Genomic DNA, 57671 nt, shown 5'->3' with positions numbered 1-57671 from the left:
TGCTCCCTGTCGGGTCAGCGCCTGTTTTGTTTCTGGAATACAGTAAAGTCCAATGATCGACGAATACGCCAATCCTGAAGAAGAGATCCACAGTGAGGAGAGTTCACCGCTACCGCATTCGGTAGAGGCGGAGCAGTCAGTGCTGGGTGGTCTGATGCTGGACCCGGGCCGTATCGATGCCGTTGCCGAACAGCTGAGTGAAGAGGACTTTTTCAGTGCCAGCCACCGCAAGATTTTTGCGGTCATGCGCGAGCTGAGTGATGGCGAGCAGCCCCTGGATATCGTCACTCTCGCTGAAGGCCTCACCAGCCGCGATCTGCTCGGTGAAGTAGGTGGCCCTGTCTACCTGGCGGAATTGGCCGAGAATACTCCCTCCGCAGCAAACATCGTCGCCTACGCCAAGATAGTGCGAGAGCGCTCCATGCTGCGCCAGCTGATCGCCGCTGCCGGTGAGATCAGCCGCACCAGTTTTAACCCCGGTGGCCTCGCCTCTGCCGATCTGTTGCAGATGGCCGAGCGCCGGGTAGCGGAAATTGCCGAGGGGCGTGCCAAAGAGGGCGGCTTCGTCGGTGTAGATACCCTGCTGAAGAAGACTGTCGAGCGTATCGACGAGCTATTCAAGACCGAGGGCGATATCACCGGCCTCAGCACCGGTCTCACCGAACTGGACCAGCGCACCTCCGGCTGGCAACCGGGAGAGCTGGTTATTCTCGCGGCGCGTCCTTCCATGGGCAAGACCGCGTTGGCGTTGAATTTCATTGAGAGCGCCATGTTGCTGCAGGAGCGCCCAACGCTGATTTTCAGTATGGAGATGCCCTCGGATAGCCTGGTGATGCGGATGTTGTCCTCCATTGGCCGTATCGACCAAGGGAGAATCAGGAACGGCAAGCTGCAGGAAGAGGATTGGCCCAAGCTCTCCAGCGCTGTGCAGAAGATGAAGGGCAAGGCGCTGTATATTGACGATACCCCGGCGCTCAGTCCCAGTGAGGTACGCGCGCGCACCAAGCGCACCGTGCGCGATCACATCAATAAATTAATGCGTGAGAATCCCAAGCTGAGCCGTGAGGATGCAGAGGCCAAGAGTATGCCCGCCATGATTATGGTGGACTACCTGCAGCTGATGCAGGTGAAGGGCACTACCGAGGGGCGTACCCAGGAGATCTCTGAGATTTCCCGCTCTCTCAAGGCATTGGCAAAGGAATATGAATGCCCCGTGATTGCTCTGTCGCAGCTCAATCGGGGGGTGGAACAGCGCCCCAACAAGCGACCGATGAACTCAGACCTACGGGAATCTGGGGCGATTGAGCAGGACGCAGACGTAATCCTGTTTATCTACCGAGACGAGTACTACAACGAGGACAGCCCGGACAAAGGCATGGCTGAGCTGATTATCGGCAAGCAGCGTAACGGTGAGATTGGTACCTGCCGCGCGGCCTTTGTCGGTAAATATACTCGCTTCGATAACTTGGCGGCGGAATACTACCAGGGCGAGTAATCCCTTCCGCTAAGTTTGGGGCTGCCGAGCATCGGGATCCAAGGGGGTCATATATTGTTATCCGAGCAAAAGATTCGCGCCTTGGTGCTGCAGAAACAGTTTATCCACAGCCCCTGGAATGAGGGACTTTCACGGCTATTGCAACACCTGGGCGCTTTACAGCTTGATGCTATCCAGCGAATTACCAGGGCCCACCATCACCAGCTTTACATTCGCTTGCCCCGTTACCGCGAATCACACCTGGCTGAAGCGGAGCAGCGTCGCGAAATTTTCGAATACTGGTCCCACGCCGCCGCCTATCTGCCAATGGCCCACTACCCCTATGCGCGGGTGCGTATGGATCGTATTCGCGCGGGCCAGCGCCACTGGTTTGAGAAAAACGCCAAGTTATGTCGCTATGTGCTGGATCGAGTGCGTGATGAAGGCGCTTTGCGGGCCAGTGATTTTGTGCGCACCAAAAGCGGGTGGTGGGAGTGGTCCGATGAAAAGAAAGCCCTTGAGCAGCTGTTTCACGAAGGTGAATTGATGGTCAGCCACCGTGAGGGCTTTCAAAAAGTCTTCGATCTTTCGGAGCGGATACTGCCGGCAAATACACTGACCCAAGCCGCTTCGAAGCTGGAATATGGCAGCCATCTGGTGCGCACTTTTCTTGGCTGCCAAGGTATTGGCCGCATCGAGGAAATTGCCTACCTGCGCCGGGAAGATAAACCTCTTATTCAGCTGGCAGCAGATAGCATGTTGGCGACTGGAGAGCTGACCCCCCATGGTAAAGAGCTGGTACTGACCGAACAGTTGGAGCAGAGCCTGGGGCGACCATCGCGCAAGGTGCGGCTTTTATCGCCTTTTGACCCTTTGATATTGCAGCGCAAGCGCTTGCGCCGCCTGTTTGGTTTTGAATACCAGCTGGAGTGCTATGTACCGGCGGCTAAGCGCCGTTACGGCTATTTCTGCCTGCCGATTTTATACGGAGACAGATTTGTGGGGCTCGTTGATCTGAAGGCTGACCGGGACGCGGGGTTGTTGCGGGTAGAGAGTCAGCACTGGAAAGAAAAGCCCGGCGTGTCTCTCGAGGCGAGTTACCACCGGGCTCTGGGGCAGTTTGCCCGCTTTCACGGGCTGGAAAGCGAAACAGCGCTTACAGCTTGACCACTACGTAGACTTCGCGACCATCGCGCTGGGTAGGCATAAAATAGTTACCGCCATAGCGGTAGTACTGAATGCCATTGATGATCTCAGCTGCATAACCTGTAGGTAGAGTTTCCACTACCTGGCCAGGCTGAAAACCGTCGGGGCCTGGATTTGGGGTGGCGGGAACTGTGGCTGGAGCGGGAGCCGGAGCCACTGTTGGGACGGCTACTACTGGCGCTGGAACCGGTACTACAGCGACGGGAGCCGGTGGTGCTACCACCACATAAGTACGGCTGGCAGGAACCCACTGGTAATAGGCATCAGCATATCGGTAGTAGGTCGCCCCCCCCACTTGAACCTGCACGGCTCTACTTGGCAGTGTTACAACTGAAGCACCCAGAGGCGCATTAACGACGACATAACCCCTTGGGCCATGGCGATAGAAGTGTCCACCGTGGTAGTAATAAGGGTGCCCGCCTACGGCAACGCGAACATGGCCCCTGGGCAATATGGGAGCGATAAACCCAACGGAAACACGGGGGCCGCGATAGTAGCCACCACCTCGGTGATGGTGGTGATCGCCCCCGCGCTCATAGCCGCGTGCATCTGCAGAGGGGCTAAATGCAAAAGCCGCCAGCGCAATGAAGGCACTGGCGCCAAGAACTAAATTCAACTTGTTCACAGTCTCTCCAGCGAAGTGATTACTCACATCGACATACTAACCCTTATTCTGACAGCAAAGACAGGATAATTGGTTAAGAATTGTCAAAGCGCCGGAGTGGAGCCTTGGTCAGCGGTTGCGCTGGATGATACCCATCAGTTTGTACATTAGCTGTGCAGCGGCGAAGTCGTAGGCATGAAAGCCCTCGATCGGCGCGAATTCAAGCAGATCGAAGCCAATTATCTCTCTTTGCTGTGCCACAGACTCGAACAAGTTGAGGGTTTGGTACCAGCCGAGGCCGCCGGGGACCGGAGTGCCGGTGGATGGGAAGACCGATGGATCCATACCATCTACATCCAGAGTAAAGAAGACTTTTTTGGGGAAATTGTCCGGTAACTGGAATTCCTGTATGTTGTTGGGTACCAGCTGGTGAGCGTCCAGGTACCCCACGTTGTAGTCCTTGCGCGCCTGCATCTCCTCTTCGCAGTAGGCACGAATTCCCAGCTGGAACAGGGGTACACCGGCCTCTACCACCAGGCGCATAACACTGGCATGGCTATGTTTATGGCCCTCATAGCGATCGCGCAAGTCGGCGTGGGCATCAATTTGCACTACGCCAAAGTCAGTTTCTCCGGCATCCAGCAGGCCTTTGATAATGCCCCAGGTCACTGAATGCTCGCCGCCGATGCCTACCGGCATTTTTCCCAGTGCCCGCACCTCCTTGGTGACTGTGGCGATATTATCCATCACCTGCTCTGCAGGACCGGAAACTGATACGGGTGGGCGGGTGTAGATGCCCAGATCACATGGATTGGAGAAGTTATCGAAAGTCTCCAGCTGCCAGGAGGCCTCGAGGATGGAGGCTGGGCCCTTCCCGGTACCACCGCCGTAAGAGACGGTTTCTTCATAGGGTATAGGGATGATATGAAAGAGCGCATCTTCCGGTTTCGGCTGCTCAATTTCGGAGCCGAGAAAAATGGGATAATTTTTTTCTGACATTAAATTTCGTTCCTCTGGCGGCTGGGTCGGGTCTCTGTGAGACCCACCGCATCTTAATCTCGATCGGCAGACGCTTAAGAGAGCCGTCCCTTGAAATCGTCGTAGTCAAAGCTTTTGATCATTTTCAGCTCGTCGGTTTCCGAGTTCCACAGGGCTATGGCAGGTAGGGGAATACCATTGAATGTGTTGGTTTTCACCATGGTGTAGTAAGCCATTTCCTCGAACACCAGGCGCTCTCCGACCCGGAGTGGATCGTGAAAACTGTACTCACCGATACTGTCTCCGGCCAGGCAGCTCTGTCCACCCAGGCGATAGGTGTGGGGCAGCTCACCGGGGCGTGCAGCACCGGTAATTTCAGGGCGGTATGGCATTTCCAGGACATCCGGCATATGGCAGGTTGCGGAGGCATCAAGAATGGCCAGATTCTGGCCATTCCAGGCGGTATCCACCACTTCTGCTACCAGAATGCCGGCAAATAGTGAGATGGCCTCACCCGGCTCAAGGTAAACCTGCACATCGTACTTGTTGGAAAAGCTGCGCACGGCTTCAACCAACTCATCCACCTGATAATCGCGGCGGGTGATATGGTGGCCGCCGCCGAAATTAATCCACTCCATCTGTGGAAGCAGATCGCCAAACTTTTCCTCCACCGCGGCGATGGTGCGCTCCAGTGGTTTGAAATCCTGCTCGCATAAGGTGTGGAAGTGCAGACCGCTGATACCTTCCAGGGATTCGTCTTCGAACAGGGAGCGCACTATGCCCAGGCGTGAGCAGGGAGCACAGGGGTCGTAGAGATCGGTGTGGCCCTCCGAGTGCTCAGGGTTGATACGCAAACCGAAGCGCAATTCCGGGCGCTGCTTTTGCATATCCAGGCACAGCTCCCGATAGCGCTTCCACTGGGAGAAGGAATTGAAGATTACATGGTGGGCAAACTGCAGTATTTCATGCAGCTCTTCATCTTTGTAGCCGGCACTGAATACATGTACTTCTTTGCCCTGGTCACGACCACCGTATTCTTCAAAGCCGAGCCTGGCCTCATACAACCCACTGGCGCAGGTGCCAGATAGGTACTCAGCCACGATCGGCCCTGTGCTGAACATGGAAAAGGCCTTGAGAGCGGCGAGTACCTTGGCTCCGCTGCGCTTCTGTACATCGGCGAGTACTGCCAGATTATCGCGCAAGGCAGTTTCATCGACGACAAAACAGGGGGAGGGTACGCGGTGGGGATCAAAGTGACCGAAATAATCTACGCGGGGAGTGAGGTCCATGGGTGGCGTTATATCCTGATGCGACGGGATGGGCACTGGCGCCCATCCCTAGGAGTATGCGGAAAAGTGCACAATTACTGGAAGGGTTTATCCAACCAGGTTTCCTGCCAGGGTAGGCCGTACTTATTCAAGTCGTCCATAAAGGGGTCTGGGTCCAACTGCTCCATATTCCATACACCCGGCTTCATCCACTTGCCCTCCATCATCATTTTGGCACCGATCATAGCGGGTACGCCGGTGGTGTAGGATATCGCCTGGGACTGCACTTCTTTGTAGCAATCCTGATGGTCGCAGGTGTTGTAGACGTAGTAGATCTTTTCTTTGCCGTCTTTGGTGCCCCGGATAATGTTGCCGATGCAGGTCTTGCCTTTGGTCAGCGGTCCCAGGCTGGCGGGATCAGGCAGCATGGCTTTGAGGAACTGGATAGGCACAATTTCCTGGCCCTGGAATTGCACTGGCTCGATGCTGGTCATGCCGACGTTTTGCAGTACTTCCAGGTGCTTCAGGTAGCTTTCCCCAAAGGTCATCCAGAAGCGCGCGCGCTCGATTTCGGGGAAGTGCTTGGACAGGGACTCAAGCTCTTCGTGATACAGCAGGTAGATGTCTTTGTCACCGATACCTTCTGGGAAGTTGAAGATACGTTTCTCTTCCATTGGTTTGGTGGTAACCCACTGGCCGTTCTCCCAGTAGCGACCGTTGGCGGTAATCTCGCGGATATTGATTTCCGGATTGAAATTAGTAGCGAACGGCAGGCCATGGTCGCCGGCATTACAGTCGAGAATATCCAGAGTTTGGATACGATCGAAATGGTGCTTCTTGGCGTAGGCGGTAAATACACTGGTTACACCGGGATCGAAACCGCTGCCCAGCAGTGCCATCAGGCCGGCCTTCTCGAACTTCTCCTGATAGGCCCACTGCCATTTGTATTCAAACTTGGCCTCTTCCGGCGGCTCGTAGTTGGCGGTGTCCAGGTAGTGCACGCCGGTTTCCAGGCAGGCATCCATGATGTGCAGATCCTGGTAAGGCAGGGCCACATTGATCACCATGTCCGGCTTCACTTTCTCGATCAATTTGACCAGCTCAGGTACGTTGTCTGCATCTACTTCGGCAGTATCGATTTTGCGCGGCAGCATGGCTGCAATCTTGTCACACTTGCTCTTGGTGCGACTGGCCAGGGTGATATTCTCAAATACATCCGCAACCTGGGCGCATTTGTGCGCAACAACCTGGCCGACGCCGCCGGCGCCGATGATCAGTACGTTGGCCATAAAGGTCTCCTCAATCTGCAGCTTTTCTTGCCGCTATCTTCTCAAAGGCGCAGGGCCTTATTTTTCAAAATAGGTGTAACCGCTCATGCTAGCGGTATAGGTCTGTAGGATCTGCTTGCGCTGCGCGGCGGTAATCAACCCCTGTTTTACCGCACGCTCCGCCAGGCGACGGAAGCGCTCGAACAGCACTTTGGGCTGGTATTCTACGTAACTCAGTACGTCTGAAATACTATCGCCGTGAATCTCGTGGCTGAAGTCGATACTGCCATCGTCCTGGATTCGCACGCTCACTACGTTAGTATCGCCAAACAGGTTGTGCAGGTCGCCAAGGGTTTCCTGATAGGCGCCGATCAGGAAGGTTCCGAGGATATAGTCCTCACCTTCCTTTAACTCGTGCAGGGGCAGAGTTTTCTGTTCTTTTTCGCGGCCAATAAAACGGTCGATCTTGCCGTCGCAGTCACAAGTGATATCGGCAATGATGGCTGAACGTGTCGGTGCTTCGTTCAAGCGGTGGACCGGCAGAAGAGGGAACACCTGGTCGATGGCCCAGATATCCGGCACCGATTGAAATACGCTCATATTCGCGTAGTAAATATCCGACAGAACTTCTGGTAGGGCCTGTAGATCCGCTGGGATTTCCTCAGCCTCATCGAGCAGTTTGCGAATTTCCTGGGCGCCCTGCAGGAACAGGTTTTCCGCATTGGCGCGTTCGCGCAGGCTCACCTGGCCATGCAGGTAAAGGGAGCGCAATTCATCGCGGTAATAGAGGGCATCGTTGTAGCTTTCCTGCAGGTTTTTTGGAGTGATATTGCGCACCGCATCCTGCAGGTTGAGTAGCATCTGGTGATCGTCGTCACTGATCTTGGTGTGTTCGAGCTCCACCGGTTCAAAACGGGTGGTATCGAGGATATCGAACAGCAACACTGAGGAGTATGCCACAGTGGCGCGACCGGACTCGGTAATAATCACCGGGTGTGCCACGCCCTCACTGTCGAGGGTGCCCATAATGGCTTCCACAACATCCACACAGTACTCATCCAGGGAATAGTTCTTGGAGTGTGTGTAGTTGGTTTTCGTGCCGTCGTAGTCCACTGCCAGGCCGCCGCCCAGGTCCAGGTAACCCATGGGGGCTCCTTCCTCCACAAGGTCGGCATAGTAGCGGCAGGCTTCCAGCACACCGGTGCGAATATCTCGGATATTCGGTACCTGTGAGCCCAGGTGGTAATGCAGTAGCTTGAGACAATCCAGCATATCGTGATTGCGCAATTGGTCGACCATGGCAATCAGGTCGTTACTGCCCAACCCGAAGATACTGCGGTCGCCGCTGGTGGCATTCCAATAGCCCCCCACTTTGGAGGCGAGTTTCACCCGCGCGCCGATATTGGGTCGTACCTGCTCGCGTTCCGCACAACGAATAATGGTCTCTACTTCGGAGGGGGTTTCCACTACAAAGAAAACCTGTATACCCAGGCGCTGTGCCTGCAGGCCGAGGTTAATGAATTCCTCGTCCTTGTAGCCGTTGCAGACAATCAGGGATTCGGTGTTATCCAGAATAGATAGCGCCGCAATTAGCTCCGCCTTGCTGCCGGCCTCCAGACCGTGGTTAAAGTGACTGCCAGCAGTGGCGATCTCCTCGATCACCTGACATTGCTGGTTCACTTTGATGGGGAAGACTCCACGGAATACGTTGCTGTAGCCACAGTTGTCGATAGCGCGAGCAAAGGATTCGTTGATGCGGGCGATCTGAGCATCGAGCAGGTTTTCGATACGCAATAACAGCGGCATGCCCAGGCCGCGTTCGGTGGCGCCGCGGGCAATCTCCATCAGGGAAACACTGTAGGACTCTCCGTTTTGGCCCTCTACCTGAACTGAAATTTCACCGTTTTCATTTAGATCGAAATAGCCGGCGCCCCAGTTGCGGATGCCGTAGAGTTCGGCCGAATCTTCGCAAGTCCAATCTTTTACTTGTTGCTGTTTCATGGCGCCTTTCTGTTGACCTTTGGCGGGCGCGAATCTTGGGCCCAGCAGGGCTGGAAAGCAATAACTATAGATAAAAAAACGCTAATTTTTGATACGGCAAAACCAAATGATTGCTCAGTCAATTTGAGAGGTATTTGCGTGCTGTGACAATGCTGAATTTTTGATCGGATTTGAGGGGTATGGAAGTAGGGGGAATAAAAAAGCGGCCCGAGGGCCGCAGGAGCGGGGGGGGGGTATTGGACTATAGCAGGCCGGGTCGTGGCACTACACGGTAACCGCGTCGTACATCGTCCCACAGATAGTAAGTATCGTAAGCGACGTAGTAGTTGTAGCCGCCGACAATCACGGTGAGTGCTGAGGCTGGCAAACTGTGTACTATGGCTCCATGGGGCGCATGGGTTACCACATAGCCGTGGGATGCCGGGCGGTAAAAAATACCCTCGCTGTAATAGAAGCCGGCTGCACCGATGCTAATACTGACGAAGTTGCGAGGCAGGTGGCGCCAGCGATAGCCATAACCATAGTGCGTCGGACGGTGGTGGGGGCGATGACCGCGATAACCGTGGCGGTAAAGGGGCCTATGAGCCGCGCGATGCCCATGCCGATGGCCTTTTCTGTGGCCTTTCTTGTAGCCTTTGTTGTAGCCATCATTGTAAGCATGGCGAATTTCGCGGCGATGTTTGCGTTCTTCCCTGCGCTGTTGTCTGCGCTGCTCTTTCTTGCGCTCCTGCCTGCGACGCTTTTTTTCCTGCTGGCGATCGTAGTGCTTATCGTGATGCTTTTTATGGCTGCGCTCAAAATGACGCTGCTCACGTTGAGCTCTCCCTTGCCCATGATGGTCGTGGTCGATTGCACGCTGGTATCCCTGGTTGACTTCGGACAGCGCTGGGGTTGCTATCAGCAGCAAGCCCGCAGTAGCGATGGCGGTAGCAAGGTGTCTCATGGCAGCACTCCCGAGCACGAGTGGCTCTGTTATGTCGTTTGAGGTCTTTTGTGTATCTTGGCGGGCAGTTTGCCTTGGCGGGTCTGAACACTTCCTGAACTGTAGGCAGACCTAGTCAAAAGAAAGGCAGCTGATGGGGGTGACTGATAATCCATTTGTCAATGTTTTCTCCAATCTGGGGAGTTGAGCGGTACACTCGTCGGAAACCTATAGATAGCGGCGATTTTTGCTCTGTTGAGACACCCGGTCGCAGCGAGTATTATGCCGCGCTGATTCACAGTGAGCGGTAGAGAGATGCAAGTCTTCCACCACGTAGCGAGCCTGCGCGAGACGCTGGCCAAAGCCCGCAGGGACGGCAAGACCGTTGGGTTCGTGCCTACGATGGGCAACCTTCACGATGCCCATATAGAACTGGTCAGGATTGCCCAGCAACATTGCGATCTGGTAGTGGTGTCTATCTTCGTTAACCGCCTGCAATTTGGCCTGAACGAGGATTGGGACAAGTATCCGCGTACCATGGAGCGGGATATGGCCAGGTTGCGCGAAGCCGGGTGTGATTTCCTGTTTCATCCTGATGAGAACGAAATCTACCCCAATGGCATGGATCAGCAGACCCGTGTGGTTTGCCCGGCTATGACCGATGTACTTTGTGGTGCCAGCCGTCCCGGTCACTTCGAAGGGGTGACGACGGTAGTGGCCAAGCTTTTCAATATTGTACAGCCGGATAAGGCCGTATTTGGCATCAAGGATTTCCAACAATTGGCGGTGATTCGCCGCATGGTGGAAGACCTGTGCATGCCAGTGGAAATTGTTGCGGCCCCGGTGCACCGGGAGGTGGATGGCCTGGCGATGAGTTCCCGCAATGGTTATATCACGGTGGATGAGAGGCCCAAGGTTTCTGTGTTGAACCAGTCGCTGAACTGGGCAAAAGACGAGATCATTGCGGGGCGTCGGGACTTTGCCGCCCTTGAAGAAGAGGCGCGCAAGCGTATAGAAGATAGCGGTTTTCGCGTAGATTATTTCTCCATCTGCTATAGCAAGGATTTACAGCCGGCGGCAGATGACGACAAACAAATTACGATTCTGGGAGCGATGTATACCAGCGCTGCACGCCTGATCGACAACGTTTCCCTGGAACTTTAAAGGGGCATCCAACTATGCAAATCGAAATGTTGAAGTGCAAACTGCATATGGCCGCGGTGACCCAGGCTGAACTCTGGTATGACGGCTCCTGCGCAATTGATGGAGAGCTGGTGGAGCTGGCCGGTCTGCGCGAATTCGAGAAAATCGATATTTATAATGTGAGTAATGGTGAGCGTTTTCATACCTATGTAATCCTGGCCGAGCGCGGCTCAGGAATCATCTCTATGAATGGGGCTGCAGCTCGCCGTGTCCAGGTGGGCGATCGTATTATTATCGCTTCCTATGCGCAGATGACCGAGGAACAGGCTGATAGCCATAAGCCCAAGCTGGTCTACCTGGATGAGAAAAACAAGGTTGAGCGCAGCACTAATACTATTCCGGTTCAGTTAGCGGAAGCCTGATTCTTCTCGCTACAGGGCGTTTTGCCCTGTAGCATCTCTGCCGCTTATTGACCAGACATTAATAACACTTCCTGTTTAAACCTCTTTTCCAGGTAGGACTCATCCAGGGTGTAATGCCAGAGGTTTTTCTTTTGTCCTTTAGCTAGAGCGATTTCGCCAATTCTGCCGGGGTTGTATTTAATTGGTTGACCGAGTTGGTAATCAGCGATGGGGTCCTGATAGGCCTCTTCCAAAGAAATTATTTCCCACCCCTCCAGCCTTAGTCGCTGAGCCAGATCGCCAATAAACAGTGCTGTGATATCCATTTCATGCAGCAATATTACGTGTTTGGGTGAACGTCCGAGATATTTAATTGCCATATCATCGTAGTAATTAATACTTGCCATAAGGACGTCGACATAAAAGTTGGAGAGTCTCTCCAAATCAACCGGATTCCCATCTTTCACTGCCGTTTGGAAAAGCTCTTCGATATACCAGTCGTAATTATTTAAGGTGATATAGGCATTGAGATAATTATGTTCCTGCAACAGGTTTCGCATGCCATCCCGTTTTTCGACAGTCTCCCCTTCGCGCAGGTAAGGGAAGCGAAAATAAGGCTTAAAATTATCAAATTGCTGGAGTAACTGGTGTGCCTGTAGAAACTCCTTCTGGTAGGTGGGTAGCTCTGTATTTAGAAAGTTTGGATGGCTGTGAGTGTGATTGCCAATAATATGTCCGGCTCTGTCGTATAGGCGCATTCGCTCCAAGCCTTCCTTGTCCAGGAACCGGGTATTGGAAAAAAAGGTCACTTTGCCAATCTGATGCTCTTTCAGGCTATCAATTAACGTTTTGGCTCGGGTTGGTCCATCAAAGTAGCCATCGGCTTTACGAGGGGCATCATCGAATGTAATTGCCAGTTGCTTGGCGTTAGCCACAGGGGTTGTTAACAGGCAGATTATCAACAATAAGATTGAACGCTGCATGATTTCTGTCTCTAATGAGTTTATGTATGGGCAGTTCGCTAGGACCGGTTTGACCTGTCTTGCTAATCAGGCTTTCTGTCTCAATCTGCTTGCCAGGCAACTTATCCTCACCATGTAATCTAAAGTACACTGACCATTGAACTGGATTCCCTATTGTGTCTTCTTTGACCGCAGGTGTTTATGACCCAAATACTAGTTAGTTCCTGCCTCCTGGGGTGTGCCGTGCGTTACAACGGTACTGATGTTGAGGTCTACAACAGTGATTTTGATTGGCTTGTGGAAACCCAGGAGATAGTTCCTCTGTGTCCGGAAGTTGCGGCCGGACTGCCTATTCCGAGAGAGCCGGCGGAGATCAGCGGTGGTAATGGAGCAGACATTTTAGCGGGTGCAGCCAGAGTTATAGGAAGCGAAAAAAAAGATTTAACCGACCAGTTTTTGTTGGGGGCTAAACTGGCCCTCAAATTATGTCGTCGACATAATATTCGTTATGCAGTGCTTACTGAAAATAGTCCGTCTTGCGGCAGCGGTTATATTTACGATGGCAGTTTTTCAGGAAAGAAAATAGTCGGTGTTGGTGTCGTATCTGCGCTTCTTGAAAAATCGGGAATACAGGTATTTAGCCAGCATACAGTGGGTATTCTCAGAGAACTTATCGGTTCTTCTTGACCAAATTGAGTTTTGAGCATAAATAAATTTAGACCAATGATAACTAGGCATCAAAAAGTGAGTTCTGAAGTTGTCAATTTTAAAGAAAAGCTGAGTCTTTTCTCGGAACACTGGTCCCCTAAGGTAATTGCCCAGATGAATGATTACCAGTTAAAACTGGTGAAAATCCAAGGGGAGTTTACCTGGCATGATCATCCCGATACCGATGAAGTATTTATTGTAATTTCGGGCAATATGGAGATTGAATTTCGTGATAGTGCCATTTCTCTGGGGCCCGGTGAGATGACAGTAGTGCCTAAAGGTGTGGAGCATAAACCTAAGGCTGAACAGGAATGTGAAGTCCTGCTGATTGAGCCCAAAGGGGTTGTTAATACCGGTGATGCCTGTGGAGAGTTAACTGCTGAAAATGATATCTGGATTTAATCGGTATCTGCATTTTCTGCAATAAACAGGCGATTTATTAACCGATTTTATTTCATTATCCTCTTTTTTGTTGTGGCTTTATCTTACAGGGCCTGCATAGAATTATCGCCTACCAATACACTGGGCTGTGAGATGTGGAGATTATTTCGCAGTGGCTATGTTATAAAGTGGCAAGAATAAAGCTCTAATAATTTCAGGTTTCTCTAAGCTGGCCTTGCTGCGCTAATAATAAAGGAGAGGATGATGTCTGAAGTGCATACCCGCCCGGTTCCCCCCAGTTTTGCTGCCAACGCGCTTATTAGCGCTGAAGACTACGAAAGAATGTACCGCCAATCGGTGGAGAGCCCAGAGGCATTTTGGGCGCAACAGGCCAAGGACTTTTTGCAGTGGGACAAGCCGTTTACGCAAGTTCTTGAGGAGGATCTGCACAAAGGCCACGCCGCCTGGTTCTCTGATGGTCAGTTAAACGTAACCGTGAACTGTATTGACCGACATCTGGCCAACCGTGGCGAGCAGACAGCGATTCTTTGGGAAGGGGATGATCCCGCGGACAGCAAGGCAATCAGCTATCAAAGCCTATACGAAAATGTGTGTCGGCTGGCCAACCTACTGAAGTCCCGAGGGGTTAAAAAAGGGGATCGGGTTTGTATCTATATGCCGATGATCCCCGAGGCAGCCTACGCTATGCTCGCCTGTGCCCGTATCGGTGCGGTGCACTCGGTCGTGTTTGGTGGCTTCTCCCCGGTATCCCTGAAAGATCGCATCCTCGATTCCGATTGTCACCTGGTGATTACTGCTGATGAAGCGGTCCGCGGCGGCAAGCGAGTGCCCCTGAAAGCCAATGTGGATAAAGCATTGGCAGACTGCCCCAATGTGCATACGGCGATAGTGGTTAAACATACGGGCACAGCGGTGGACTGGGACAGTAAGCGGGATATCTGGTATGCCGAGTCCGTGGTCGAAATGGAAAGTGACTGTCCGCCAGAAGTTATCGGCGCAGAGGACCCTCTCTTTATTTTGTATACCTCCGGATCTACTGGAAAGCCCAAGGGAGTTTTACACAACACTGCTGGCTATCTATTGATGGCCACTATGACTTTCAAATATGTATTCGATTACAAAGAGGGCGAGGTTTTTTGGTGTACTGCTGATGTTGGTTGGATCACAGGACACAGCTATATCGTCTATGGACCCCTGTGCGCTGGCGCTACGAGTTTAATGTTTGAGGGAGTACCCACTTACCCCGATGCATCCCGGTTCTGGCAGGTTGTAGATAAACACAAAGTAAATAGCTTTTACACGGCGCCGACAGCAATTCGCGCGCTGATGGGAGCCGGTGATAAATTTGTAACAGGTACGGATCGAAGCTCATTACGTCTGCTGGGTACCGTTGGTGAGCCGATTAATCCGGAGGCCTGGGAGTGGTACTACAAGGTAGTTGGCGATGAGCGCTGCCCAATTGTGGACACCTGGTGGCAGACTGAAACTGGTGCCCATATGATCACCCCTCTGCCTGGAGCTCTGGCACTTAAACCCGGCTCCGCTAGCAAGCCATTCTTTGGTGTCCAGCCGGCGCTTTTAGATGGGAACGGCAGGGAAATTCATGGTGTAGGTGAGGGTTCTTTGGTGATCAAGAGAAGCTGGCCCTCAATAATTCGTGGAGTTTACGGAGATCGCCAGCGCATGATCGATACCTATTTCTCCATGTATCCCGGTTATTACTTCACCGGCGATGGGGCGCGCAGGGATGAGGATGGCTACTACTGGATTACAGGCCGCATAGATGATGTATTGAATGTGTCCGGCCACCGCCTGGGCACTGCGGAAATTGAGAGTGCCCTGGTATTGCACAATGATACGGCGGAAGCGGCAGTCGTTGGCTATCCCCACGATATTAAGGGGCAGGGCATTTATGCTTTTGTTACTTTGAAGTCAGGGTGCCTTCCCTCTGATGCGCTACATCAGGAGCTGATAGATCTCTGTTCCAAAGAAATAGGTCCTATTGCCAAGCCCGATTTCATCCAGTGGGCACCTGGATTACCAAAAACCCGCTCGGGCAAAATTATGCGTCGTATTTTGCGTAAGATTGCTTGTAATGAGCTGGATAACTTGGGAGATACCTCCACACTCGCGGACCCTTCAGTAGTTGACGAGCTGGTAGAGCATCGCGAAAATCGCTAATAGAGACTTACCACATCAATGCTTTGATTAGTCGCCATAGCGCGCTGAGGCATAATGCAAAAGCCGGGTTTAGCCCGGCTTTTTTACTGGCAGTAAAAACAGCCATTTTATAGCTGACAAGGCTTGAACATAACGACAAGCTTTTAGCAGATTGGGGTAAGCCCAGTTGCTCAATGCAGTAAAGGAGAATCCGTTTGGAGCAGGGACAGTATCTTTGCGAGCACTACCGTTTTGCCGCAGATCAGCGACTCAAGGTATTTAATTTCTTTGTGGTATTAACCATGTTTGTCGAGGGGGGCATCTTCACCGCGGTAGAGAAAAACTTTCATCCGCTTATCCTGGCTCTGCTGGGCGGATTTGTGGTAATCCTGGTAACTGTATTCTGGCTAATGGATATCCGAAGCCGTCAACTACTTAAACTTGCTGTGCCGGCTCTTAAAACGTTGGAGCAGAATTTTCCAGAGGAAGCCAGGATCTTTTCCAATGACGCAATACGCAGGGGGGATCTCGCTCGATATACGTTTGCATTTCGTGTGCTACTAGTTGGCCAGCTTATCTTTGGTTTTGGGGTGGCGGCCTATGGATTACATCATTGGTATGTCACCCCTTAGATGATGACGTGAATACTAAATTTTTCTGGCCAGTTTTCCTGGCCAAATTAGATATGTCATTTGAGATTTGTATACGCAATGGCATTCTCTACTGAGTTTTTTGTTCGCTTAAAGACAGTCTCATAGGCTGTAAAAGCCGACATGATTTTCCCCAAAAAGGGCACACTTCAATCCGCTGGACTATCTTGCAGGTTGTCGATATTGCCACTGCTTTACTTTGGAAGCTTATGCATGTTGGACCATATCAAAATTCCAGTTCAGGACCTTGCGCGTAGCAGTGACTTTTACCGCCAGTCCCTCACTCCTCTGGGATATGAGCTGGTGATGGAGTTTGATAATTCTGCCGGTTTTGGCTGGGCGGATAAACCTGAGTTCTGGATCTATAGTAGCGGACCTGCCAGCGGACAATTACATATCGCATTTCGCGCGGAAGAGCGCGAGGTGGTGCGTGATTTCTACCGGGCCGCGCTCCAGGCCGGAGGCACCGATAATGGTGTGCCCGACGTCTATGAGCAGTATCACCCAGACTACTATGCGGCCTACGTTTTAGATCCCGATGGCAATAACCTGGAAGTGGTCTGCCATCTTCCAGGCGACCTGCAGGGCTAGCTGAAGAGCTTAACTTAACTGATAACTGCTGGAGAGCTTTATGGATGATAATGCTCGCGCCAAGTATCTGTCTATTGCGCTGGTTGTTGTTGGCTTGATTTTTATTCTGGCTATTTTTCCAATGATGATGTGGATATGGCCTGCGGGATGGGGCTGGACTCCTCGACAACCGGAATATGAGCAGATGATAATGGGTGTATATGCCACCCTGGGAGTATTTCTAATTCGCGCGGCCAAAAACCCGGCGGCTAATGCCAGCTTAATTTGGTTTACTATTTGGTCGAGTCTGGTGCATGCAACCATTATGTTAATTCAGGCCCTTGTTGATGTTACAGAGCGAGAAAACCTGATGGGAGATATACCTGCGCTTTATTTGGTTGCTGTAATCCTTTGGTATCTGATGCCCAAGCATGTGAAAAAATAACAGGATAATTGAGGGCATTATCTCTGGGGTAATTCAACTTTCTCTCTCAATTAATCCCCGCTATAAGAACGATAATAAGGTCCAATTTCCAGCTTATTGTTCGCCCCTATAAGCTTTTCCCCTGTGATAGAAACAACTACAGGGGCAAACCCAGCGATGAAATACCTTCCCTTATTTGCATTAACTATTGGCCTCATAGGAGGCGCCAATGCTGAGACACTTACCCGCGATAATGGTGCGCCGGTGGGTGATAACCAGAACTCCCAGACTGCAGGAGAGAATGGCGGTAACCTATTACAGGATGTGCACTTAATTCAGAAATTGCAACGCTTCGCGCGAGAACGTATCCCTGAGAGAGTGGTGCATGCGCGAGGAACCGGAGTTCACGGTGAATTTGTGCCTATAGCGGATATCAGCCACTTAACGCGCGCTGCGGTCTTTGAGCCCGGTAGCAAAACTCCCGTGTTTGTGCGCTTTTCTACTGTAATTCACTCTAAGGGTTCACCGGAAACCCTGCGCGATCCGCGTGGATTTGCCACCAAATTTTATACAGAAGAAGGTAACTGGGATTTGGTAGGGAATAACCTGCCGGTATTTTTTATCCGTGATGCGATTAAATTCCCGGATATGGTTCATTCGCTGAAGCCCTCCCCGGTGACTAATCAGCAGGACCCCAATCGCTTCTTTGATTTTTTTAGCCACGTGCCGGAATCCACCCATATGTTGAGTTGGGTCTATTCCGATTACGGTACACCAGCCAATTTGCGTCAGATGGATGGCTGGGGCGTTCACGCCTATAAGCTTGTTAATGACAAGGGTGATGTGAATTATGTGAAATTTCATTGGAAAACCCGTCAGGGTATTAAAAACCTGACTGCGGAAGAGGCAGCGGAAATTCAGAGCAAGGACTTCAGTCATGCTACCCGCGATATGTATGCGGCGATTGAAAAGGGCGAATATCCCCAGTGGGACTTGTATATTAAAGTGCTGAAGCCCTCGCAGCTGAACAGTTTTAATTACAATCCGTTAGATGCCACCAAAATGTGGTTGGACGTGAAAGAAACCAAAGTCGGCACTATGACGCTCAACCGTGTGCCCACTAATTTCTTCCAGGAAACCGAACAATCCGCGTTTGCGCCAGCCAATATTGTTCCCGGTATTGAGCCATCTGAAGACCGCTTGTTACAGGGGCGTGTGTTTTCCTACTCTGATACTCAAATGTATCGCCTGGGCGCCAACCACCAGCAGTTGCCGATCAACCGCCCCCGCGTGGTGGTAACCAACTGGAATCAGGATGGAGCAGGCAATTACGGTCAACAGGCTTCTACTGTGAATTACCAGCCGAGCCGCATCGATGTGCGCAATGAGGACCCGAAAGGCCTTTACAGCAGTAAACCTCTAAGTGGTCGCACCCAGCAAAAGGCGATTGAGAAGAAGCTGCCTTTTGCTCAGGCGGGTGCCTTCTATCGCAGTCTGAGCCCGGAAGAACGCCAGAATCTGATCGAAAACCTGGCTGGCGATCTGGGTAAAGTGCGCGATGATAATACCAAGCACATTATGCTGAGCTACTTCTACCAAGCCGACAATGATTACGGACAACGCCTGACCAAAGCTGTTGGTGGAGATTTGGTTCGAGTCAGGAAACTGGTTCAGTAAATTTAACTGGAGAGCGGGTGGCTTTGTCACCCGCAATATTTGAGAGATGCAACTATGAGATCAATATTATCCACGCTGCTCTTACTTGCCCTGGGTGTTCAGGCCGAAGAGCCAGGAAATGCCGGCTCTGGTTTTGCCGAACTCTCCCGGTATTTTTTTGCTGCGGCCAGGGTCGGTGATACTGAAGTATTGCGTGAATTTTCCGAAGCGGGTTTTCCTCTGGATGTTCGCAATTCCAAAGGCTATACGGCCCTTATGATTGCTACTTATAACGGCAATGCGCAGGCGGTGAACTACCTATTGCGAAAGGGCGCTGACGCCTGTGTACAGGATCGGCGTGGGAATACTGCTCTGATGGCGGCGGTTTTCCGCGGTGAATTTGCCCTTGCCCGCACTTTACTTAAGCAGGATTGTGATCCACAGCAAGCCAATAAAGCTGGGCACTCTGCAGAGGATTTTGCCAAGGTGTTTGGCCGCGACCGCGTAGTTCAGCTATTGCAGCAACAGCGGGAAAATGGCGGTTAAAATTGCATAGAGCACGGCTGGTACGTCAGAGTGCCGAACGGCAACACTGCACTTATTTTTCTACTGAGGCCACAGCCAGGCATAACAATCTAATTCAGTGTTTGTCCCCGCCCCTGCCACCGCGTTAGCATAGCCAGCTGCAATCCAGTTGGTACCCGCTATGGCCCAGAATCACCATCCCTACGAAGCCCTCACGCCGGACGTGGTGATTGACTGCGTTGAGAGTAGTGGGCTTGTCTCTGATGCGCGTATTTTCCCTTTAAACAGCTATGAAAATCGCGTTTACCAGGTGGGTATTGAGGGTACGGAACCACTGATCGCCAAGTTTTATCGCCCGGATCGCTGGAGCGATCAGCAGATATTGGAGGAGCACCAGTTCACCCTGGAATTGGCAGAAGAGGAAATTCCCGTAGTGGCGCCCCTGCAATTTGACGGACGCACCTTGCTGGAATCCCAAGGTTTCCGCTTTGCGTTGTTTCCCCGTCGCGGTGGGCGCCAGTTGGAAATGGATAATTTTGATCACCTGGAGCAGGTGGGGACCATGCTTGGACGCATCCATGCTGTAGGTAGTGCTAAGCCGTTTAGCCATCGCCCGTCCCTGACCCTGCAGCACTTTGCCATCGACAGCCGAGAATTTATTCTCGGTGGTGATTTCCTGCCCTTGGAGAACCGGGAGGCCTATGCCTCCGTTACGGGTCATATCATTGAGCAGGTGGCCCCACTTTTTGAGCGTGACTGGGATCTGTTGCGCCTGCACGGTGACTGCCACAGCGGCAACTTCCTGTGGCGCGATGACACCCCCTGGTTTGTTGACTTGGATGATTGCCTGATGGGGCCGGCTATCCAGGATATTTGGATGTTGATCTCCGGCAACCGCGCTGAGCAAACTGCATACCTGGACACGGTTCTCGAAGGTTATGAAACCTTCTATCGTTTTGATCCCCAGCAGTTACAGCTGGTGGAACCGTTGCGTTGCCTTCGCCAGATGCATCACGCTGCCTGGCTGGCACGTCGCTGGCAGGACCCGGCATTTCCCCAGGCTTTCCCCTGGTTCAATACGGCCCGCTATTGGGCTGAACATATACTGGCATTACGCGAGCAGCAGTCAGCGCTGCTGGAACCTCCACTGACACTGGGAGCGGTCTAACATGGAAAAACCCGCAATGAATGTCACCTGCGCAGAGGCAAAGACGGACCTGTTATGGGAAAGAATTCGTACTGAAGTAGCGCAGCAAGTAGAGCAGGAGCCCATTCTCGCCAGCTTTCTGCATGCCACTATTCTCAATCACAGCTCTCTGGAGGCGGCGCTTAGCTTTCACCTGGCCAATAAACTGGATAACGCTGTAGCACCAGCATTGTTGATCCGCGAAGTGATCGATGAGGCCCTGGAGGCGGACCCAAGTATTGGTCACGCTGCCCGCGCAGACCTGAATGCTATTTACTTGCGTGACTCTGCCTGTAACTCCCTTTTTGAGCCCTTTTTATATTTCAAGGGCTTCCACGCGCTGCAGGTATACCGGGTGGCACATTGGTTGTGGAAACAGCAGCGCCGCTCACTGGCATTATTTCTACAACATCGGGTATCTGTAGTGTTCAGTGTGGATATTCACCCCGCAGCTAAGGTGGGAGAGGGGATATTATTGGATCACGCGACCGGTATTGTTATCGGTGAAACCGCAGTGGTGGAGAATAATGTCTCCATTATGCAGTCGGTGACCCTGGGTGGCACTGGTAAAGAGAGTGGCGATCGCCATCCGAAAATCCGCTGTGGCGTCCTGATTGGCGCTGGTAGCAAAGTACTTGGCAATATTGAAGTGGGTGAATGTGCCCAGGTGGCCTCCGGCAGTGTGGTACTAAAACCGGTCCCGGAAAAGACACTGGTGGCTGGGGTACCTGCCAAGGTTCAGGGGCCGGCAACTTGTGCCCAGCCGGCTATGTCCATGGATCAATGCGCCCTTTCACAAGTGGAAAAGTAGCGATTGTTACTCCGTTTGTATTGAAACAACGGGGTAACTTCTTCCCAAGGGAAACGGATAAATGGAACTATCCTTGTACCCATGAAATACAGTCTCAGCGCCAAAAACCTCGTCTGTCGAAACCTCGAGAACCACGCCAGCTATTGTGCGGGCTTACTCAATCCAAATCACACCAAGGAAATCACCGGAATAGTGCGCAGCGATAGTGGTCTACTGTCGGGTCGTCTTAACCAGGTGGTCTCAAATTCGGTAATGCCACCGCGTATACTGCAACGGTTTGCGCTGGATTATTTTGCTGAGCGCCACAGTCCTTTTACCCTTTGGCACAGTGCCTCCAAGCCTCAGGATGACAGCGCCTTGGCAGAAATGGGTTTGCAGCGCAGGCAGTCGCAAGTGGCTATGGCGGCAGAGATCCAGCGCCTCAGCCCGGATGCTGCGGCAGGGGCAGATGAAAATGAAAAATTGGTGATATCCCCCGTAAAAAAAGAGGATCTCGCCAGCTATGCAGAAGTACAGGCGGCTGGGTGTGGCAGCGTCCAGGAAGGGGCGCAGCTGAAAAAGTTTTATCGGGCGTTGGTAGATATACCTGAACAGAAACGTGCGCGGCTCAAGTTTGTTCTCGCGCGCTTGGAGGGTACCCCAGTGGCGGCGGGTTGCCTGTTTGCCTCCGCCGATGCATTGGGTCTTTATGACCTCGTTACGTTAGAGGCATACCGGAGCCGTGGAATCGGCCGTGCACTCTTTCGTCACTTGCTTCAGCAGGCCCAGGCCAGCCACCATCGCAGCCTGGTGGCACTTGCGCCGGCGAATAAACAGCAATTGCCTCTGGATTGTGGTTTTTTTGCTGTGGGCGAAGTAGCCCGCTATGTTTACTCTCCCTAACTTACTGTACACGTTAGTGAGTAGGTATCAGTAGAATTTAGGCGCGCTCTATGGGGAAGGCGATGACATCCTCGATAGAGTCATAGCCTCCTGCCAGCATCAACAGGCGGTCCACCCCTAAAGCCACACCTGCACATTCGGGCATGCCCTCTTGCATGGCAGAAACCAGGCGTTCTTCAAAGGGGTTTGCAATGCGGTTATGGGCCCTTCGGTAGGCCAAGTCTGCCTCGAAACGACGTAGCTGTTCGGTGCTGTCGGTCAACTCCCAGTAGCCGTTTGCCAATTCCAGCCCTCCGACATAGGCCTCAAAGCGACGCGCGACCGGAATGCCCTGTTCGTCTGGAATCACTTTGGCGAGTGCGGCCTGGTCAGCGGGGAAGTCGAAGAGCAGGGTAATACCCTCGCCCATGGCGGGCTCCAGGCGATGACTCATCAGTAGATCGAGGCATTCGGCACGCTCGACAGGGGTAAAGGACAACTCCACTTCCCGTTCGACACAGGCGATCAACTCTCTGTCGCTGGCGCTGTGGGGGTCCAGTTGTAGTTCACGCTGAAAAAGCGCGCGATAACTGAGGGATTGCACCTGGGAAATACCCAGTACCTTGCGGAGTAAGTCTGCTACCTCATCCATCAGGCGGTGGTCATCCCAACCGCAGCGGTACCACTCCAGCATGGTAAATTCCGGATTGTGGCGGCTACCTGCCTCGCCCTGACGAAAGGCTTTGCCCAAGTAGTAGCAGTCGCCAATGCCTGCGGCCAGCAGCCGTTTTAAGCCGAACTCCGGGCTGGTGGCGAGGTAGGCGGGAGAGCCAATACACAGGGCACTGATAGATTCGATGTGTGGATCGCTGGTAGCGCGGCGTGATAGCACCGGTACGTCCGCCTCCAAAATCTGGCGTTGGGTAAAAAAGTGGCGGATCTTTGCTAGCAGCGAGGCGCGTTGGCGCAGGGCTTTAATGGTGGCGCTGGGGCGCCATAGGTCAGTAGTCATTGAAGTGGCTCAGGCAGCGGGCGGCCGGGTGGCCGCCCACAGGGAAGGAAAAATCAGTCTTCTTTGGCGCGGCCCAGATATTCGCCGGTGCGCGTGTCCACTTTGATGGTTTCGCCAATCTCCAGGAACAGGGGCACCTTAACTACGGCGCCGGTAGCCAGGGTAGCGGGCTTGGTGCCACCCTGGGCGGTATCACCGCGCAGGCCAGGGTCGGTGTCAGTGATTTCAAGGATCACATGATTGGGGGGGGTTACTGCCAGCGGTACACCGTTGTAAAGGGTCACAGTGCAAATATCCTGTTCCTTGAGCCACTTAGCTGCATCCCCCACGGCATCTGTACTGGCCTGGTGCTGTTCGAAAGTTTCTGGCTCCATGAAATGGTAGAACTCTCCATCGTTGTAGAGGTATTCCATTTCGCGATCCATTACATCCGCGCTTTCCAGGCTCTCGCCGGAGCGGAAGGTACGTTCCCAAACTCGTCCGGTCTTCAGGTTGCGCAGTTTTACGCGGTTAAATGCCTGGCCCTTGCCAGGTTTTACGAACTCGTTTTCCACGATAGAGCAGGGGTCGCCGTCCAGCATTACCTTGAGGCCGCCCTTAAATTCGTTGGTGGAGTAACTAGCCATAGCAAATAGAGCCCTTATAAGTCGTTTATCTATATGATTTTTAACGAGTTTTTCTTCCCGTTCAGGCCGGGTAGCTCTGTTGGCTGCCGCCAAATCTGATAGCTGCGAGCGACTCGTTCGGCTCCGGCGCAAAGAATTCACCGGCAGCCCTGAAAAGATGGGGCGAGATTATACAGGAGGGGGGCGCCTTGAACGAAGCGCTACGACTGGGCCTAGTGGTAGATTTGAAGCAGTCCGCGAACCGCAAGGCTTGCGGACTGAAGAGGGTGACAGGAGTGTGTATCAGCTCAGGGGGTTATCGCTGGTGTTATCAATGTCCCGCAGCAGGCGCCTAGCGTAATAGGCAAAGGTTGCCTGGCTGCGCTTTTCCTGCAGTATCCAATCGTGAGCCTCGCGGCCCAACTCCGGCGCTATGTCCTGAATGGTACCTGCAGATTCCGCCAGCATCTGCAGCTGGGCGGCACGCTCGCATTGCAGGGCCATGGAGCAGGCTTCCTCCACCGAGCGACATGCGATGATCAGACCATGGTGGGCAAGGAGAATGGCACGTTTGTCCCCTATTGCCTCCGCAATAATTTCGCCTTCGTTGTTTCCTACCGGTACGCCGGGCCACTCTTTGAGGAAAGCGATATCCTCATACAACATGCAGGCGTCCATATGGGAAATTTTCAGTGGACGCTCCAGCATGGACAGTGCGGAAATATGAATTGGGTGGGAATGCACAATACACTTTACATCCGGCCTTGCTCGGTAAATCCAAGTATGAAAACGGTTAGCGGGGTTAGCCATCCCTTCACCGGACAGGACATCAAGGTCTTCGTTGACTTCGAGCAGGTTGGATGCGGTAATTTCATCAAAGCCTAAGCCAAGGCGCTGGGTATAGTAATTGCCCGGGGTTTCTGCGCGGGCTGTAATTTGCCCTGCCAAACCGGAATCGTGCCCATGAGTAAATAAAATGCGGCAGGTAAGTGCAAGCTTCTCCCGCAGGGACCATTGGGGCATGTCCAAGTGTAGTTTCATGGATTTGCTGGCGCGCTCAATAAGCTCGCGTTTTTGCATGGATAGTGTTTCAGCCATGTTGTACTCCAATGCTGATAGCATAGGATTTCGAGGGGCACTGTCTTGCAGAATGCCTCTAGAAAAATCCCATTTTGAATTTATCGCAACAGGTGTGGGGTTAGTGCTATTGCCTTCACATCCTTGTGCAGTGCCCAGCTACTTTTTAGTTGCTGGGCACACACGGCTTAGGCAGGGATTGCCTGGACTTGCTCTGGGGTCATGGCGTGGTAGGCAGTTTCGATCGAGTCAAAAAACTGCTGGCGGGCTTGTACCAGGCGGCGGCCTGCATCCAGCATAACGTCGAGTTGCGAGGCATCCTGACTGCCGATCTCGATCATAATGTCACGAATGGTTTCTGCATGACCATCATCACATTCAATGTGCAGCAAGAAGAAGGTGAGATGTTTGTCAGCGATACCACAGGAGCGGAAGCCGGCAACAATATCGCTGTACAGATCCGGTACCAAGGCTTCGGCTCCCAGACACAGTGCGCCCAGACCGGAGCTTGCACGCAGGTCGCGACAGTGCTGGAACATAGTGTCTATCAAATATTGAGTGCCCGGCAGCATTTCCGCATTTTCCAGGCTCAAGCCAAAATGCTCGAGGGTTTCACGGTAAATTTCTGCATGTGGCTTGGGGCTGTCCGGCTCCAGGCCAAGCTCCTCCATCAGGTTTTCTGCCAGTTCGTGAACCTCTTTATTACTGGGGAGATTTGCCATCATCGCACACAGGTAACGCACGAAGTAACTACTGTAAATTCCCTGTTGTACCAGGAAAATTTTCAGCTCTTCTATGGTTACAGAGCCATCGCGGCAGCGCTTGAGGAAAGGATGAGCGCGGGTCTGCTCAATCAGTAAATCTTTATTTGCCTCAAGTAATTCGAGCTGCATTTCCATCGAATTTTTCCTTTTTGTAATTCCATTTTTCTGCAGGGCTAGGTTATTACCCCGATTTAATTTTTATTGAAATTCGAGTGCACTGAATTCAAGAAAGACAAGGTTATTATTGCTTTGTCTTTGGTTAAATTAACACCGTATTAACCCTGTTGGGAATGGGGGAATTATGAAGAATTTCCTAAAGAAATTTGTACGAAAAGTAATATTTTCAATTTGATAGTTATTTTTTTACTAAGCGTGTTTCTTTATTCAAGGATAATTCTTTGTTCTCTCGGGCGGTGAAGTTGCCGCTTCGCTTCCAGGCCAAGCCCATAGGGACCTGCTGGGGCGAACCGTATTGCTACTACTGTTTTCACAAGCCGTTTGGCGCTAGTTTATTCTTCAATTTTTTTTTACTGTTTTTGTGATGAAGTTGAATAGACAATAGTTGGAAAATATACGGATAAACTCTTGCGTTGGGCTTGCTTCATAGGGTTCAGGTCGAGCTTTTCGGCCTGGATCGATATTTGTTGGTTTGCAGTGCGCGTGACTATATGGTTCTGATCCTCTTGCTTTGATGATATTTGGCTTCGAGCCAGGCTTATTCGGGCATGCATCGCAGAGTTGCCCGGGCTGTAGTCCGCTTCTGGTACAATTGCCTCACCTCTAGTGTTTTCCCTAATGCCTGCGTAACCCTATGGCGAATCCATCACCTATCGACAGCAAACTGATCGGCACTCGTGAGTCCCGCCGCTGGCAGGATGATTTATCTGATGTGGTCACTGATCCTGCCGAGCTAATCCGGTTGTTGCAATTGGATCCAGCCCAATTACCCGAAGCCCTGAATGCTAGTAGCCAGTTTTCCTTGCGCGTGCCGCGTCCATTTATCAAGCGTATGCGACCTGCTGACCCGAAAGATCCATTACTTCTGCAGGTTTTACCCGGTGCTGCAGAGTTGGAAACAGTGGTGGGGTTTAGTGCAGACCCTCTTCAGGAGGCTGAGGCAAACCCTCTGCCCGGAGTGGTGCATAAGTATCACGGTCGCCTGCTGCTAATTACTGCAGGGCAATGTGCGGTGAATTGTCGTTACTGTTTTCGCCGCGAATTTCCCTACAGTGAGAACCACCTGAATCGAAAGCAGTGGTCGGCGGCTCTGGATTATGTGCGTGCACATACGGAGTTGCGAGAAGTGATTTTAAGCGGTGGTGATCCTTTGGTGATCAATGATCGCCAGCTCTCTTGGCTAAGTAATGAGCTGGTGCAGATAGCACATCTGGATAAACTGCGCATTCACACCCGCTTACCAATAGTGGCGCCGAGCCGTATCACCGACGAAATGCTGTCCTGGTTTACTGGCTCACGCCTGAAGCCGGTATTGGTTCTGCACTGTAATCACGCCAACGAAATTGATGATGAGGTACGTAACGCACTTTCTTGTCTTCGCGCTGCTGGAGTCACATTGCTGAATCAAGCGGTACTGTTGCGTGGTATCAATGATAGTTGTGCAGCCCTGGAAGGCCTTAGCGAAACACTGTTTGACGCGGGCGTGTTGCCTTATTACCTGCACCAGTTAGATAGGGTCAAGGGTGCGGCGCATTTTGAAGTGAGTGATAGCAGGGCGTTGCAAATAATTGAAGAACTACGTCATCGATTGCCTGGATACTTGGTACCGAAATTGGTGCGGGAAATCCCCGGTGTACCCTCCAAAACACCCATAGAGTTATCTGAAAGCAACTAGAAAATACAGAAGGTTATTCCTCTATAAAGTACCAGGATTAAAGTGCTGTAAAAATAGCGTTAAATTGATCTAGGCTAAATGTACCGACTCGCCTATCTATATAGTTGCCGCCGAGCTCTGGGCTCGTCTTAGGCTGTAGGTTGAAAGAGATAAGGTTTCCAGAGCCAATTAGTGATTGCTAATTAGCAGATGATAATTCTAAGGCGTGCATTTACGACAGGGAGATTTGTGTGACTTGAGTCACGCGTACCACCCCGATGTGGCCTTGTATGCCACTACAGGAGGCCCCTAAACTTACCGCATGCGGTAGCGGTACGCTGCCCTGAATAAATAGAGCAAAAAATGAGTAGCAACGACACTATCCGACTTCTCCTGATTCACGATATGCCCTCCGAGGCGCAGCGCTTGGTCAGCATGCTGCACAACGCGGGTCGACCCAACCGGGCTCAGCATGTTGCCAGTGAAGCGGTCTTTACTCGCTTGGTACAGGATAAAACCTGGGACCTTGTGATCGCCGCAGAGGGTAGCACCCAGATTCCGCCGGCAGTGGCGCTACGCACCATCAGTAAGCTGCAAAAAGATGTACCGGTTATCCTGTTGACCGAACGCAGTGGTTCCCAGCCAATTGTGGAGGGGTTAAAACAGGGTGCACGGGATGTGGTGACAGTAGATGAGGACCAGCACCTTCTGCTGGTGATTCAGCGAGAGATGCTCGCCTTGGATAACCGTCGCCAGGCACGCCTGCATGATCGTCGTTACCACGCAACTCTCGGTCGTGCCAAAGAGCTTCTGGACAGTTCCAAGGATGCAATAGCCTATGTATCCGATGGGCTAATCGTTTATGCCAATGACTCTTTCGCCGAGCGCTTTGGCTATGAAAGTGGTGAGGATGTTGAGTACCAGCCACTGATCGACATGCTGGCTGAAAATGAGCAGGGAGGCGCACGGGATTTTCTCAAGCGCTGTGCGATCGATAACAATGAAGTGGAAGCTAAGGAGTGGAAGTTTACTGCTCGAACCGTTGCAGGTGATCCGTTACCCACTCGCGCGGAGGTACTCAGTACTACTTACGAAGAGGAGCGCTGCCTGCAAGTGCGCATCGCCATGCGCAAGGGCGACACTGAGCAATTGGAAGCCCAACTCAGTGATATTAAAAACCGCGACCCGCTAACTGGCCTGTTTAATCGACAGCACTTTTTATCGTTACTCGACTCCACGATTAAATCTGCAGCGGACTCCCATCGCACCGGTGGCCTGATGTTTATCCGGGTGGATCGCTTTGCCGAGGAGGTGCAAAAGACCGTAGGCGTTGCAGGTGCAGACGCACTGCAGAAAGCCATGGCTGAACTGCTACAGGGATGCCAGCGAAGCGGTGATACCCTGGCGCATTATAGTGATGACAGCTTCTGCCTGTTGAGCCCGGATACCACGCCGGACAGTATTGAGCAGCGCGCGCGCGATATCCTGAAGAAAATTTCCGATACCATTTTTGACGCTGCAGGCAAAACCCAGCAGGTTACTGCCTCTATTGGAATTTCCCTGCTAAGCGAGGCCTCCAGTGGTTCACAGCAGGTGCTCGAGCAGGCGCAGGTGGCTCATAAGCAAGCTCTGGGAGAGGAGAGGCAGGGTGGCAATTTCGTCCTGTATGAGCCGGATACCGAAAGTGGCGCTGATGCTGATACTTACCACCGCGCTCGGGTGGTACAGGCCCTGGAGGCGGGAAACCTAAAGCTTTTATTCCAGCCGATCCTGAGCCTGCAGGGCACCGGGGAGCAAATGTATGAAGTGCTGGTGCGTATGCTCGATGACAAGGAAGAACTGGCACCACTGGCGTTCCTGCAGGAATTGGGCGACGCTGGTCTTTCCGCCAAGATGGACCGCTGGGTGATTCTCACCGCGATTAAGGCTGCCGCTGCGGCTCGCGCTAAGGGTAAGGATGTATCGCTGATGCTGCATATGACCACAGCTTCCCTGCTCGATACGAGTTTGCCTGCCTGGCTGGGGGTGGCTTTCAAGGCTGCCAAAGTTCCGCCAAGCACGGTGATTTTCCAGTTGCGCCAGGAGGACATCACCAGCAACCTGCACGCAGCGCGTGATTTCACTACCCAGGTGCAGCAGCTCGGTTGCCGCGTGGCTGTGTGCCACTTCGGTACCGGCTTGAACCCCTTCAAAGCTCTGGAGCATGTAAAAGTGGATATGGCCAAGGTAGATCCGTCGTTTGTGCGTGAAGTTCAGGACGAGGGAGAGAGCAGCGAATCTTTAGCCGGGCTGGTACAGCGTTTGGGTGAGGCAGAGACCAAGGTGATTGTGCCTCATATCGAGCAGGCCAGCATGTTACCCACCCTGTGGCAAACCGGTACCGATTATATCCAGGGCTACTATGTGCAGGCTCCGGCGGAGGAAATGAGTTTCGACTTTAGTCTGGATTAATTTCCGCAAGCCTATATCTGTAAGAAAAGCGCGTTTCCCATCGGGTTACGCGCTTTTTTTTACAGGACCTAGCTCTGTGAGGTCATACGTTGTAGCGGTTGCGCAGGGCAGCGATAGCATTGCGGGCCAGGGCGCCATACTCAGGCGCAGGCGCCGGTGCATTCTCCGGGGCTGTGCTCTCGCTCCAAGCGCGTTGTACGTGGTTTTGGCCGGCCTTCTGCTTGTACATCCTCGCCAGGCTAGCGTTGTAGCTCTTACTGGTGACGGTATCCACATGGTACCAGTGGGCCTTGGCACGGGAGTGGGAAACATCCATCAGCAAATAGCCGCGCTGGGTGACATTGACCCACTTTAAGTGCGGAATTAATCCGTCCATGGCGATCGCGGCTACGTCAGTTAGATGTGACTTATCGAGGAAGCTGGAGGTTACGCCGGGAGTTACAAACTCTCCCCCGAGAGCACCGCGACCGGTAAGGCGTCCGTATTCGAGAATGCTGAATGGGTTGCTGGCCAAGTCCCAGGCCCAGGAACTGTGAATATCTCCGGTGAGCACAAAGAAGTTTTCGATGTTGTTGTTGGCAATGTGATCGAATAACCGAGTACGGGAGGCGGTATAACCATCCCACTGATCCATGTTAATGGAGAAATCCTTGGCCAGGGTGAGCTGCGCCATCATCACCTGTTGTCCGAGTACCCGCCAGCGTACACCGTCCGATTGAGATTGGGTGAGGCCGCGGTACAACCATTCTTCCTGCTGTCGGCCGAGTAAGCTGCGCTCTGGATTGTCGGCTGTTTTCTGGTCAAACCAGTTGGCCTGTTCATCCCTTGCGGCGATGCGGGTATCCAGCATCATCAGGTCCATCAGGTTTCCGTAACGGAAACTGCGATAAATGGCTCTATCCCCAAATACGTCCAGAATGCCGTTGTCGCGGATGGGCATCCACTCGAAGTAGGCCTTATTTGCCACTGAGCGACGCACATACCAGTCACCTTCGCCATCTTGGGGATCGTGGTTTTCTGCCCCACCGGCCCAGGCATTGTTTGTGGTTTCGTGATCGTCCCAAACACAAATAAACGGGTGTTGGCGATGGACTTCCTGCAAGTCGGGGTCGGAACGATACTGGGCGTAGCGCAGGCGATAATCCTGGATACCCACCATTTCCTTCGCGGGGATAGGTTCGCGTCCAAGCCCGGTGCCGGTGCCAAAGCCGCCGGGGCCGTATTCATAGATGTAGTCACCCAGGTGCAGTACCACATCCAAATCGGGACGTTGAGCGATTTCACGGTAGACGTTGAAAAAGCCCATTGGATAGTTGGAGCAGCTGGTTACTGCAAAACGCAGGCGGTCCACATGACCTACAGGCAGGGTCCTGGTTCGCCCTACAGGAGAGTCCATGCTGTTGGAATAAAAACGGTAGTAGTAAGTTGTCCCAGGCTGCAGGCCACTGGCATCCACCTTGATGGTGTAGTCCACTTCGGGGCCGGTCATGCCGTTGCCGCTGTTCACTACCAGCGCCATTTCCGGGTCCAGGGCGATTTGCCAGCTATAGGGCACCATGGACTGGAATAAAGGGTCTTCCGATGGGGTAATCCTGGTCCAGAGAATCACGCGATCGGCCAGGGGATCACCGCTGGCAACGCCGTGCTGGAAAGGCTGCTGGCCGGAGCCGTAGGCCTTAAGAAGTGGCAGGGATGCCAGGCCGGCGCTGGAAAATTGCAGAAATCGCCTCCGGGACAAAGACATAGTGCTCTCCTTTTTATGTGCTTGTTATAAAGGACACGCAGTCTGTCTTCGAAAGGTGAACGCTTTGTTAATTTCCAGTCAGATTTTTTCTGAAGCAGCTCAATTAGTCGGTAAATTCGTCCGCAGCGAGCTAAAGTGAGACTTTTGTCTATTTTGAAGGCATTAAAAAGTATGACTGTCGGCTTGAGGATGCTTTGGGGGATGACCTTAGGGCTGTTACCGCCGTCGATTAACTCCCTATCATTCCGCATCTGTGCACTCTCGGGTATGCTGTGTCGCGATTAAAAACAGAACACCCTGGGAGTAGATCCATGTTGCCCCGCTTACTTTGCACCAGCCTGATTGTCGGCGGCCTCGCCGTAGCCGGCGGGTGCTCAAAGACCGAGCCGTCTAAAGTCGAAGCTGAGAGTGCAAGCGCGTCGGTAAAAGCAGCCGCCGTGATTGAAAAGAAAAGTGCCGCTGAGAAGGCGCCTGAATCCGGTGTGGATTACCACTCCTTTGCCAACAGTAATGACTACCAGGTACAGCACCTGGATCTGGACCTGACTGTAGACTTCTCCCGCAAGGTTCTCGAGGGCGAAGCCCAGCTGGACTTCAAGCGCCTCAACGACAAGAACCTGCCGATGGTGCTCGACACCCGCGAGCTGGAAGTGGTTTCTGTAGCAGCCAATGGTGCGCCGGTGAAATTCTCCATGGGCGAGAAAGACGGTCACCTGGGCACCCCGCTGAATATTGAGTTGCCGGAAGATGCCAACAGCATCACCATCCGCTATCGCACAGTGCCGGGCGCCTCTGGCGTACAGTGGCTTGAGCCTCAACAGACGGCGGGCAAGAAGCACCCGTTCTTGTTCACTCAGGCCCAGGCGATCCATGCGCGTAGCTTTATTCCGCTGCAGGACTCCCCGAAAGTTCGTATCACTTACAAGGCGACCGTTCGTACCCCGAAAGAACTGCGCGCGGTGATGAGTGCGAACAATGACCCGCAGGCGGCCAAAGATGGCGTTTACGAGTTCGAAATGCCCCAGCGCATTCCCTCCTACCTGATCGCCCTGGCGGTTGGCGACCTGCAATTCAAACCCATGGGCAAGCGCACTGGTGTCTACGCCGAACCCTCCATGTTGGAATCTGCAGCGGCGGAGTTCGCCGATACCGAATCCATGCTGGAGGTGACCGAGAAGGTTTACGGCCCCTACCATTGGGACCGCTATGACCTGCTGATCCTGCCGCCCAGCTTCCCCTTTGGCGGTATGGAAAACCCGCGTCTGAGCTTTATCACTCCAACCGTAATCGCCGGTGACAAAAGCCTGGTGGCCCTGATCGCCCACGAATTGGCCCATTCCTGGTCCGGCAATCTGGTGACCAATGCCAGCTGGCGCGACTTATGGCTGAACGAGGGCTTCACTACTTACCTGACCAACCGCATCATGCAGTTTGTCTATGGTGACGAGCGTTACCAGATGGAAATGGCCCTGGGTTATGACGATCTGCAAGCGGACCTCGCGGACAAAGAGCCCCGCGATGAGATTATGGCGATCGACCTGCGCGGCCGTGATCCCGATGAAGTGTTCTCCAATATTCCCTACGAGAAAGGTTCACTGTTCCTGTATGAGCTGGAGCAGAAAGTAGGCCGCGAAGCGTTTGACCGCTTCCTGATGGAGTACTTCAACCACTTCTCCTTCCAGAGCATCACCACTGAGGACTTCGTTAAGTACCTCGACAAGACCCTGCTGGTTGAGCACGCCGATAAACTGGATCGCGAGCGGATTCACCAGTGGATCTTCGAGCCGGGTATTCCCGAAGGTGCACCGCACCCGCAGTCCGATGCCTTCAGCAAGTTGGACCCGGTGCGTCAGCAATGGTTGGACGGCAAATTGGCGGCGAAGGATATCGATACCAAAGGCTGGACCTTCCATCAGTGGAAGTATTTCCTCGACGGTATGCCTGAGAAGCTGACGGAAGCGCAGTTGAAAGAACTGGACAGCGCCTTTGGCCTGACCAAATCCCGCAATAACGAAGTGGCCTTCAGCTGGCTGATGATTGCTGTGCGCAATGACTATGAGCCGGCCTTCGATCGTTTGGAGAGCTTCCTCACCAGCATCGGCCGCAACAAGTTCCTGCGCCCGCTGTATCGCAATATGGTTGAGTCTGGGAAACAGGATGTGGCCGCACGCATTTTCGAGCGCGCCAAGGTGGGGTATCACCCGCTGACGGTGAAAGTGAACAGCCTGGTAATTTACGGTAAGAAAGAGGGCTAGATCGACCTTCGTCGCTTGTGCGATTTTGGTGCTGTGCACCGAAATCGCCGCCCTTTATACCGATTGGGGCCAGTGCAACACTGGCTACCAACAAGTTTTCCCTGGTTTTTTATCTGCATCTTCCCATTTTTACTCTTTCCAAAGATTAACAAAATAAATCCGCTAAAGTGGCTTTTGGGTACCGTTTGAGCGGCGGGCAATACTAAAAAATGCCTGTGTAATCTCTTGTGTAGCAAAGCTGAACGAATTGGTACAAAAAGAAGATTTTCACGTCAATTTTCTGGCATAAAAATCATTAAACTGCTGTTCAAAGCGGAACCCTTTGCGTACCCTGCTGCTCGAATAAAAATCCATTAAGGCAAAGGGAGGTACCTATGTACAGACGGATTTTAATGCTGGCTTTTCTCAGTTTTTTGGCCGTTGGCTGTGAGTATGAGCCGAGCGCCTGTTCTGATAACAGGCCGAATTCATTTCCCTTCCCACATGCAATGACCTGACTTTTCCTGGGGCAGCTTCAGGGTTGCCCCAGCTCGGCAATCTGGCGGTCGTTAAGGCCGAATAGGTATAGCGCCGCATCAAGGCCGAATAGGGTGATCGCCTGCGGTGCCTCCAGGCGTACCTTAGGCTTTGGGTGAATCGCGATACCCAGGGCACCCAGGTTCAACATGGGGATATCATTGGCCCCGTCCCCGACTGCAATCACTTGTTCCAGCGACAGCCCCATATTCCTTGCTGTTTCCTCCAGCAACAACCGCTTGCGCGTGCCGTCCACGATAGGTTCTATCACTTCACCGGTGAGTGCACCCTCGGCAAATTCCAAATCATTGGCGTATATCAAATCTACGGCAAGTCGTTCCCTCTGCAGGAAGTTGGCGAAGTAAGTAAAGCCCCCGGACAGAATGACGGTTTTGCACTCAAGCTCACGCAGGCAGTACAACAGTTTCTGTGCCCCTTTCTTTAGGGGCAATTGTTGGGCAATTTCTGCCAGGCGCTGTTCGGAGAAGCCCTTGAGTAGCGCCATACGTTTTTTGAAACTATCCCGGAAATCCAGCTCGCCACGCATCGCGGCTGCGGTGATGGCTGCTACCTGATCGCCGATACCGGTAATCTTGGCCAGCTCGTCGATCACCTCCGCATCAATTAGAGTGGAATCCATGTCGAAGCCTGCCAGTGTCGGTACTCTCTGGCTGGCCCCATCCTGTAAAACCAGGTCGGCTCCGATTTCCTCGGCCAGTTGCAGGCAAGCGAAACGCGCAGGGGAAAATTCCAACTCAGCACTGAGCTGGAGGCGAATTACCGTGCACTTATGCCGGTGGGCGAGAGTGTCGATAGTGTTGATTTGCCATTGTTGTTCGGTACAAAACTTTAGTACGCGTTGTAGCTGTGTCAGGGTGGCGGCTGGGCTCAGAAGGGTTAAACACCAAGGGGACTGTACGACTGAAGGCTTAGCACTGGGCAAGCTCAGCTCACAACTGGTGGCGTCCGGAAAAGGGTCTGCACCTCTGTATTCAAGCCCCAGTCGCGCATAGTTGCCGCTATAGGTGAGGTAGCGCACAGGGCAGTCCAGGGGCGACTGGATAACTTGTGCCAGGGGCAGATGAAATTCTTGTGCTTTTGTCTCGTCGCCCATGGCGCAGCTCCCCAATTTAATCAATAAGCGACGCATTATAGCTCTAGCGGGAATCTTCGTTAAAATCAGCGCCGCAGCCTGGGCCCGCTTATTTGTTACAAAATAAAAAAACCAGTGGAACTATTTTGTTGCCGGATCGACCAACGGCACAGGAAATTACACTGGGCCTTATTGGCTTTTTGTGAGGATAAAATACGCCGCGGCCGCAGGCCGTCGTGAGCCTAAAAACACCAGTGGGTCCATGCACCTGTGCCAGTGTTTTTGGGCGACGTCTTTATCAGTCAGGATGATTTATAAAGACGAAAGGAAAAAGAAACGCAAGGTAATAAAAAAACAAGGCAAGGTATTTCAGCCGCTTAATATGTCTGTATCGATTATTTCTCTGTTGCGCAAGTTGCCCGAACAATTTGCACGCCTATCTAAACGTATTCGCCAGCGCCTGCTGGCCGTAGCGATTTGGGTGATTCTGGCCGTATTCTGCAGCGCTGCTCTTGGCCATTACTATGGGCAGCGACATGCTGATGCTGTGGAAAAAGACCGGGCCTCGGCGCAGGCTGCCGCCAGTTTTCTCGCAGGGCAGAGCCTGGAGCGTATCGTTGCTGATGATCGAATCAGCATGCAGCTACTGGCCCGGCAATTACTAGAGTTGCCTGCCGTCATTGGTATCTCTATTGAAGATGTGGAGTCCAATAGTCTGGCAGAAGTGGGCGATTTAAAAAATGGTGAGACCATCAGTGTGCCAGTTGTGTTACACGATAGTATCGCTGGCAATGTTACCGTGGCCCTGGCTCCCGGTGCGGGTGTTACTTTTCCTTGGGCCAGTTTGTTGCTGACCCTGGTCTTTGCTTTGCCTTTTAGTGCAGTGGCGGCACTGATGGCAGGAGGCTTCTCCGCACCGCGCAGTCTGCCTTCTGAAGAGTCTCACGCATCGGTGAATATTCCTGAAGAAAAAGGGGACTCTATAGGCCTTTACCTGCGCCCCCTGAATTGGGCTCAGTTGACCAACCAACTGAGCCGCAGTGCGCTTGAGGGAATACAGCGGGAACTGGATGGGCGCATGCAGCTACTGCGCCGAATTTACGGTGCCCACCCTCTGAGTAGCGCCGGGCCTCAGGTTGGCCTGGGGTTTTCCGGCACTGATGCAGCCTTTCGCGCGGTCTGCTGTGGTCTATTGTTGCGGGAGATGCAGAGTGTCAGCCGAGCCACTGGTCTGAAGCTGGCCCTGGCTGTGGTGCCCTGCGAGCCTGGCTCGCCGGACTTCTCCGCCGAGCAGCTGCTAAATCAATCCCGTGGATTGTTCCTGCATCCGGAGCTGCTGGAGGAAACCTCCCTGGCTGGACGCATCGAGCACCATGGCGCTGGCTGGAACCTGGAAGTTACGGGGCTGACGCCCTCGTATCAAAAGTTGCTTAACAACCAGTTGCAACAACTATTGGGCGCCTGAATACCTACCGCTGGTCACAGCGGCGAGTAAATGACCCGTTTGCTCTCCGTAGTTATTTTTTGGCACCTGCCTTACGTTTACGTTAACGTAAACTCTTGTTAGGCTTGGTTGCGTCTCGAGGAAGTACTTATGAAAGCCAAAGCCAGTATCGTAGAGCCCCATAGTTACAGTATTTCGGAGTTGGCCCGTGAATTTGATATCACTACCCGCGCCATCCGTTTCTATGAGGACAAGGGACTGCTCAAACCTGAGCGGCGCGGCCAGACCCGTGTTTATAGCCCTGAGGAGCGGGTACGGCTGAAGCTGATTTTGCGCGGTAAGCGCTTGGGGTTCTCCCTGGATGAGAGCCGCGAGATTATCGATATGTACGATCCCGCTCATGGCAATGTGGAGCAGTTGCAGCGCCTGCTGGAGCGCATTGCCCAGAAGCGTGCACTGTTGCAGCAGCAGCTGAGAGATATAGAAAGCCTGATGGGGGAGCTGGACGAAGCCGAGGTCCGTGCACAAGCGGCCCTGGTGAAGAGCCGCAGAGAGGACAACCCCTAAACCAAAATCCTGAAAATTTCGGCAAGTGTGCGATTGCCGGTGACCTCCAGAGGTTTTACGGGGGCGCCTGATGTAACGGCAGTCGCAGGCGCGGCCAATTTAATTAAAACTCGCAAATTTAACGTGGAGTCATTATGAATACCTCCTACCCAACCCTGAATTTCGGTCTCGGTGAAGAGATCGATATGCTCCGTGACATGGTTTACAAGTTCTGCCAGGCGGAGCTGGCCCCGCGCGCGGCACAGATCGACGAAGACAACCTGTTCCCCGCCGATATGTGGAAAAAATTCGGTGAGTTGGGCCTTCTGGGTATGACCGTGGAAGAGGAGTTCGGCGGTTCCAATATGGGTTACCTGGCACACGCCGTGGCCATGGAAGAAATCTCCCGCGCCTCCGCTTCTGTGGGCTTGTCCTACGGTGCCCACTCCAACCTGTGTGTAAACCAGATTCGTAAAAATGGTACCCGCGAGCAGAAGCTCAAGTACCTGCCCAAGCTGTGTTCCGGTGAACATGTGGGCGCCTTGGCCATGAGTGAACCCAACTCCGGTTCCGACGTGGTAAGTCTGCAACTGCGCGCTGAGAAGCGCGGTGATCGCTTTATTTTGAACGGCAATAAAATGTGGATCACCAACGGTCCCGATGCCGATACCTATGTGATCTACGCGCGCACTGAGCCGGGTATCAGCTCCGGCGGTATTACTGCGTTTATCGTTGAGCGCAGTTTCGCCGGCTTCTCCCAGGCGCAAAAGCTCGACAAGCTGGGCATGCGCGGTTCCAACACCTGTGAGCTGGTGTTCGAAGACTGTGAAGTGCCGGAAGAAAATATCCTCGGTGAACTGAACGGCGGTGTGCGCGTATTGATGAGCGGTCTCGACTATGAGCGCACCATTCTCTCCGGAGGCCCTGTCGGCATTATGCAGGCCTGCCTAGATGTGGTGGTTCCCTATATTCACGAGCGCAAGCAGTTCGGCAAGGCCATCGGTGAATTCCAGTTGATGCAGGGCAAGATCGCCGATATGTACGCTGACCTGAATGCCAGCCGCTCTTACCTGTACGCTGTGGCCCGGGCTTGTGATCGCGGTGAGGACTCGCGCAAGGACGCCGCCGCTGTAATCCTGTTTACTGCAGAGCGCGCAACCCAGATGGCCCTGCAGGCTATCCAGACTTTGGGCGGCAATGGCTACATCAACGAGTACGCTACCGGTCGTCTGCTGCGCGATGCCAAGCTCTACGAGATCGGCGCGGGCACTTCTGAAGTGCGCCGTATGCTGATTGGTCGCGAGCTGTTTAAAGAGACCCGCTAAGGCTGGGCATTTCTTCTCGCCGCCGACGCCTGTCGGCGGCAGCTGTCTCCAGCCGGGCACTGCGGCAATAAGCTGCGCCCTGTGGAGGTCTTTTCTCCGGGAAAGTGAATCGGACTTTATGAATCAGTTGCAGAGCAAAATAAACACGCGCGATGCCGCCTTTGGCGAAAACCGCGAGCAAATGCAGGCGCTGGTGGCAGACCTGCGCGAGAAAGTGGAAGCCATCGCCCAGGGCGGCGGCGAGCGCGCAAGGGAAAAACACCTGGCGCGAGGAAAATTATTGCCACGGGACCGTATCGACGCGCTGCTCGATCCGGGGAGCCCTTTTATGGAATTTTCCCAGCTGGCCGCTCACGAGGTTTACGGTGAGGATGTTCCGGCCGCGGGCATTATTACCGGCATCGGCACCGTCTCCGGTCAGCCCTGTGTGATAGTGGCCAACGATGCCACTGTAAAAGGTGGAACCTATTATCCCCTCACAGTAAAAAAACACCTGCGCGCGCAGACCATCGCCGAACAGAACAACCTGCCGTGTATTTACCTGGTGGATTCCGGTGGTGCCAATTTGCCGCGCCAGGACGACGTTTTCCCAGACCGTGAGCACTTCGGTCGCATCTTCTTTAACCAGGCCAATCTCTCTGCACAGAATATTCCGCAGATTGCGGTGGTTATGGGTAGCTGCACCGCCGGTGGTGCCTATGTGCCGGCCATGGCAGACGAATCCATTATGGTGAAAGAGCAGGCCACTATCTTCCTGGCGGGCCCGCCTTTGGTAAAAGCGGCCACCGGAGAAGAAGTTTCTGCCGAGGAACTCGGCGGTGCCGAGGTGCACTGTCGCACTTCCGGGGTTTCCGATCACTACGCCAATAACGACGTACATGCGCTGCAGTTGGCGCGGCGCTCTGTAGCGCGCCTGAATCGCATCAAAAATCCCGGCCTGGATATCCAAAAGCCAGTGGAGCCGATTTATCCACCGGAAGATATTTACGGTGTGGTGCCCAAAGAATCGCGCCAGCCTTTTGACGTGCGCGAGATTATCGCGCGGGTTGTGGACGGATCGGAGTTCGATGAATTTAAAGCGTTGTACGGCACCACTCTGGTAACTGGTTTTGCCCGTATCCAGGGCTATCCGGTGGGAATTGTTGCCAACAACGGCATCCTGTTTGCGGAGAGTGCTCAGAAGGGCGCGCACTTTATTGAGCTGTGTGCGCAGCGCAAGATTCCATTGGTTTTCCTGCAAAATATCACTGGTTTCATGGTGGGCAAACAGTACGAGGCGGGCGGCATCGCCAAACACGGCGCCAAGATGGTGACCGCTGTCGCTACCGCCAAGGTGCCCAAAATTACCATCCTCATCGGCGGCTCTTTCGGCGCCGGTAACTACGGTATGTGTGGCCGCGCCTACGATCCCAACTTCCTGTTTATGTGGCCCAATGCGCGCATCTCGGTTATGGGGGGTGAACAGGCTGCTGGCGTATTGGCCCAGGTGAAGCGCGACCAGATGGCCGCCCGGGGTGAATCCTGGAGCGAAGAGGAAGAGCGCCAGTTTAAGCAGCCGATTGTGGATAACTACGAACACCAGGGGCACCCCTACTACGCCTCCGCGCGCTTGTGGGATGACGGCGTTATCGATCCGGCGGATACCCGCCGCGTGCTCGGTCTGTGCCTGGCGGCGGCCAGCCACAAGGAACCGGAAGAGACCAGGTTCGGCGTGTTCCGCATGTAAGGAACCGTGGTTGCGGCGCCAATGAAATGTTCCGGTGCCGCTTTTGAGAGACGCCCCAATCGAGGAATAACAATGAGCGATAAATTGCTGTGCGAAGTGGATAGCGAGGGCGTGGCCACGGTCACCCTGAACCGGCCGGAAATCCACAACGCTTTTGATGATGAACTGATCCACGAGCTGGCCACCACCTTTGACACCCTGGCGCAAAAACCCGCTGTACGTGTGTTGGTACTGGCTTCCAATGGCAAGAGCTTTTCTGCCGGAGCCGACCTCAACTGGATGAAGCGCATGGCGACTTATTCAGAAGAGGAAAACCGCCGCGACGCGGCTGCGCTCGCCGCCATGCTGTACAAGCTCGACACTTTCCCTGCGCCCACCATTGCGCGAGTACAGGGCGCCGCTTTTGGCGGGGCCGTGGGCCTGGTGAGCTGCTGCGATATGGCCGTGGCCTCTGAGCGCGCCAGCTTCTGTTTGTCTGAAGTCAAAATCGGGCTGCTGCCCGCCACCATCAGCCCCTATGTCATCAATGCGATCGGCACCCGCCACGCGCGTCGTTACTTTGTCACAGCGGAACGTTTCCCCGCCGAGCGCGCGGAACAAATGGGCTTGGTATCCGAAGTCTGCGCCGAGGGCGACCTGGACCTGCATGTGCAGAAATTAGTGAATGCCATTGCCGATAATGGCCCCAAAGCGGTCGCCATGGCCAAGCAACTGGCCATGTCCATGTCCAACCGGGTTATCAACGATGAATTGCAGGGCCAGACCAGCGCGCTGATCGCTGCCGTGCGTGTATCGCCGGAAGGACAGGAAGGGTTGAGTGCGTTTTTGGAAAAGCGCGCACCCAAGTGGATGAATGGTGGCGAAGGATAATTTTATGATTCGCAAACTGTTAATAGCTAATCGCGGCGAAATCGCCTGCCGTATTATAAAGACCGCCCGCCGCCTGGGGGTGGCCACCGTTGCCGTCTATTCCGATGCGGATGCCGACGCCCTGCATGTGCAGATGGCGGACGAAGCGGTGCACCTGGGTCCGGCGCCGGCCAGGGATTCCTACCTGGATATTGACAAGGTATTGGGTGCTGCGAAGCAGACAGGCGCGGATGCCATCCATCCGGGTTACGGCTTCCTGTCGGAAAATGCCGAGTTTTGCCGCGCCTGCGATAGCGCCGGCATTATTTTTGTCGGCCCGCCCACCGGCGCGATTGAGGCGATGGGCTCCAAGTCCGCCGCCAAACGTATTATGGAAGAGGCCAATGTGCCCCTGGTGCCCGGTTACCACGGCACCAACCAAAATGAAGAGCTGCTGGAAGGTCACGCCAACCGCATCGGTTACCCGGTATTGCTGAAAGCCGCTGCCGGCGGTGGTGGTAAGGGCATGCGCCGTGTCGACAGTGCCGGTGAATTCCACGAAGCACTGGGCGCTGCCAAGCGTGAGGCCATGAATGCCTTTGGCGACGACATCATGCTGCTGGAGCGCTATGTGGTGAGTCCCCGCCATGTGGAAATTCAGGTGTTCTGCGATCAGCAGGGCAACGGTGTCTATCTGTTTGAGCGGGATTGCTCGGTGCAGCGCCGCCACCAAAAAGTAGTGGAGGAAGCTCCCGCACCGGGCATGACTCCGGAGCTGCGCGCCCGCATGGGTGAAGCGGCTCTGCGTGCGGCCCACGCGATTGGTTACGTGGGTGCCGGCACGGTGGAATTCCTGCTGGATGCCAGCGGTGCCTTCTACTTTATGGAAATGAATACCCGCCTGCAGGTGGAGCACCCGGTTACGGAAATGATCACTGCCCAGGACCTGGTGGCCTGGCAGCTGTCAGTTGCCGCTGGCGATACCCTGCCCATGGGCCAGGATGAGCTGCAGATCAATGGCCACGCCATGGAAGTGCGCATCTACGCCGAAGACCCGGATAATGATTTCCTGCCGGCAACTGGCGTGTTGGTGCGCCACCAGCCCCCGGCGGAAGGCGAGGGCGTGCGGGTGGACACCGGCGTGCAGACCGGCGATGAAATCAGTGTGCATTACGACCCGATGATCGCCAAATTGATCTGCCACGGCCGCACCCGCAAAGAAGCCTTGGCCAAACTGGATCGCGCATTGCGTGATTATCAGATTGCCGGTGTGCGCCACAATATCGAATTCCTGCGCAGAGTGATCAATCACCAGGCATTTGCCAGCGGTTGTATTTCGACCCACTTTATCGAGGATTACGAAGCGGAAGTACTGCACCAGGAGCAGACACTGACGCCGCTGAAATGCGCTGCTATTGCCGGTTATTTGCAGCAGCGTGAAGAGCGCGATCTGCGCAACAGCGCACCCCAGCGGGATCCTTTCTCTCCCTGGCATAATGGCGATAACTGGCGCAATGCTCTGGCTGGCAGTCGCACCCAGACGGTGGACTACCGTGGCCAGCACGCTCAAATTCGCTTTGTTGCAGAGGGCGATAGCCTGCGCTGGACTTGCGATGCCTTGCCTGAGGAACATAACAGCGGTGACATTCGCCTGCTCCCGGGACGCGACTTGATGCTGGTGGATGGCCGTCGCATGAGTTTCTCCGCCGTGGATACCCGCGATGGTGGTGCTGTATTTATCGATGGCACCCAGGTGGAATTCAAGTTGCTGCCACCAGATATCGGTGAGAGCAATGACCAGGCCCACGGCCTCGATGCCCCCATGAACGGCACCATAATTTCGCTGCTGGTTGAGCCCGGCTCTACAGTAGAAAAAGACCAGCCGCTACTGGTCATGGAAGCCATGAAAATGGAACACACCCTGCGGGCTCCAGCAGCCGGCACTGTGCAGCAGTTCTTCTGCGCCGAAGGTGAATTAGTGGATGGCGGTAGCCTGCTGGTGGATTTTGCCGGGGAGGAGCAGTAATGACTTTGCCCAAGCAAGTCAAAATCGTCGAAGTGGGCCCCCGCGATGGGCTGCAAAATGAAAAGCAGCCTATCTCTGTGGAGACCCGTATCGCGCTGGTGGACAAGCTCAGTGCCAGCGGGCTGTCGGTTATTGAAGCCGGCAGCTTTGTCAGCCCCAAGTGGGTGCCGCAAATGGCCGCCAGCGAGGAAGTGCTGGCGGGTATCCAGCGCAAAGACGGTGTTATCTACAGCGCCCTCACGCCAAACTTAAAAGGCTATGAGCGCGCAGTGGAAGCCAAAGCGGATGAGGTCGCCGTATTCGGCGCGGCCTCAGAAGCCTTCACCCAGAAAAATATTAATTGCAGTATTGCTGAGAGTCTTGAGCGCTTCCGTCCACTGGTGGAAAAAGCCAAGCAAGGCGGTATACCCGTGCGCGGATACGTATCCTGCGTACTTGGTTGCCCCTATGAAGGCGATATTGATCCGGCCAAAGTGGCAGAAGTCAGTGCCGCTCTATTGGAAATGGGTTGCTACGAAATTTCCTTGGGCGACACCATCGGTGTCGGCACCCCGGAAGCCGCCAAGCGTATGCTGAAACAGGTGATGGCCCGTGTACCTGTGGAAAAACTTGCGGTGCATTTCCACGATACCTACGGCCAGGCCTTGGCCAATATCTACGCGGCCTTACAAATGGGTGTCGCAGTAGTAGATTCCGCCGTAGCTGGCTTGGGCGGCTGCCCCTATGCCCGCGGCGCTTCCGGTAATGTTGCCAGTGAGGATGTACTCTATATGCTCAATGGCATGGGTATTGAAACCGGCGTGGATTTACAGTTGCTGGCAGAGGCTGGGAACTTTATTTCTGAACAGCTGGGGCGGGAGACCAACTCCCGTGTGGCCAAGGCTTTGGTGCCTTGCTGAGAAATTTCTAGGGCGGTTGGAACACCGCCCAGATACTATGGATTCACTTATTAGCGAAGATCAGATATTTACCCGATAAATTAGTGGGTAATTATTTCCGTTACCTTCCCTGCAATCCTCTACTCCAAAACCTACAGTATTAGATTTTGCAAAATATGCAGACAAAAGTGATGAGAATTGCTCTTTCGTGTCATTATTATTTGTTCCATCATTGCGGTCGAATTCTATGACTACATGGTTGCTGGAAGCTGATGGGCAGCCTTCCCCTAATTCGTTGCCGCTAGCATTTGGTGAGAATTTAATAACTGCATAGTATTTATAGGTAGTAATGCCTTCGATAGTTTTATTAGGCTCAATTGTACTTGATGCAAAACTGGTGCTGGCTAGTAGCGCTAGTAGTAGTCCGGGGAATAAATTTTTCATTTTCATAATATAATTAAAAACTCTTAACTCACTTAAAGTATAATGAAAATCACCTGTCAATTTTTAGCCCGACTATTTTATGGTTAATTAAGAAAGATTGAAATCGATTTATTATTATTTTGTACCCCTCGTTTAATTGGAATTAACCGCCATATTTGCAAGTGATAGTTATTACCAGAAGCTCCCGTGCTGCGCCTAAAAAAGGAAAGAGTAGGTGTGGATAATAATTTTTAACCTGGGTTTTTTGGTTTTCTATATAGGGTTAATTGTCGCAGGTGGTAAGCTTTTTTGTTTCTATTTCAGTAAGTTTTTGTTAGTTGGTTGTTTTAAGCTTATAGCTAGAAATTGCTGTATTTGCTTCTTGTTTTCTTATTGTCTTATTAAATTTGAGTTGTTGAATAATGATAGCCAATCAATACTCCGGTCTTGAGTTGAGATTAAAGGTTATCTGTTTAGTGATTATTTTCCGGTTTAGGCGCCAATACCTTAAACGGTCGCATCATATCGTAATCTTCATGAGAGAGTAGATGACAGTGCCATACATAGAGGCCCTCACGGTCAAAGCGAGCTATTACCCGTGTTACTTGGCCGGGAAGGGCAATGACCGTATCTTTAGGGCCGCTTTCTTCTGGTTGTGGTGGAAGGGGTTTCCCCTGTAGAGATGTTACTTCCAGTCGTGCCCCCTGAAATACCTTATCGGTATGCATAAATTTCTGCGGCTTGGGGATAAGTTTGCCTTTAAAAGGCTGACGATCCAGCACTTGGAATTCCACCAGATGAATATGGATTGGATGAGCCGATACTGTAGGGTTGTATATCTCCCAGATCTCTACGGCGTTGTGCTGGATAATTTCCGTGGTAGGGTCCTCGAAAAATAGGGAGCCTTCTTTTACTGGACCTAACATCAGCAGATTACGGCCATAGGGGTCGTCCAGGCGGTAGGTGGCAAGCTGTCGTGTGTAGTTCGCTTGACTAAGCCTATTAAGTGGAGGGCGCAGGGGAGTATTCAAGGTTAGCTTTAAATCTCCAATCGTATCTTTGACCGCTGCTTTCTGTTTATCGGGAGAGGCTTTTGCAGGTGCCGAAGCAATATGGAATTGCAAAACTTGGCCAGTGGTATCGGGGTCGGTAGCTGGTGTGGTGCCACCGCGCCCATCACTTAATACACGTTTACCATCAGGGTTGTATACCAGTGGAATTGAACTCTTTGGATCATTGGCCTCTACAAATCCCTTAAAAGGGATATCCGGTCCAAAATTTCGCAGTGTCAGTTTGTGTCCTTCATAACCACTGAAATCCACTAAAACATCTGCTCGCTCTGCGGGCGCCAATACCAGCTCGTTAAGTTGCACAGGGAGATCGAGAAAGCCACCGTCGCTGCCGACCTGCACAAAGGGGGTACCTTCGTCGATCCTGAGTATCAGTGTGCGTGTATCGGACGCATTGAGTAATCGCAGTCGATAAACGTGTGGTGTGACGTTGACTTTGGGCCAAGCCATGCCGTTTACCAACATAAAATTGCCAAAAAATTCGTCCAGGTGAGAAGGGTTGGGCCAATTGGCCTTCACTGCCTTGTGGGAAACCGGTGATGGAGGCTGGTCCCTCCAACCAGGAAAATAGAGCTGCCCATCTGAGCTAAACAGGCTGTCTGTAATAGCGGCAACCAAGGTACGCTCTTCTGTGGGAAGTAGTTTTTCCTGTATCAGGCGATCTTCATTGTCGTCGCCGACCAAGTAAAAACCGAATAATCCTGCATAAACATTAAGTCGGGTCATTCCCAGGGTGTGATCGTGATACCAGATAGTGGTGGCATCCTGGGAGTTGTCGTATTCGTAAATCTTTTTTTCAAATAACGGGCCCGTCTCGTGATAATTTCGTGTGTACCAAGCGAGGGGATTGCCGTCACTTTTCCATTCTGTATGCCCGCCGTGAAGATGAATAACCATGGGTACAGCTTTGGGATCTTTTACATCGGCGAGGTGAATGGATCGATCCACCGGAAATAGATGCGGCCCCGGTAGCTCATTGGCCCAGTGTACAAATACCGGTTGGCCTTCCCGGGCGCGAATAGTAGGGCCGGGAGAGTGGATGCGACCTGCATACTCAAAACCCCAGGCCTTTGTCATTAAACGTTTGCCTTCCTTATCCCGTAGCCCCATCCAAACCTGGGTGGGCCTTGCTGGCAGTTTGAGTGGAGCTGAGCTCTTGGGTCGGATCTCTACAGGTATTGGTAGCTCGTTAACGAATTTATCCACAGTTGTTGGATCCAGGAGGGTCAGGGGAGGTGCCTTGACGACAGAAATTTTTTCCTCGCTAGCAATTAGGGAAACAGGAAGTGATAACAATAGGCAGAAGAATATCCGAAGCATTGGCTGCTCATGGTGGTTCGTATTTAACAGCCAAGTATAGGTAAGGGAGTACTGTCAGATCGGAGAGACCTTAAGTGCAGACAAAGGCGCACAGGGCCCTTACCCGATGCGACCCTTCACTAGATAAAGCGATTGATCGCCGTTTTGGCATTGTCCTGATAGGTAGGGTTGTCCAGGTCCGGGAAAAGCTTCCGCTGTTCACCTAGAGGTCCTGTCAATCCGCGTTCACTGCCGTAAAAAATACCTGTGCGGAAGGATGTTGTATCCAGCAGGGCATCGATATAGCGCTTGGCGCCTATTTCGACTTTGTGGACTTTGCCCAATAGCAGCATAATCCGCATCATGCCCTTCATCATATATTGCTTGAATAACGACAGTGTATTGAAGCCCTCTGTGCCTACAGTAGCCCCCGGACTCATGGTTACGAAGCGGATATGGGGGAATTCCCGTGCCATGGAAGACATCCATAGGGCGCCCATATACTTTATCGGACCATAGGGCACCGTAGCGTCTTTGGTACTGGCATAGAGCTCTCCTTCACAGATCTGCATAAATTCCTCCACAGAGGCGCTTTTCAGGTCTGGTCGCTTCATACCCATCTCTTTTACGCCGCGAGCGGCCTCGGAGCCGGCGTAGATAGCAGCCTGGGTTAATTTATTGGCTTTCAGCAACTCGTTAGTCAGTAGTGCATGCCCGAGCAGGTTGACGGCGAAAATTTGTGTGACTCCCTCAGGGGTTTTCTTATAAAACTCTTTACCTCCAGTGCCGCCAGCATTCATAACCAGTGCATCAATTGGGGAGTCTAAGGTTTGAACCGCCTCTTTCACGGATTGTTGATCTGCGACATCGATCAGCAATACTTCGAAGATATTCCTGCCTGTTTCCGACATCAGCTCGGCCTGGGCTTCTTTGACTCTCTGCAGATTGCGGCACCCGAGATAGATCTTGTTAATCTGCTGGTACTCCGCCAGTTGCTTGGCGCACTCCCTGCCTAAGCCTGCATTCGCTCCGGTAATCAATACACTCTTAATCATCTTTCTGTCTCTGTGGATATTGGGAACTGGTACCCGGATATGGATATACCCGGCTGTTGGAGGGAAAGATAAGCGATTAAGCGCCTCGGGTTTTGATATTTCTTGCTGTCCTCATGGGATACCAAGACCGCAAGAAATATCAAAAATTGGGCCTTACCGACCAATATGATTAGGTCATCTCTTCAAATACGGCAAACTAAGGTGACACTATGAATCAGGCGAGTTCTATAGAAAGAAAAATTTTCCAATTGTTAGTGGTAGCACTGGCAGTGATCTGTTTTGTTCCTGGCGGGATCAGTGCATTTGGGGGGCTGAATGGCAGTGCTGCCCTGAGTGGTGGTGCTATGCTTTTCGGCCCGGATAGCCCCTTGAGAGGATTTGGGGATAATCAATATCGATTTGCCTTTGGTGTTTTCTTTGCCCAGGGGTTGGTTCTACTGTATTTCCTGAGCAATATCGAAAAACATAAAGCATTGTTTTACTTCGTGGCTTTATCCCTCTTCATTGGCGGTCTGGGTCGCTTAAGCAATATTCTGGAATTTGGATTGGTGGATGACCAGGTCTTACCGCCTACGATTATTGAGCTTGCGATAGTTCCACTTCTGGTTTTTTGGCATAGGCGAGTGGCCTCTTAAAGTTAGTCATTAGAAGCTCTTAGTCAAGCAACTTAAAATTTTTTATGCTTAAGAGGTTATTGCTTTGTTACCAGTATTTTTACATATAGAGTCTTCACCAAACCTACAGGAATCGCAGGCTCTTCAGCAGTATATAGGTTTGGCTCCGCAATTAATGCAACAGTATGGGGGGGTGCCTATCGCCTCTTATGATGTGGAAGAAGCCCTGGACGGAGGTCGGTCACCAAAGGCATTTGTTGTGGTATCTTTTCCGGATCGGGAGGCGATCTATGCATTCTTCAATGATCCAGCCTACCAGGCGATTATTCCTTTGAGGGACAAGGCATTTGCCCATTTACGCTTTTTTATCACTAGTGAACGAATTTGATTTAAAGGCATGCTAAACCGGGAAGGTATTCCTCAAAAATCTCACCGTCCCAACGTAAATAGGCAGTAAAGGAGCCTCTCATGCAGCGATTTTTTAAAAGTATCAACTTCGTAGAGCAGCATCTATACGACAAAATTTCTGTTCACGAAATTGCCGCTGCCTCTCATTACTCCACCTACCACTTCAGCCGTATTTTTAAGGCATTAGTGGGGGACTCACCGAAAGAGTATTTGCGTAAGCGCCGATTGACCGTCGCTGCAAAGAGGTTGTTGAGTGAAGATATTGGTATTCTTGAGCTTGCCATGGAGTGCCAATTTGATTCCCAAGAAGCGTTTACTCGTGCGTTTAAAGCTTTATTTAATGTAACCCCGGCGCAGTATCGAAAGCAGCAGGACCCTTTCCGGTTGCTATATAAAGATCAATTTAGCCCCCATATGCTGCACTTCTTGAAAAATGAGCTGTCCATGGAGCCACAAATTATTTCGCGCCCAGCGATGCAATTGGTGGGGATAGCGCAGGAATACGATCATGAAAATCTCAGCTTGCCAAAGCTCTGGTCTGCATTTCGACCTTACAGGGATAAAATCCCCAATCGTATCAACGATGAATCGTTTGGCATCTATGAGTGTTATGAGGAAGCGGGTGATGAAATTCAGTTTAAGTATGTCTGCTGTGCGCCGGTTGCCGACCTGACTCAGGTACCCGAGGGAATGGTGGCGCGGGAACTACCGGAGCAGCTATATGCAAAATTTGTTCACCGCGGATCTATTACCACCCTGGAGCAGACATTGAAGTATATCTGGGGGAGCTGGCTGCCAAAGTCTAATTATGACTATATCGAGAAGCCAGACTTTGAGCTCTATCCGCCCAGGTATCAGGTTGCCAGCCCGACAGCCGAAATGTACCTCCATATCCCCGTTAAAGAGAGACAATGATCGTTTAACAATAACGCAGAGTTATCACTATTCAACATTTTTGGCTACTTGATCTGTGCCATATCGATTTTGCAGATTGCTTCTTCGATCGAAATTTTTATGTAATAAATTCTATATTGGAGGGACGTACTCCCTGCAGGTGTTCGCGAAAGAAGGCAAGCTTATTCGATGGAAAGATAAATTCTGGAATTTTTCCTGGTGAAATCTGGTTGTAGGATAGGGAAAAAAATAGCCACGCTCCTCAACCGAGTCAATGGCTATCTTTCTTATTTCGGATTTTTTGATTGATAAATTGCCAATAAAGGAAAACGTTTCATCGAGTCGTACATGGGAAACGGCAAAGCCGATCACTATGGTGCTATAGGAGAATGGCCTCTTTTACTTTAAATTGTGAGAATTGTTCTGCCCTTCAAAAAGAAGAATAATTTTTAATTTCTTAAGCAGAACTCCCTTACTCTATATCTTAGTTTTCTTGGCTTCTTTAGATAATGGTTGCCAAGTGGATAAGGCGCTATGCCCAGTGGTTTATTTTTAGAGTGGTTCTAAAGAGTAGCAACTATAAACCTTGCTGGTTTCTATCTTGGTATTTCGATCGTACTAGTTTCTGCATAATCTGCTAACATCGGCGTAAATCCTGTTGTTAGATCAATCCCTATGAAACTATTACGTTGGCTCCTGCTTATTGTGCTTGTCTTATTGGTGATTTCCGCCCTTGCGGCGCCGGGTTTCATTGGCCCCAAGGTGGAGGAGGTCTGGAAACAGCAGGTCGGTAGGTTACAAGGGGGTAATTCCACGAGTTACCAGCGTGGCTGGTTTGGTGCTGAGACTAATACTGAGGTTGGACTGCAAAATGGTACTACTGAGCTGCATACTGAAATTCACCATGGCCCTGTACTGTTTACTTCCCAAGGGCCGAGATTAGGGGTTATCTATAGTGAAACACGCTTGGAATTGGAGCAGTTAACCCCTGAATTTCGCGCACGGCTTGAGAACATATATGGCCGTTTACAGGATAGCCCATTGGTGCTGGAAACTCTTGTAACAGCCGATAACCGCGTACTGAACACACTGCTTTTTGAGCCCTTCAAAAATACCGGTACCTATGGCCAGCTGGAATTTGATGGCGGTGAAATCACAGTAAAAACGGATTATAGCGGAGCCATGTTAGATGGCGTTATTGATTTGGGTAGCCTGCGACAGATACGGGACGAGGTGGAGGTATTATTTACTGAGCCCCTCAAGGGTGAGTTTCAAGTAGAGCCCGGGCGCGGTGGTAAGGCGCAGCTGCAATTATCGTTGTTACGTGCTGAGTCTGATTCGGGACCTGTACAACTGCGAAATATTACTCTCGACCTGGATTTGGAGATACTTGCTGCACAGACTTTAAAAATTGTAAGTGATTTGCAGTTGCCCAGTGTAGAGTCTGCAACTCCGATCATCTCCGCTCGTCAACAGATGACCTTGCCCGAAATCACCGCTGCAGACTTGGGCCACTACCTGCGTGTATTGTTGCCCAATCCTGAGCGCAACTGGGCCCGTGAGATGCGCCCACCTTTGCGTCTTCAACAGCAACTGGTAGTGGAGTCACATAATGGTCCGGTGTTAGTGGATGCGGATATTGACTGGAAAGGGTTACAACGTCCACCTCGTCACCGTGGGGGCAGCCCACTGAATCAATGGTTGAAACCACTGGTGGGCACCATGACATTGAGCGCGGCGGAGTCAGCCCTATTGCAGTCACCATTAGTAGCTCAAGCAATGATGTTACGAGAATATGGGCTGCTACTGGAAAAAGATGGTGAGTTGCAAATGCACCTTGAAGTAAAACGGGGACGGTTGGAAGTGAATGGCCAGGATTTGCCACCGGACCTATTTATCATGGCGCTTACCGGGCGGTTTTGATCGGAACTAAATAGGGGAGCGGCCCGTCCGCTCCCCGCATACTATCGAGTGGCCTCGATTTGATCACACAGCTGTGCTGCACTATCTTGGAACGGGTTTCTTACCACCCTCAACCAGTATTGCGCATACCGGCTGCAATTCCGGCGATGGTAACCATTAAGGCACTTTCCAATACCGTGTCGGCCTCCCTCTCCCGCAAACGCGCCATCAGCTCTGCCTGGAGCAAGTGAAGTGGATCTGTATAGGGGTCACGTACGCGTATCGACCAACGCATTACCGGATTATTATCCAACAGACTTTCCCGCCCGGTGAGCCGCTGCAGTGCACTCACTGTGTGGCTGAGGCGCTCTCGGAGGTTCTCACCAAGGGCAATCAATTCCTGATCGTCGGTCAGTCGCTCCTCATACCAGGAGGCGACCCGTGTATCGGACTTGGCCAATACCATTTCCAGCATATCCACCACGCCTTGGAAGAAGGGCCACTGGTGGTTCATATCGCGCAGAGTATCGGCCTCGTCAGCGTGCTTTAAGGCCTGCTCCAAGGCGGTACCGGTACCCAGCCAAGCGGGTAACATTAAGCGAATCTGGGTCCATGCGAATACCCAGGGAATGGCACGCAATGTTTCCACGCCGCCACCGGGCTTTCGTCTTGCAGGACGGCTTCCCAGAGCGAGCCGGCTCAACTCCGTTTCGGGAGTGACGGTGCGTAAGTAAGCGACCAGCGCGGGGTCGTCGCGAACAACCTCCCGGTAGCTATCGACAGAGATATCCGTAAGGCGCTCCATTTGGTTGCGCCACTCAGGTCGTGGTTGCGCGGGTGGCATTAGGGTGGCCTCAAGTGTTGCAGCCACGTACTGCTCCAGGTTATAGGCAGCAACTGCCGGACGGCCGTATTTAAAGCGGATCATTTCTCCCTGCTCGGTAACCCGGATGCGGCCGGCAACAGAACCTGGCGGCTGAGAGAGCAGAGCCATCCGCGTGGGGGAACCGCCACGGGAAATGGAGCCTCCGCGACCATGGAATAAAGTCAGTGGAATACCGTGGTTGCGAAAGATATCGGTGAGTGCTTCCTGGGTGCGAAATTGCGCCCAGGCGGCACCGAGGAAGCCGGCATCCTTGGCGGAATCTGAATAACCAATCATTACCTCCTGGCCATCCAGCACACGTTGCTTGTATTGGGAAATATTGAGCAAGGTGCTCATGGTGGTAGCAGCATTGTTCAGATCGTCGAGGGTTTCAAACAGTGGTACTACGCGCATTGGTTGTTGAACGCCGGCAATTTTTTGCAGCAGCATTACCGCCAGGACATCGGAGGATTTTTTCGCCATGGAAATCACATAGGCACCGAGACCTTCGGTGCCCTGCTCAGCGACTACCTTGCAAGTTTCCAGCACTTCGCGCACATCTTCATCGCAGAAATCTGTTTGGTAAAAATCTGCGTTGATCAATGGCCGGCGGTTGTCCAGCTCTGCCAGTAGGAACTCCAGTTTGCGCTTCTCATCCCAGGTGGCATAGTTGCCAATACCGAGATAGCGAGTGATGGCATCGAGAGCATCTGCATGGCGAGTGGATTCCTGGCGAATGTCGAGACGTAGCAAGGTAATGCCGAAACAATTGAGACGGCGCAGGGTATCTTTAAGCTGGGCATCGGCAATTGCGGAGAGGCCCATCGAGCGGAGGGAGCGGTCGATTAGGCGCAGTTGTTCGGACAGTTGGCCGCTGGTGAAGGTTTCGCCCTTGGGCTTCGGTTGGCTATTGATGCACGCTTCTATCTGCGCGCGAGTGTTGCGCAAACGGTTGCGGATCTGGCGCAGCACCAGGCGATAAGGCTCGTGGCTGGGTCCAGTATGCGCTAATAACTCTTCGCTGGCTTTGTGCATCGATAAGTCTGCAAGCAGATTTTCCACATCCCGCAAGTAGAGATCAGCAGCCATCCAGCGCGCAAGTAGCAACACCCTACGGGTTACCGAGGCAGTGACATTGGGGTTGCCATCTCGATCGCCCCCCATCCAGGAGGCAAAGCGGATAGGCACCCAGTCTTCCGGCAGAGGCGGTAACTCCGCCAGATCAAGCTCTTTCTCAATGGCGCGCATGCTTTGGGGAACTGCCTGCCACAGGGATTGTTCGATAGTGGCAAAGCCCCACCTGGCCTCGTCGACCGGTGTCGGCCTTTCGCGCCGAATTTCATCGGTGCTCCAGGCAGAGAGAATCTGTTCATGTAAATGTCGCCGTAGCTCCTGGCTTTCCTCTACAGTGAGGTCTGGCCGGTCCAGCTTAGCGAGCAGGTCAGCAACTCGGTCGTACTTGCGGATCAAGGTGCGGCGGGTAACCTCTGTAGGGTGGGCGGTAAGGACCAGCTCTACTGACAGGTTCTGCAAAACCTTGTGAATTTCATCCGAGGGTATCTTGGCCCGTTTCAGCTCCTCCAGCACCTGGCGTAGGCCGCGATCGGTGTCTGGGTCGCCGGAGAAGCGCTGGTGCTGCCGGTGCAGGCGTTCGCGATGGCGTTGCTCAGCAATATTCGCCAAGTTCAGGAATTGGCTAAAGGCGCGCGCTACCTCGAGCAGGGTCTCATCATCGAGGGGGTCAAGTAGATGACGCAGGCGATCTACCTGCATCTCTCCAGTGCTGCGGCTCTCTACAGCGGCCTGGCGTATCGTTTCGACGGTATCGAATAGCTGCTCGCCAGCCTGCTCAAGCAATACCGAACCCAGCTCCTCGCCAAGCAGACGCACATCTTCCCTCAGTGGGGTATTTTGATCCTGACTCACGAATCCTATTCTCCCTAGCAAAGGCAACGAGGCGACTATCTTCGCATAATTTCACCTGCTGAGGGATTGGGCTTCTAGCCATACTGAAATTCAGGGCGAATAATCCGAACAATAAGAAATTTAAATTAGTAAGTATTCAACTAATTAATAGCTGGTTGGTAGTTATTTGTCATAAATTTACACAAATTGGGGGAGGTGGCTTTTTCTAGTGGAATTAGTGAATTTAGAGGGGAAAAAACTTTTTACTTCGAATAATTGAGCAGAATCTTTATTTCTTTTGCCACTGGGTGTGTGTTCTTAGCAGTAGTGATTAAAAGGAAAATATTGGCTTTAGGAAGGCTTATGAAAATTAAAGAGAATGTAAAACCTGCGCAATATGTTGCGCAGGTAAAACGAAAAATTTGAATTTATTAACTTTTGCAAAGTCAGTAGGCTGGGCGACGATCTACGAGTACCAGCCAGCCGCGGATGACACGGTAGAAAACCCAGATCCAGTTAATGGCGAGAACGACATAGCCAAGGCCAAAAATCCATACAGTGCAGATGCCTACGATGGTCCACAGCAGCCAGAACCAGAAGGTACGAATCTGCCAGCGAAAATGGGATTCTGCCAGGGTGCCGCGCACATCGCTGCGTTTAAAGTAGTTGATCAGCACACCAATAAACATTGGAACAGCAGTAAACAGGCTGATGGCCTGGATTAAATAAACCATGATGGCCAGGTCGCGTCCGCTTTGCTCTCGGGCTTCCTGGGACCGCACGGGGTACTGCTCAGACATAACTTTATTCTCTTAAGGGTTCAGTAAAATATAGTGTGGCCTGAGCGATTCAATTCAACTTAGGTGAGTTGGAATGGCAGTTATTTGCGACAATCGGATGTGGTTGCCGCCTTTGACGATATGGAGCTACCCCTTTTATTTCAAGGCCCACTCTGTGTGTACATTGCGTTCACGCCAGGCTTTTAGTTGGCGAACGGATTCACGCATAAGTTGCAGCAGCTCCGTGCGCTGTTGCCTGCAGTGCTCCCGCTCGCTGTCGATCGATAGATTGGCTGCGAGGCTGCGCAGGCGTGCGGCGACACTGTCGAGCCCAACCTCTGATGCTGCTCTGGATATATTTTGTGCCTGTTTTTCCGCATCCCGCCAGTGGCGTCCAGTCAGGGCACTGGTCAGGGTGGTTATCCGTTTGGGCAAGGTGGCACTGCGATCACTTAGGAGTTCGGCGAAAGTCAGGTGATCGAGAGTGTCCCGTTGGCGAAACAAAGTGTTGGTATTGAGAAGTTTTGCTGGCCGCGGTTTTTGTTGAATATTGGCGTCCTGGCTGCGTCGCCCGGCCCAGCTCATTAATTGCATTATTTGGCGGTCGGCGACAGGGTGAGTAAGCACCCCGGTAAAACCGCGGGCCTGGTAGCGCTCTTTGTCTCCAGTATTAGTATTTTGCAGCAGGGCAAAAATTGGGAGTTCAGCGCCGCGTTCACGGCGAATTTCACGTACTGCTTCAACACCATCCATTAGTGGTAGATGAGTGTCCGTGAGAATCAAATCAAATGTTTTTTGCAGCGCGGCACTACTGCCGTCAATACCATTACATTCCCGTTGCACATGGTGTCCCATGGATTCCAGGACTGACTGGAGGGATTCGTGTTTATTATTTTCTACTAATAACACTGAAAGGCGAGTACCGTTATTTCCAATAACTTCCTTTGGCAACTTCAGTTCCACCATTTCCACTTTTCCAGCCTGGCGAAGGTCATCCAGGGATTTAAGTACCGCATTAAGTTGGCGCTTGCCGATTTCCACCAGGGCCTTGATGTTATTGTCTTCACTACGTGCCAGTAAATTAAGGGTGCCGAGTAAAGTATCTAGTGGATGGTGTAACTGGTGACGGGCGATAGTGAGTAGATCAGATTTTTCTTGTCGTAAAAGTTCCAGGCTTTCGCGAGTTTCTTCCAGTTGCTTTCCCATAGCATTAAATTCGCTATTGCGGCTGTGCACTTGCTGAAACAGACTGGTATTTTCCGCGCCCAGACTATCAATGCGTCGGTCAGTTTCCCGTTTTAATTTGCTTAGACTCAACTGTCTATTCAATGCAAAAGCACAAACTATCAAAAACGCAATGACCGTTAAGACGAGCCAGATAATTGGCAGCTGTTGATCGAGAGTGGGCAGCTCGTAAGCCTGTGCGATACTGGAGATAAACACAGAGCCACATACTATTGAGCCGATCAGCAGGGCGTGTAAAGAAACACGACGAGAGGGTACCCTCCCAGAAGATATGGTCTTTATCATCCTTGTAACCATTTTTTGTTGGGGCGGACTAAATCCTGCAGTCCGCATTCTGTTTTTTACGGTGGGTTTCTATAGATACTCCCGAATACTTCAGACCGTTTGATACTGCAATATTGCACAGGGTACAAGAGATATTTTTTGGATGAAGGCCCTATGCAGGAGGAGAAAACAGTCACATGTATGATTGCTTTCTCTACTATCCAAGTAATATCGCGCCAATCAGGCATTGGCGGTTTTTTTGTAGGGGTTAATAGGTAGGAATTGCAGCCTATTACAAAGGCTGGGAGGACAGACTTTTTTACAGGGCGCGTACGAGGTTTGGCGAGTTCACAACTCAGGCTAAACGGCGCGATTCCCTGTGAATAACACCCTGAGGCAATTAGGCGGCCTGGGGTAAACGCTCCTGCAGTAGCTGTAACATACGCTCTGAAGGGAGGAAGAGACGGATGCCATCGCAGTGGGCGAGTAGCTCCTGATAGAAATAATCAAAGTGGGTGCAGCCCAGGATCAGGATTTGCACGCCGCTTTTTACCAGTGCGGCAACGAGGTCATCGAGGGCATGCTGCTGCACGATCATTTCCGCGGCGAGACCGTCCTCAATATCC

49 protein-coding genes (1 of these 49 cut by a window edge) are annotated in these 57671 nt (G+C 52.4%); 29 read left to right on the top strand and 20 right to left on the bottom strand.

All coding sequences use genetic code 11. The features are described 5' to 3' along the window. Positions 1–52 precede the first annotated feature (52 nt). Together dnaB and G367_RS0103035 are read left to right on the top strand one after the other, a co-directional pair. The gene (dnaB, locus tag G367_RS0103040) at positions 53–1495 is read left to right on the top strand and encodes a replicative DNA helicase (RefSeq protein ID WP_020411623.1); all 1443 of its coding nucleotides are present in this window, start codon (positions 53–55) and stop codon (positions 1493–1495) included. 54 nt (positions 1496–1549) lie between these two features. Next, on the top strand, positions 1550–2641 hold the full coding sequence (locus tag G367_RS0103035) for a winged helix-turn-helix domain-containing protein (RefSeq protein WP_020411622.1): 1092 nt from the start codon (positions 1550–1552) through the stop codon (positions 2639–2641). On the opposite strand, the gene G367_RS0103030 is transcribed toward G367_RS0103035, so the two are convergent. From G367_RS0103030 to G367_RS24855, 6 genes are all read right to left on the bottom strand, one after another. After that, positions 2631–3305, bottom strand: coding sequence for a DUF6515 family protein (locus G367_RS0103030; protein WP_020411621.1), 675 nt, complete (start codon positions 3303–3305; stop codon positions 2631–2633). The genes G367_RS0103035 and G367_RS0103030 overlap by 11 nt on opposite strands. Positions 3306–3413: 108 nt before the next feature. Continuing rightward, on the bottom strand, positions 3414–4283 hold the full coding sequence (gene speB, locus G367_RS0103025) for an agmatinase (protein ID WP_020411620.1): 870 nt from the start codon (positions 4281–4283) through the stop codon (positions 3414–3416). Positions 4284–4357: 74 nt separating this feature from the next. Next, entirely contained in the window at positions 4358–5551 is a 1194-nt protein-coding gene (gene nspC, locus G367_RS0103020) for a carboxynorspermidine decarboxylase (RefSeq protein WP_020411619.1), read from the bottom strand. 74 nt (positions 5552–5625) lie between these two features. Continuing rightward, entirely contained in the window at positions 5626–6819 is a 1194-nt protein-coding gene (locus tag G367_RS0103015) for a saccharopine dehydrogenase family protein (RefSeq protein ID WP_020411618.1), read from the bottom strand. A 57-nt stretch (positions 6820–6876) separates the two neighbouring features. Continuing rightward, on the bottom strand, positions 6877–8799 hold the full coding sequence (gene speA / locus G367_RS0103010; RefSeq protein WP_020411617.1) for a biosynthetic arginine decarboxylase: 1923 nt from the start codon (positions 8797–8799) through the stop codon (positions 6877–6879). A 241-nt stretch (positions 8800–9040) separates the two neighbouring features. Further along, positions 9041–9742: a DUF6515 family protein gene (locus G367_RS24855; protein ID WP_020411616.1), complete on the bottom strand. Its 702-nt coding sequence runs from the start codon at positions 9740–9742 to the stop codon at positions 9041–9043. A 294-nt stretch (positions 9743–10036) separates the two neighbouring features. Between G367_RS24855 and panC the strand changes: the two genes are divergently transcribed. Beyond that, positions 10037–10885 (top strand): pantoate--beta-alanine ligase, encoded by an 849-nt coding sequence (panC, locus tag G367_RS0103000; protein ID WP_020411615.1) that lies wholly within the window; start codon positions 10037–10039, stop codon positions 10883–10885. 14 nt (positions 10886–10899) lie between these two features. Further along, on the top strand, positions 10900–11286 hold the full coding sequence (panD, locus tag G367_RS0102995; protein WP_020411614.1) for an aspartate 1-decarboxylase: 387 nt from the start codon (positions 10900–10902) through the stop codon (positions 11284–11286). Positions 11287–11330: 44 nt separating this feature from the next. Here the strand turns inward: panD and G367_RS0102990 are convergent, their stop codons facing one another. Next, a complete protein-coding gene (locus G367_RS0102990) occupies positions 11331–12248 on the bottom strand; it encodes a polysaccharide deacetylase family protein (protein ID WP_020411613.1) in 918 nt (305 codons plus the stop codon). A gap of 180 nt (positions 12249–12428) precedes the next feature. Here G367_RS0102990 and G367_RS0102985 point away from each other — a divergent pair, with 180 nt between their 5' ends. The 11 genes from G367_RS0102985 to G367_RS0102935 all read left to right on the top strand — a co-directional run bounded on the left by G367_RS0102985 (position 12429) and on the right by G367_RS0102935 (position 22201). Next, positions 12429–12914, top strand: a complete 486-nt coding sequence (locus tag G367_RS0102985; protein WP_026304903.1) for a 2-thiouracil desulfurase family protein — start codon at positions 12429–12431, stop codon at positions 12912–12914. A 57-nt stretch (positions 12915–12971) separates the two neighbouring features. Beyond that, positions 12972–13337, top strand: a complete 366-nt coding sequence (locus tag G367_RS0102980; protein ID WP_020411611.1) for a cupin domain-containing protein — start codon at positions 12972–12974, stop codon at positions 13335–13337. Positions 13338–13580: 243 nt separating this feature from the next. Then, a complete protein-coding gene (gene acs / locus G367_RS0102975) occupies positions 13581–15518 on the top strand; it encodes an acetate--CoA ligase (RefSeq protein ID WP_020411610.1) in 1938 nt (645 codons plus the stop codon). Between the two features lie 194 nt (positions 15519–15712). Continuing rightward, on the top strand, positions 15713–16129 hold the full coding sequence (locus tag G367_RS0102970; protein ID WP_020411609.1) for a RipA family octameric membrane protein: 417 nt from the start codon (positions 15713–15715) through the stop codon (positions 16127–16129). A 231-nt stretch (positions 16130–16360) separates the two neighbouring features. Further along, on the top strand, positions 16361–16738 hold the full coding sequence (locus tag G367_RS0102965) for a VOC family protein (protein ID WP_020411608.1): 378 nt from the start codon (positions 16361–16363) through the stop codon (positions 16736–16738). A 40-nt stretch (positions 16739–16778) separates the two neighbouring features. Beyond that, a complete protein-coding gene (locus tag G367_RS0102960; RefSeq protein ID WP_020411607.1) occupies positions 16779–17162 on the top strand; it encodes a DUF6632 domain-containing protein in 384 nt (127 codons plus the stop codon). Positions 17163–17318: 156 nt separating this feature from the next. Further along, on the top strand, positions 17319–18818 hold the full coding sequence (locus G367_RS0102955) for a catalase (RefSeq protein WP_020411606.1): 1500 nt from the start codon (positions 17319–17321) through the stop codon (positions 18816–18818). 54 nt (positions 18819–18872) lie between these two features. Then, entirely contained in the window at positions 18873–19343 is a 471-nt protein-coding gene (locus G367_RS0102950; protein ID WP_020411605.1) for an ankyrin repeat domain-containing protein, read from the top strand. 160 nt (positions 19344–19503) lie between these two features. Next, on the top strand, positions 19504–20490 hold the full coding sequence (locus tag G367_RS0102945; protein WP_020411604.1) for an SrkA family protein kinase: 987 nt from the start codon (positions 19504–19506) through the stop codon (positions 20488–20490). A gap of 1 nt (position 20491) precedes the next feature. Then, positions 20492–21319, top strand: a complete 828-nt coding sequence (gene cysE / locus G367_RS0102940; RefSeq protein WP_245556646.1) for a serine O-acetyltransferase — start codon at positions 20492–20494, stop codon at positions 21317–21319. An 81-nt stretch (positions 21320–21400) separates the two neighbouring features. Then, positions 21401–22201 (top strand): GNAT family N-acetyltransferase, encoded by an 801-nt coding sequence (locus G367_RS0102935; RefSeq protein ID WP_020411602.1) that lies wholly within the window; start codon positions 21401–21403, stop codon positions 22199–22201. Positions 22202–22238: 37 nt separating this feature from the next. Here G367_RS0102935 and epmA read toward each other — a convergent pair whose 3' ends face one another. From epmA to G367_RS0102915, 4 genes are all read right to left on the bottom strand, one after another. Further along, positions 22239–23192, bottom strand: a complete 954-nt coding sequence (gene epmA, locus G367_RS0102930; RefSeq protein WP_020411601.1) for an EF-P lysine aminoacylase EpmA — start codon at positions 23190–23192, stop codon at positions 22239–22241. Between the two features lie 53 nt (positions 23193–23245). Then, complete coding sequence (efp, locus tag G367_RS0102925; RefSeq protein WP_020411600.1) at positions 23246–23818, bottom strand: elongation factor P; 573 nt, start codon at positions 23816–23818, stop codon at positions 23246–23248. A 282-nt stretch (positions 23819–24100) separates the two neighbouring features. Continuing rightward, on the bottom strand, positions 24101–24895 hold the full coding sequence (locus G367_RS0102920) for an aldolase (RefSeq protein WP_020411599.1): 795 nt from the start codon (positions 24893–24895) through the stop codon (positions 24101–24103). Positions 24896–25062: 167 nt separating this feature from the next. Beyond that, positions 25063–25773 (bottom strand): iron-containing redox enzyme family protein, encoded by a 711-nt coding sequence (locus G367_RS0102915; RefSeq protein WP_020411598.1) that lies wholly within the window; start codon positions 25771–25773, stop codon positions 25063–25065. A 676-nt stretch (positions 25774–26449) separates the two neighbouring features. Here G367_RS0102915 and epmB point away from each other — a divergent pair. Together epmB and G367_RS0102905 are read left to right on the top strand one after the other, a co-directional pair. After that, complete coding sequence (epmB, locus tag G367_RS0102910) at positions 26450–27490, top strand: EF-P beta-lysylation protein EpmB (protein ID WP_020411596.1); 1041 nt, start codon at positions 26450–26452, stop codon at positions 27488–27490. A gap of 342 nt (positions 27491–27832) precedes the next feature. Next, positions 27833–29920 (top strand): EAL domain-containing response regulator, encoded by a 2088-nt coding sequence (locus G367_RS0102905; RefSeq protein ID WP_020411595.1) that lies wholly within the window; start codon positions 27833–27835, stop codon positions 29918–29920. 82 nt (positions 29921–30002) lie between these two features. On the opposite strand, the gene G367_RS22955 is transcribed toward G367_RS0102905, so the two are convergent. Continuing rightward, positions 30003–31664 (bottom strand): alkaline phosphatase D family protein, encoded by a 1662-nt coding sequence (locus tag G367_RS22955; RefSeq protein WP_020411594.1) that lies wholly within the window; start codon positions 31662–31664, stop codon positions 30003–30005. A 311-nt stretch (positions 31665–31975) separates the two neighbouring features. On the opposite strand from G367_RS22955, the gene G367_RS0102895 reads away from it, so the two are divergent. Next, entirely contained in the window at positions 31976–33919 is a 1944-nt protein-coding gene (locus tag G367_RS0102895) for a M1 family metallopeptidase (RefSeq protein ID WP_020411593.1), read from the top strand. 514 nt (positions 33920–34433) lie between these two features. Here the strand turns inward: G367_RS0102895 and serB are convergent. Then, the gene (gene serB, locus G367_RS0102890) at positions 34434–35549 is read right to left on the bottom strand and encodes a phosphoserine phosphatase SerB (RefSeq protein WP_020411592.1); all 1116 of its coding nucleotides are present in this window, start codon (positions 35547–35549) and stop codon (positions 34434–34436) included. 361 nt (positions 35550–35910) lie between these two features. On the opposite strand from serB, the gene G367_RS0102885 reads away from it, so the two are divergent. The 7 genes from G367_RS0102885 to G367_RS0102855 all read left to right on the top strand — a co-directional run bounded on the left by G367_RS0102885 (position 35911) and on the right by G367_RS0102855 (position 44343). Further along, a complete protein-coding gene (locus G367_RS0102885; RefSeq protein ID WP_040628081.1) occupies positions 35911–36993 on the top strand; it encodes a hypothetical protein in 1083 nt (360 codons plus the stop codon). A gap of 129 nt (positions 36994–37122) precedes the next feature. Beyond that, positions 37123–37539: a MerR family transcriptional regulator gene (locus tag G367_RS0102880; protein ID WP_020411590.1), complete on the top strand. Its 417-nt coding sequence runs from the start codon at positions 37123–37125 to the stop codon at positions 37537–37539. Between the two features lie 134 nt (positions 37540–37673). Continuing rightward, positions 37674–38843 (top strand): isovaleryl-CoA dehydrogenase, encoded by a 1170-nt coding sequence (locus G367_RS0102875; protein WP_020411589.1) that lies wholly within the window; start codon positions 37674–37676, stop codon positions 38841–38843. A gap of 118 nt (positions 38844–38961) precedes the next feature. Continuing rightward, on the top strand, positions 38962–40569 hold the full coding sequence (locus tag G367_RS0102870; RefSeq protein WP_020411588.1) for a carboxyl transferase domain-containing protein: 1608 nt from the start codon (positions 38962–38964) through the stop codon (positions 40567–40569). Between the two features lie 72 nt (positions 40570–40641). Then, complete coding sequence (locus tag G367_RS0102865) at positions 40642–41439, top strand: enoyl-CoA hydratase/isomerase family protein (protein WP_020411587.1); 798 nt, start codon at positions 40642–40644, stop codon at positions 41437–41439. A gap of 4 nt (positions 41440–41443) precedes the next feature. Further along, the gene (locus tag G367_RS0102860) at positions 41444–43444 is read left to right on the top strand and encodes an acetyl/propionyl/methylcrotonyl-CoA carboxylase subunit alpha (RefSeq protein ID WP_026304902.1); all 2001 of its coding nucleotides are present in this window, start codon (positions 41444–41446) and stop codon (positions 43442–43444) included. Then, on the top strand, positions 43444–44343 hold the full coding sequence (locus G367_RS0102855) for a hydroxymethylglutaryl-CoA lyase (RefSeq protein ID WP_020411585.1): 900 nt from the start codon (positions 43444–43446) through the stop codon (positions 44341–44343). Before G367_RS0102860 ends, G367_RS0102855 begins: the two co-directional genes overlap by 1 nt. Before the next feature lie 60 nt (positions 44344–44403). On the opposite strand, the gene G367_RS0102850 is transcribed toward G367_RS0102855, so the two are convergent. The 3 genes from G367_RS0102850 to G367_RS0102840 all read right to left on the bottom strand — a co-directional run bounded on the left by G367_RS0102850 (position 44404) and on the right by G367_RS0102840 (position 48169). Continuing rightward, on the bottom strand, positions 44404–44826 hold the full coding sequence (locus tag G367_RS0102850) for a hypothetical protein (RefSeq protein ID WP_157533305.1): 423 nt from the start codon (positions 44824–44826) through the stop codon (positions 44404–44406). 392 nt (positions 44827–45218) lie between these two features. Beyond that, the gene (locus G367_RS22950; RefSeq protein ID WP_020411583.1) at positions 45219–47135 is read right to left on the bottom strand and encodes a multicopper oxidase family protein; all 1917 of its coding nucleotides are present in this window, start codon (positions 47133–47135) and stop codon (positions 45219–45221) included. Between the two features lie 119 nt (positions 47136–47254). After that, positions 47255–48169 carry an SDR family NAD(P)-dependent oxidoreductase gene (locus tag G367_RS0102840; protein WP_020411582.1) on the bottom strand — a complete coding sequence of 305 codons (915 nt, stop codon included), beginning with the start codon at positions 48167–48169 and terminating at the stop codon, positions 47255–47257. A 209-nt stretch (positions 48170–48378) separates the two neighbouring features. Between G367_RS0102840 and G367_RS24850 the strand changes: the two genes are divergently transcribed. The 4 genes from G367_RS24850 (at position 48379) to G367_RS0102820 (ending at position 52008) form a co-directional block, all read left to right on the top strand. Beyond that, a complete protein-coding gene (locus G367_RS24850) occupies positions 48379–48804 on the top strand; it encodes a DUF4345 domain-containing protein (RefSeq protein ID WP_020411581.1) in 426 nt (141 codons plus the stop codon). A 64-nt stretch (positions 48805–48868) separates the two neighbouring features. After that, complete coding sequence (locus tag G367_RS0102830) at positions 48869–49171, top strand: DUF1330 domain-containing protein (RefSeq protein ID WP_020411580.1); 303 nt, start codon at positions 48869–48871, stop codon at positions 49169–49171. 80 nt (positions 49172–49251) lie between these two features. Further along, the gene (locus G367_RS0102825; protein WP_020411579.1) at positions 49252–50106 is read left to right on the top strand and encodes an AraC family transcriptional regulator; all 855 of its coding nucleotides are present in this window, start codon (positions 49252–49254) and stop codon (positions 50104–50106) included. A gap of 654 nt (positions 50107–50760) precedes the next feature. Continuing rightward, positions 50761–52008 carry a DUF945 family protein gene (locus G367_RS0102820; RefSeq protein WP_020411578.1) on the top strand — a complete coding sequence of 416 codons (1248 nt, stop codon included), beginning with the start codon at positions 50761–50763 and terminating at the stop codon, positions 52006–52008. 109 nt (positions 52009–52117) lie between these two features. Here G367_RS0102820 and ppc read toward each other — a convergent pair whose 3' ends face one another. From ppc to G367_RS0102800, 4 genes are all read right to left on the bottom strand, one after another. Beyond that, positions 52118–54778: a phosphoenolpyruvate carboxylase gene (ppc, locus tag G367_RS0102815; protein WP_020411577.1), complete on the bottom strand. Its 2661-nt coding sequence runs from the start codon at positions 54776–54778 to the stop codon at positions 52118–52120. A gap of 425 nt (positions 54779–55203) precedes the next feature. After that, positions 55204–55557, bottom strand: coding sequence for a DUF4870 family protein (locus G367_RS0102810; RefSeq protein WP_020411576.1), 354 nt, complete (start codon positions 55555–55557; stop codon positions 55204–55206). 135 nt (positions 55558–55692) lie between these two features. Continuing rightward, complete coding sequence (locus G367_RS0102805; protein WP_020411575.1) at positions 55693–57066, bottom strand: response regulator; 1374 nt, start codon at positions 57064–57066, stop codon at positions 55693–55695. Between the two features lie 379 nt (positions 57067–57445). Beyond that, positions 57446–57671, bottom strand: partial view of an aspartate/glutamate racemase family protein gene (locus G367_RS0102800; protein ID WP_020411574.1) — the end only. Its footprint extends 470 nt past the window's final position; the window shows 226 of its 696 coding nt (coding positions 471–696); its start codon lies off the right edge, out of view; it ends in the stop codon at positions 57446–57448.

It is taken from the genome of Microbulbifer variabilis ATCC 700307 (assembly GCF_000380565.1).
GTDB classification, from domain to species: Bacteria; Pseudomonadota; Gammaproteobacteria; order Pseudomonadales; family Cellvibrionaceae; genus Microbulbifer; species Microbulbifer variabilis.
Note: the sequence above shows the minus strand (reverse complement) of the source record. Positions and strands in the feature narration are given on the sequence as shown.

Excerpts from the sequence above, each read along its gene's own strand:
- dnaB (WP_020411623.1), top strand. The coding sequence starts at position 53 with ATGATCGACGAATACGCCAATCCTGAAGAAGAGATCCACAGTGAGGAG.
- speB (WP_020411620.1), bottom strand. The coding sequence starts at position 4,283 with ATGTCAGAAAAAAATTATCCCATTTTTCTCGGCTCCGAAATTGAGCAG.
- nspC (WP_020411619.1), bottom strand. The coding sequence starts at position 5,551 with ATGGACCTCACTCCCCGCGTAGATTATTTCGGTCACTTTGATCCCCAC.
- G367_RS0103015 (WP_020411618.1), bottom strand. The coding sequence starts at position 6,819 with ATGGCCAACGTACTGATCATCGGCGCCGGCGGCGTCGGCCAGGTTGTT.
- speA (WP_020411617.1), bottom strand. The coding sequence starts at position 8,799 with ATGAAACAGCAACAAGTAAAAGATTGGACTTGCGAAGATTCGGCCGAA.
- G367_RS24855 (WP_020411616.1), bottom strand. The coding sequence starts at position 9,742 with ATGAGACACCTTGCTACCGCCATCGCTACTGCGGGCTTGCTGCTGATA.
- panC (WP_020411615.1), top strand. The coding sequence starts at position 10,037 with ATGCAAGTCTTCCACCACGTAGCGAGCCTGCGCGAGACGCTGGCCAAA.
- panD (WP_020411614.1), top strand. The coding sequence starts at position 10,900 with ATGCAAATCGAAATGTTGAAGTGCAAACTGCATATGGCCGCGGTGACC.
- G367_RS0102990 (WP_020411613.1), bottom strand. The coding sequence starts at position 12,248 with ATGCAGCGTTCAATCTTATTGTTGATAATCTGCCTGTTAACAACCCCT.
- G367_RS0102985 (WP_026304903.1), top strand. The coding sequence starts at position 12,429 with ATGACCCAAATACTAGTTAGTTCCTGCCTCCTGGGGTGTGCCGTGCGT.
- acs (WP_020411610.1), top strand. The coding sequence starts at position 13,581 with ATGTCTGAAGTGCATACCCGCCCGGTTCCCCCCAGTTTTGCTGCCAAC.
- G367_RS0102965 (WP_020411608.1), top strand. The coding sequence starts at position 16,361 with ATGTTGGACCATATCAAAATTCCAGTTCAGGACCTTGCGCGTAGCAGT.
- G367_RS0102960 (WP_020411607.1), top strand. The coding sequence starts at position 16,779 with ATGGATGATAATGCTCGCGCCAAGTATCTGTCTATTGCGCTGGTTGTT.
- G367_RS0102955 (WP_020411606.1), top strand. The coding sequence starts at position 17,319 with ATGAAATACCTTCCCTTATTTGCATTAACTATTGGCCTCATAGGAGGC.
- G367_RS0102950 (WP_020411605.1), top strand. The coding sequence starts at position 18,873 with ATGAGATCAATATTATCCACGCTGCTCTTACTTGCCCTGGGTGTTCAG.
- G367_RS0102945 (WP_020411604.1), top strand. The coding sequence starts at position 19,504 with ATGGCCCAGAATCACCATCCCTACGAAGCCCTCACGCCGGACGTGGTG.
- cysE (WP_245556646.1), top strand. The coding sequence starts at position 20,492 with ATGGAAAAACCCGCAATGAATGTCACCTGCGCAGAGGCAAAGACGGAC.
- G367_RS0102935 (WP_020411602.1), top strand. The coding sequence starts at position 21,401 with ATGAAATACAGTCTCAGCGCCAAAAACCTCGTCTGTCGAAACCTCGAG.
- epmA (WP_020411601.1), bottom strand. The coding sequence starts at position 23,192 with ATGACTACTGACCTATGGCGCCCCAGCGCCACCATTAAAGCCCTGCGC.
- efp (WP_020411600.1), bottom strand. The coding sequence starts at position 23,818 with ATGGCTAGTTACTCCACCAACGAATTTAAGGGCGGCCTCAAGGTAATG.
- G367_RS0102920 (WP_020411599.1), bottom strand. The coding sequence starts at position 24,895 with ATGGCTGAAACACTATCCATGCAAAAACGCGAGCTTATTGAGCGCGCC.
- G367_RS0102915 (WP_020411598.1), bottom strand. The coding sequence starts at position 25,773 with ATGGAAATGCAGCTCGAATTACTTGAGGCAAATAAAGATTTACTGATT.
- epmB (WP_020411596.1), top strand. The coding sequence starts at position 26,450 with ATGGCGAATCCATCACCTATCGACAGCAAACTGATCGGCACTCGTGAG.
- G367_RS0102905 (WP_020411595.1), top strand. The coding sequence starts at position 27,833 with ATGAGTAGCAACGACACTATCCGACTTCTCCTGATTCACGATATGCCC.
- G367_RS22955 (WP_020411594.1), bottom strand. The coding sequence starts at position 31,664 with ATGTCTTTGTCCCGGAGGCGATTTCTGCAATTTTCCAGCGCCGGCCTG.
- G367_RS0102895 (WP_020411593.1), top strand. The coding sequence starts at position 31,976 with ATGTTGCCCCGCTTACTTTGCACCAGCCTGATTGTCGGCGGCCTCGCC.
- serB (WP_020411592.1), bottom strand. The coding sequence starts at position 35,549 with ATGGGCGACGAGACAAAAGCACAAGAATTTCATCTGCCCCTGGCACAA.
- G367_RS0102885 (WP_040628081.1), top strand. The coding sequence starts at position 35,911 with ATGTCTGTATCGATTATTTCTCTGTTGCGCAAGTTGCCCGAACAATTT.
- G367_RS0102880 (WP_020411590.1), top strand. The coding sequence starts at position 37,123 with ATGAAAGCCAAAGCCAGTATCGTAGAGCCCCATAGTTACAGTATTTCG.
- G367_RS0102875 (WP_020411589.1), top strand. The coding sequence starts at position 37,674 with ATGAATACCTCCTACCCAACCCTGAATTTCGGTCTCGGTGAAGAGATC.
- G367_RS0102870 (WP_020411588.1), top strand. The coding sequence starts at position 38,962 with ATGAATCAGTTGCAGAGCAAAATAAACACGCGCGATGCCGCCTTTGGC.
- G367_RS0102865 (WP_020411587.1), top strand. The coding sequence starts at position 40,642 with ATGAGCGATAAATTGCTGTGCGAAGTGGATAGCGAGGGCGTGGCCACG.
- G367_RS0102860 (WP_026304902.1), top strand. The coding sequence starts at position 41,444 with ATGATTCGCAAACTGTTAATAGCTAATCGCGGCGAAATCGCCTGCCGT.
- G367_RS0102855 (WP_020411585.1), top strand. The coding sequence starts at position 43,444 with ATGACTTTGCCCAAGCAAGTCAAAATCGTCGAAGTGGGCCCCCGCGAT.
- G367_RS22950 (WP_020411583.1), bottom strand. The coding sequence starts at position 47,135 with ATGCTTCGGATATTCTTCTGCCTATTGTTATCACTTCCTGTTTCCCTA.
- G367_RS0102840 (WP_020411582.1), bottom strand. The coding sequence starts at position 48,169 with ATGATTAAGAGTGTATTGATTACCGGAGCGAATGCAGGCTTAGGCAGG.
- G367_RS24850 (WP_020411581.1), top strand. The coding sequence starts at position 48,379 with ATGAATCAGGCGAGTTCTATAGAAAGAAAAATTTTCCAATTGTTAGTG.
- G367_RS0102825 (WP_020411579.1), top strand. The coding sequence starts at position 49,252 with ATGCAGCGATTTTTTAAAAGTATCAACTTCGTAGAGCAGCATCTATAC.
- G367_RS0102820 (WP_020411578.1), top strand. The coding sequence starts at position 50,761 with ATGAAACTATTACGTTGGCTCCTGCTTATTGTGCTTGTCTTATTGGTG.
- G367_RS0102810 (WP_020411576.1), bottom strand. The coding sequence starts at position 55,557 with ATGTCTGAGCAGTACCCCGTGCGGTCCCAGGAAGCCCGAGAGCAAAGC.
- G367_RS0102805 (WP_020411575.1), bottom strand. The coding sequence starts at position 57,066 with ATGATAAAGACCATATCTTCTGGGAGGGTACCCTCTCGTCGTGTTTCT.